At 58.5% G+C, this 55,798-nt stretch carries 55 protein-coding genes and 1 tRNA gene (1 of these 56 only partly in view); 34 read left to right on the top strand and 22 right to left on the bottom strand.

Annotation, left to right across the window (positions count from 1 at the left end; all coding sequences use genetic code 11):
• A protein-coding gene (locus ACW4YW_RS13855) for a quinone-dependent dihydroorotate dehydrogenase (RefSeq protein ID WP_457138085.1) crosses the window boundary here: on the top strand, positions 1-988 show its 3' portion. It extends 26 nt beyond the left edge of the window; 988 of the gene's 1,014 nt are visible here — the last part of the coding sequence; its start codon lies off the left edge, out of view; the stop codon is at positions 986-988.
• A gap of 1 nt (position 989) precedes the next feature.
• Positions 990-1,607: a glutathione S-transferase gene (locus tag ACW4YW_RS13850; protein ID WP_457138084.1), complete on the top strand. Its 618-nt coding sequence runs from the start codon at positions 990-992 to the stop codon at positions 1,605-1,607.
• A gap of 92 nt (positions 1,608-1,699) precedes the next feature.
• Here the strand turns inward: ACW4YW_RS13850 and clpA are convergent, their stop codons facing one another.
• From clpA to tgt, 7 genes are all read right to left on the bottom strand, one after another.
• Positions 1,700-3,994 (bottom strand): ATP-dependent Clp protease ATP-binding subunit ClpA, encoded by a 2,295-nt coding sequence (gene clpA, locus ACW4YW_RS13845; protein WP_457138083.1) that lies wholly within the window; start codon positions 3,992-3,994, stop codon positions 1,700-1,702.
• A gap of 20 nt (positions 3,995-4,014) precedes the next feature.
• Entirely contained in the window at positions 4,015-4,326 is a 312-nt protein-coding gene (gene clpS, locus ACW4YW_RS13840) for an ATP-dependent Clp protease adapter ClpS (protein ID WP_457138082.1), read from the bottom strand.
• A 108-nt stretch (positions 4,327-4,434) separates the two neighbouring features.
• Positions 4,435-5,697 (bottom strand): HlyC/CorC family transporter, encoded by a 1,263-nt coding sequence (locus ACW4YW_RS13835; RefSeq protein WP_457138081.1) that lies wholly within the window; start codon positions 5,695-5,697, stop codon positions 4,435-4,437.
• Positions 5,698-5,743: 46 nt separating this feature from the next.
• Positions 5,744-6,679, bottom strand: coding sequence for a protein translocase subunit SecF (secF, locus tag ACW4YW_RS13830; protein WP_457138080.1), 936 nt, complete (start codon positions 6,677-6,679; stop codon positions 5,744-5,746).
• A gap of 36 nt (positions 6,680-6,715) precedes the next feature.
• The gene (gene secD / locus ACW4YW_RS13825) at positions 6,716-8,545 is read right to left on the bottom strand and encodes a protein translocase subunit SecD (RefSeq protein WP_457138079.1); all 1,830 of its coding nucleotides are present in this window, start codon (positions 8,543-8,545) and stop codon (positions 6,716-6,718) included.
• A 66-nt stretch (positions 8,546-8,611) separates the two neighbouring features.
• Positions 8,612-8,932, bottom strand: a complete 321-nt coding sequence (yajC, locus tag ACW4YW_RS13820; protein ID WP_407995039.1) for a preprotein translocase subunit YajC — start codon at positions 8,930-8,932, stop codon at positions 8,612-8,614.
• Between the two features lie 88 nt (positions 8,933-9,020).
• Positions 9,021-10,133, bottom strand: coding sequence for a tRNA guanosine(34) transglycosylase Tgt (tgt, locus tag ACW4YW_RS13815; RefSeq protein WP_457138078.1), 1,113 nt, complete (start codon positions 10,131-10,133; stop codon positions 9,021-9,023).
• A 150-nt stretch (positions 10,134-10,283) separates the two neighbouring features.
• On the opposite strand from tgt, the gene pssA reads away from it, so the two are divergent.
• Positions 10,284-11,099 (top strand): CDP-diacylglycerol--serine O-phosphatidyltransferase, encoded by an 816-nt coding sequence (gene pssA / locus ACW4YW_RS13810; RefSeq protein WP_457138077.1) that lies wholly within the window; start codon positions 10,284-10,286, stop codon positions 11,097-11,099.
• Positions 11,100-11,117: 18 nt separating this feature from the next.
• Here the strand turns inward: pssA and ACW4YW_RS13805 are convergent, their stop codons facing one another.
• A complete protein-coding gene (locus ACW4YW_RS13805; protein ID WP_457138076.1) occupies positions 11,118-12,569 on the bottom strand; it encodes a C13 family peptidase in 1,452 nt (483 codons plus the stop codon).
• A gap of 217 nt (positions 12,570-12,786) precedes the next feature.
• Here ACW4YW_RS13805 and ACW4YW_RS13800 point away from each other — a divergent pair, with 217 nt between their 5' ends.
• Complete coding sequence (locus ACW4YW_RS13800) at positions 12,787-14,319, top strand: 2-isopropylmalate synthase (protein ID WP_457138075.1); 1,533 nt, start codon at positions 12,787-12,789, stop codon at positions 14,317-14,319.
• A gap of 71 nt (positions 14,320-14,390) precedes the next feature.
• Positions 14,391-14,807, top strand: a complete 417-nt coding sequence (rnk, locus tag ACW4YW_RS13795; RefSeq protein ID WP_309564427.1) for a nucleoside diphosphate kinase regulator — start codon at positions 14,391-14,393, stop codon at positions 14,805-14,807.
• Between the two features lie 163 nt (positions 14,808-14,970).
• On the opposite strand, the gene ACW4YW_RS13790 is transcribed toward rnk, so the two are convergent.
• Positions 14,971-15,639 carry an energy-coupling factor ABC transporter permease gene (locus ACW4YW_RS13790; protein WP_457138074.1) on the bottom strand — a complete coding sequence of 223 codons (669 nt, stop codon included), beginning with the start codon at positions 15,637-15,639 and terminating at the stop codon, positions 14,971-14,973.
• 97 nt (positions 15,640-15,736) lie between these two features.
• Between ACW4YW_RS13790 and ACW4YW_RS13785 the strand changes: the two genes are divergently transcribed.
• Positions 15,737-16,399: a histidinol-phosphatase gene (locus ACW4YW_RS13785; RefSeq protein WP_457138073.1), complete on the top strand. Its 663-nt coding sequence runs from the start codon at positions 15,737-15,739 to the stop codon at positions 16,397-16,399.
• A 29-nt stretch (positions 16,400-16,428) separates the two neighbouring features.
• On the opposite strand, the gene ACW4YW_RS13780 is transcribed toward ACW4YW_RS13785, so the two are convergent.
• A complete protein-coding gene (locus tag ACW4YW_RS13780) occupies positions 16,429-17,238 on the bottom strand; it encodes a cytochrome C assembly family protein (RefSeq protein ID WP_457138072.1) in 810 nt (269 codons plus the stop codon).
• Between the two features lie 99 nt (positions 17,239-17,337).
• Here ACW4YW_RS13780 and ffh point away from each other — a divergent pair, with 99 nt between their 5' ends.
• The 3 genes from ffh to ACW4YW_RS13765 all read left to right on the top strand — a co-directional run bounded on the left by ffh (position 17,338) and on the right by ACW4YW_RS13765 (position 20,479).
• Entirely contained in the window at positions 17,338-18,690 is a 1,353-nt protein-coding gene (gene ffh, locus ACW4YW_RS13775; protein WP_407995682.1) for a signal recognition particle protein, read from the top strand.
• A gap of 152 nt (positions 18,691-18,842) precedes the next feature.
• Positions 18,843-18,918 (top strand) — tRNA-Lys (locus ACW4YW_RS13770).
• Between the two features lie 115 nt (positions 18,919-19,033).
• Positions 19,034-20,479 (top strand): DHA2 family efflux MFS transporter permease subunit, encoded by a 1,446-nt coding sequence (locus ACW4YW_RS13765; RefSeq protein WP_457138071.1) that lies wholly within the window; start codon positions 19,034-19,036, stop codon positions 20,477-20,479.
• A gap of 71 nt (positions 20,480-20,550) precedes the next feature.
• On the opposite strand, the gene ACW4YW_RS13760 is transcribed toward ACW4YW_RS13765, so the two are convergent.
• From ACW4YW_RS13760 to ACW4YW_RS13750, 3 genes are all read right to left on the bottom strand, one after another.
• Positions 20,551-21,054 (bottom strand): GNAT family N-acetyltransferase, encoded by a 504-nt coding sequence (locus tag ACW4YW_RS13760; protein WP_457138070.1) that lies wholly within the window; start codon positions 21,052-21,054, stop codon positions 20,551-20,553.
• Between the two features lie 21 nt (positions 21,055-21,075).
• A complete protein-coding gene (gene aroG / locus ACW4YW_RS13755; protein WP_457138069.1) occupies positions 21,076-22,158 on the bottom strand; it encodes a 3-deoxy-7-phosphoheptulonate synthase AroG in 1,083 nt (360 codons plus the stop codon).
• A gap of 142 nt (positions 22,159-22,300) precedes the next feature.
• The gene (locus tag ACW4YW_RS13750; RefSeq protein ID WP_457138068.1) at positions 22,301-22,720 is read right to left on the bottom strand and encodes a hypothetical protein; all 420 of its coding nucleotides are present in this window, start codon (positions 22,718-22,720) and stop codon (positions 22,301-22,303) included.
• A 394-nt stretch (positions 22,721-23,114) separates the two neighbouring features.
• Between ACW4YW_RS13750 and ACW4YW_RS13745 the strand changes: the two genes are divergently transcribed.
• Positions 23,115-24,185, top strand: coding sequence for a DUF481 domain-containing protein (locus ACW4YW_RS13745; protein ID WP_457138067.1), 1,071 nt, complete (start codon positions 23,115-23,117; stop codon positions 24,183-24,185).
• A gap of 6 nt (positions 24,186-24,191) precedes the next feature.
• On the opposite strand, the gene ACW4YW_RS13740 is transcribed toward ACW4YW_RS13745, so the two are convergent.
• Positions 24,192-24,389, bottom strand: a complete 198-nt coding sequence (locus ACW4YW_RS13740; protein ID WP_457138066.1) for a hypothetical protein — start codon at positions 24,387-24,389, stop codon at positions 24,192-24,194.
• Between the two features lie 212 nt (positions 24,390-24,601).
• Between ACW4YW_RS13740 and ACW4YW_RS13735 the strand changes: the two genes are divergently transcribed.
• The 3 genes from ACW4YW_RS13735 (at position 24,602) to ACW4YW_RS13725 (ending at position 30,430) form a co-directional block, all read left to right on the top strand.
• The gene (locus tag ACW4YW_RS13735; RefSeq protein WP_457138065.1) at positions 24,602-27,178 is read left to right on the top strand and encodes a bifunctional diguanylate cyclase/phosphodiesterase; all 2,577 of its coding nucleotides are present in this window, start codon (positions 24,602-24,604) and stop codon (positions 27,176-27,178) included.
• Between the two features lie 34 nt (positions 27,179-27,212).
• Positions 27,213-29,066, top strand: a complete 1,854-nt coding sequence (locus ACW4YW_RS13730) for a diguanylate cyclase domain-containing protein (RefSeq protein ID WP_457138064.1) — start codon at positions 27,213-27,215, stop codon at positions 29,064-29,066.
• Between the two features lie 191 nt (positions 29,067-29,257).
• Entirely contained in the window at positions 29,258-30,430 is a 1,173-nt protein-coding gene (locus ACW4YW_RS13725) for a PQQ-dependent sugar dehydrogenase (RefSeq protein WP_457138063.1), read from the top strand.
• Positions 30,431-30,519: 89 nt separating this feature from the next.
• Here ACW4YW_RS13725 and ACW4YW_RS13720 read toward each other — a convergent pair whose 3' ends face one another.
• Positions 30,520-31,179, bottom strand: a complete 660-nt coding sequence (locus tag ACW4YW_RS13720; protein ID WP_457138062.1) for a LuxR C-terminal-related transcriptional regulator — start codon at positions 31,177-31,179, stop codon at positions 30,520-30,522.
• Positions 31,180-31,433: 254 nt separating this feature from the next.
• On the opposite strand from ACW4YW_RS13720, the gene ACW4YW_RS13715 reads away from it, so the two are divergent.
• From ACW4YW_RS13715 to ACW4YW_RS13705, 3 genes are all read left to right on the top strand, one after another.
• The gene (locus ACW4YW_RS13715; protein ID WP_457138061.1) at positions 31,434-32,324 is read left to right on the top strand and encodes a hypothetical protein; all 891 of its coding nucleotides are present in this window, start codon (positions 31,434-31,436) and stop codon (positions 32,322-32,324) included.
• A 343-nt stretch (positions 32,325-32,667) separates the two neighbouring features.
• Positions 32,668-32,976 (top strand): hypothetical protein, encoded by a 309-nt coding sequence (locus ACW4YW_RS13710; RefSeq protein ID WP_457138060.1) that lies wholly within the window; start codon positions 32,668-32,670, stop codon positions 32,974-32,976.
• Between the two features lie 62 nt (positions 32,977-33,038).
• Positions 33,039-33,383: a hypothetical protein gene (locus ACW4YW_RS13705; RefSeq protein ID WP_407995695.1), complete on the top strand. Its 345-nt coding sequence runs from the start codon at positions 33,039-33,041 to the stop codon at positions 33,381-33,383.
• A 57-nt stretch (positions 33,384-33,440) separates the two neighbouring features.
• On the opposite strand, the gene ACW4YW_RS13700 is transcribed toward ACW4YW_RS13705, so the two are convergent.
• Positions 33,441-33,869, bottom strand: coding sequence for a hypothetical protein (locus ACW4YW_RS13700; RefSeq protein ID WP_407995696.1), 429 nt, complete (start codon positions 33,867-33,869; stop codon positions 33,441-33,443).
• Between the two features lie 223 nt (positions 33,870-34,092).
• Here ACW4YW_RS13700 and ACW4YW_RS13695 point away from each other — a divergent pair, with 223 nt between their 5' ends.
• Complete coding sequence (locus ACW4YW_RS13695) at positions 34,093-36,027, top strand: PQQ-dependent sugar dehydrogenase (RefSeq protein ID WP_457138059.1); 1,935 nt, start codon at positions 34,093-34,095, stop codon at positions 36,025-36,027.
• Between the two features lie 58 nt (positions 36,028-36,085).
• On the opposite strand, the gene ACW4YW_RS13690 is transcribed toward ACW4YW_RS13695, so the two are convergent.
• Entirely contained in the window at positions 36,086-36,322 is a 237-nt protein-coding gene (locus tag ACW4YW_RS13690; protein ID WP_407995698.1) for a hypothetical protein, read from the bottom strand.
• A gap of 193 nt (positions 36,323-36,515) precedes the next feature.
• Positions 36,516-38,717: a TonB-dependent receptor gene (locus ACW4YW_RS13685; protein WP_457138058.1), complete on the bottom strand. Its 2,202-nt coding sequence runs from the start codon at positions 38,715-38,717 to the stop codon at positions 36,516-36,518.
• Positions 38,718-39,180: 463 nt separating this feature from the next.
• Between ACW4YW_RS13685 and ACW4YW_RS13680 the strand changes: the two genes are divergently transcribed.
• Together ACW4YW_RS13680 and infA are read left to right on the top strand one after the other, a co-directional pair.
• Positions 39,181-39,417 (top strand): hypothetical protein, encoded by a 237-nt coding sequence (locus ACW4YW_RS13680; RefSeq protein WP_011478905.1) that lies wholly within the window; start codon positions 39,181-39,183, stop codon positions 39,415-39,417.
• Positions 39,418-39,437: 20 nt separating this feature from the next.
• Positions 39,438-39,704 (top strand): translation initiation factor IF-1, encoded by a 267-nt coding sequence (gene infA / locus ACW4YW_RS13675; RefSeq protein ID WP_011478906.1) that lies wholly within the window; start codon positions 39,438-39,440, stop codon positions 39,702-39,704.
• 110 nt (positions 39,705-39,814) lie between these two features.
• Here the strand turns inward: infA and ACW4YW_RS13670 are convergent, their stop codons facing one another.
• Positions 39,815-40,828, bottom strand: coding sequence for a helix-turn-helix domain-containing protein (locus tag ACW4YW_RS13670; RefSeq protein WP_457138057.1), 1,014 nt, complete (start codon positions 40,826-40,828; stop codon positions 39,815-39,817).
• A 466-nt stretch (positions 40,829-41,294) separates the two neighbouring features.
• Here ACW4YW_RS13670 and ACW4YW_RS13665 point away from each other — a divergent pair, with 466 nt between their 5' ends.
• From ACW4YW_RS13665 to tatC, 4 genes are all read left to right on the top strand, one after another.
• Positions 41,295-41,711 carry a HepT-like ribonuclease domain-containing protein gene (locus ACW4YW_RS13665; protein ID WP_048811525.1) on the top strand — a complete coding sequence of 139 codons (417 nt, stop codon included), beginning with the start codon at positions 41,295-41,297 and terminating at the stop codon, positions 41,709-41,711.
• 89 nt (positions 41,712-41,800) lie between these two features.
• Complete coding sequence (gene tatA, locus ACW4YW_RS13660; RefSeq protein ID WP_457138056.1) at positions 41,801-41,965, top strand: Sec-independent protein translocase subunit TatA; 165 nt, start codon at positions 41,801-41,803, stop codon at positions 41,963-41,965.
• Between the two features lies 1 nt (position 41,966).
• Positions 41,967-42,281: a Sec-independent protein translocase protein TatB gene (gene tatB, locus ACW4YW_RS13655; protein ID WP_457138055.1), complete on the top strand. Its 315-nt coding sequence runs from the start codon at positions 41,967-41,969 to the stop codon at positions 42,279-42,281.
• A 7-nt stretch (positions 42,282-42,288) separates the two neighbouring features.
• Entirely contained in the window at positions 42,289-43,029 is a 741-nt protein-coding gene (tatC, locus tag ACW4YW_RS13650) for a twin-arginine translocase subunit TatC (RefSeq protein ID WP_457138054.1), read from the top strand.
• 19 nt (positions 43,030-43,048) lie between these two features.
• Here tatC and ACW4YW_RS13645 read toward each other — a convergent pair whose 3' ends face one another.
• Positions 43,049-44,068, bottom strand: coding sequence for a helix-turn-helix domain-containing protein (locus ACW4YW_RS13645; protein WP_457138053.1), 1,020 nt, complete (start codon positions 44,066-44,068; stop codon positions 43,049-43,051).
• A 555-nt stretch (positions 44,069-44,623) separates the two neighbouring features.
• Here ACW4YW_RS13645 and ACW4YW_RS13640 point away from each other — a divergent pair.
• From ACW4YW_RS13640 to napH, 10 genes are all read left to right on the top strand, one after another.
• Complete coding sequence (locus ACW4YW_RS13640; RefSeq protein WP_457138052.1) at positions 44,624-45,463, top strand: TorF family putative porin; 840 nt, start codon at positions 44,624-44,626, stop codon at positions 45,461-45,463.
• Between the two features lie 381 nt (positions 45,464-45,844).
• Positions 45,845-46,696 (top strand): methylamine utilization protein MauF, encoded by an 852-nt coding sequence (locus ACW4YW_RS13635; protein WP_457138051.1) that lies wholly within the window; start codon positions 45,845-45,847, stop codon positions 46,694-46,696.
• Between the two features lie 60 nt (positions 46,697-46,756).
• Positions 46,757-47,959, top strand: a complete 1,203-nt coding sequence (gene mauB, locus ACW4YW_RS13630) for a methylamine dehydrogenase (amicyanin) large subunit (protein ID WP_457138050.1) — start codon at positions 46,757-46,759, stop codon at positions 47,957-47,959.
• A gap of 12 nt (positions 47,960-47,971) precedes the next feature.
• The gene (locus ACW4YW_RS13625; protein WP_407995079.1) at positions 47,972-48,538 is read left to right on the top strand and encodes a MauE/DoxX family redox-associated membrane protein; all 567 of its coding nucleotides are present in this window, start codon (positions 47,972-47,974) and stop codon (positions 48,536-48,538) included.
• A complete protein-coding gene (gene mauD / locus ACW4YW_RS13620) occupies positions 48,531-49,148 on the top strand; it encodes a methylamine dehydrogenase accessory protein MauD (protein ID WP_011478917.1) in 618 nt (205 codons plus the stop codon). The genes ACW4YW_RS13625 and mauD overlap by 8 nt, the downstream gene beginning before the upstream one ends.
• Positions 49,149-49,171: 23 nt before the next feature.
• Positions 49,172-49,732: a methylamine dehydrogenase (amicyanin) small subunit gene (gene mauA / locus ACW4YW_RS13615; protein WP_407995080.1), complete on the top strand. Its 561-nt coding sequence runs from the start codon at positions 49,172-49,174 to the stop codon at positions 49,730-49,732.
• Positions 49,733-49,760: 28 nt separating this feature from the next.
• Complete coding sequence (mauG, locus tag ACW4YW_RS13610; RefSeq protein WP_457138049.1) at positions 49,761-50,762, top strand: tryptophan tryptophylquinone biosynthesis enzyme MauG; 1,002 nt, start codon at positions 49,761-49,763, stop codon at positions 50,760-50,762.
• Between the two features lie 6 nt (positions 50,763-50,768).
• Complete coding sequence (locus ACW4YW_RS13605; RefSeq protein ID WP_457138048.1) at positions 50,769-51,242, top strand: methylamine utilization protein; 474 nt, start codon at positions 50,769-50,771, stop codon at positions 51,240-51,242.
• 9 nt (positions 51,243-51,251) lie between these two features.
• Positions 51,252-51,956, top strand: coding sequence for a ferredoxin-type protein NapG (napG, locus tag ACW4YW_RS13600; RefSeq protein ID WP_457138047.1), 705 nt, complete (start codon positions 51,252-51,254; stop codon positions 51,954-51,956).
• 5 nt (positions 51,957-51,961) lie between these two features.
• Complete coding sequence (gene napH / locus ACW4YW_RS13595) at positions 51,962-52,813, top strand: quinol dehydrogenase ferredoxin subunit NapH (RefSeq protein ID WP_457138046.1); 852 nt, start codon at positions 51,962-51,964, stop codon at positions 52,811-52,813.
• Between the two features lie 119 nt (positions 52,814-52,932).
• On the opposite strand, the gene azu is transcribed toward napH, so the two are convergent.
• Complete coding sequence (gene azu, locus ACW4YW_RS13590) at positions 52,933-53,379, bottom strand: azurin (RefSeq protein WP_457138045.1); 447 nt, start codon at positions 53,377-53,379, stop codon at positions 52,933-52,935.
• Between the two features lie 267 nt (positions 53,380-53,646).
• On the opposite strand from azu, the gene yddG reads away from it, so the two are divergent.
• Entirely contained in the window at positions 53,647-54,564 is a 918-nt protein-coding gene (gene yddG, locus ACW4YW_RS13585; protein ID WP_457138044.1) for an aromatic amino acid DMT transporter YddG, read from the top strand.
• Positions 54,565-54,636: 72 nt separating this feature from the next.
• Here the strand turns inward: yddG and ACW4YW_RS13580 are convergent, their stop codons facing one another.
• Entirely contained in the window at positions 54,637-55,749 is a 1,113-nt protein-coding gene (locus ACW4YW_RS13580; protein WP_457138043.1) for a DNA topoisomerase IB, read from the bottom strand.
• Positions 55,750-55,798 lie beyond the last annotated feature (49 nt).

The raw sequence follows: 55,798 nt of genomic DNA, 5'->3' as shown, positions 1-55,798 counted from the left end.
GTTGTTCCGCCTGGATGCGGAGCGCGCCCATGACTTTACCCTCAAGAACCTGAAGCGGCTGGAGCGTTCCGGGCTGCTGAACCTTTATCCTCGGCCGTCCAAGTGCAAGCAGCGCCTGGTGATGGGGATCAATTTCCCCAATCCGGTCGGCCTTGCGGCGGGGCTGGACAAGAACGGTGCCTATATTGATGCGCTGGCTGGTCTCGGGTTCGGCTTTATCGAGATCGGCACGATCACGCCTCGTCCCCAGCCCGGCAATCCTAAGCCGCGCATGTTCCGCCTTCCAGAGGCGCAAGGGGTGATCAACCGTTTCGGCTTCAACAACCTCGGGGTGGACGCCTTGTTGCGGAACGTGGCTGCCGCCAGGTACAAGGGTGTACTGGGCATCAATATCGGCAAGAATTTCGACACGCCGAACGAAAGGGCGGTCGACGATTACCTGCATTGCCTGCGCAAGGTATACGCCCACGCGCATTACGTCACGGTCAACATCTCATCGCCCAATACCAAGAACCTGCGCGCCCTGCAGGAGAAAGAGGCCTTGGGCCAGTTGCTGCATGCCTTGAAGCTGGAGCAGCAGGCGCTGGCAGACCAGCATGGCAGATATGTCCCGATTGCGCTCAAGATCGCGCCTGACCTGGACGAGGCGCAGATCGCCGATATTGCCACATTGTTGATGGAGTACCGATTCGACGGCGTGATCGCCACCAATACCACCCTGGCGCGCGACATGGTGCAGGGCTTGCCGCATGCGGAAGAGGCGGGCGGCTTGTCGGGCGCCCCGGTGCGCGATCGCTCCACTGCCGTGATCCGGTCCCTTTCCGCCCATCTCGCCGGCGCATTGCCGATCATCGGCGTGGGCGGGATTCTCAGCGGCGAGGACGCCGAACAGAAAATCGCGGCGGGCGCCAGCCTGGTGCAGCTCTACAGCGGCCTGGTCTATCGCGGCCCGGTGCTGGTTGACGAAATCTGCCGCAAGCTGGGCTGAGGTGACGCAGCCTATCCTGTATTCCTACCGGCGTTGTCCCTATGCCATGCGCGCCCGCATGGCATTGCACTATGCCGGCATCGCGGTGGACATCCGCGAAATAGCGCTCAAGGCCAAGCCTGCGCATATGCTGCAAGTGTCGCCCAAGGGCACGGTTCCCGTGCTCGTATTGCCTGATGGTGCCGTGATCGATGAAAGCCTGGATATCATGCGCTGGGCGTTGCAACAGCATGACCCCGAGGACTGGCTCGGCAACCCGGCCCTGCTGGCGCGAGCGGAAAGTTTGATTGCCGAGAACGACGGCGCGTTCAAACGCGCATTGGACCGCTATAAATACGCGATTCGTTTTCCCGAGCAGCCACCAGAAGCGTATCGTGGCCAGGGCGAAGCATTCCTTCAGCAATTGGAGTCGCGCTTGCAGCAGCAGTCCTATTTACTGGGAGACCATGCGGGCTTGGCGGATGTGGCGATATTCCCGTTCGTGCGCCAGTTTTCCATGGTGGACCCAGCCTGGTTCGAGGCGGCGCCTTATCCCCGGCTGCGAGCCTGGTTGCAGGCGTGGCTGGCAAGTGTGCGCTTTGCCGCCGTCATGCAGAAATACCCGGTTTATGCTGGTTAAAAGCTGGACATTCCAAGTTAAAGTTTAACGTTGAGCATGCAAATACAAACGCCGCATTTCTGCGGCGTTTTTTTGACATCAATATTTGACCATCAGCCAGTGACATCAGCTTCCAAAGCCGGCTTGTTGTCCTTGGGCTTGCTCGACTCGTTAAAGCTGAGCTTGATATTGTCGTCCTTGTCGATATCCACATGCACATGGCCGCCATTGGACAGCTTGCCGAACAGCAACTCGTCCGCCAAGGCACGACGGATGGTGTCCTGGATCAGGCGCGACATCGGGCGGGCGCCCATGAGCGGGTCGAAGCCCTTCTTGCCCAGGTAGGCCTTGAGCGCATCGCTGAACGTGGCTTCCACTTTCTTCTCGTGCAATTGGTCCTCAAGCTGCATGAGGAACTTGTCGACCACGCGTACGATGATCTCTTCCGAGAGCGGTGAGAACGAGACGATCGCGTCCAGGCGGTTGCGGAACTCGGGGCTGAACAGGCGCTTGATGTCGCCCATCTCGTCGCCGGTGTTGCTGCTCAGGGTGAAGCCGATGCTGGTCTTGCTGATCGCTTCCGCACCTGCGTTGGTGGTCATGATGATGGTCACGTTGCGGAAATCCGCCTTGCGGCCGTTGTTGTCGGTCAGCGTGCCGTGGTCCATCACCTGCAGCAGGATATTGAAGATGTCCGGGTGCGCCTTCTCGATTTCATCCAGCAGCAATACGCAATATGGCGTCTTGTTGATGGCTTCCGTCAACAGGCCGCCCTGCTCGAAGCCGACATAGCCAGGAGGCGCGCCGATCAGGCGCGACACGGCATGGCGCTCCATGTATTCCGACATGTCGAAGCGGATCAATTCCACGCCCAGGGTATAGGCGAGCTGCTTGGCCACTTCGGTCTTGCCGACACCGGTAGGGCCGGAGAACAGGAAGGAGCCGATCGGCTTGTTGAGGCTGCCCAGGCCGCTGCGCGCCATCTTGATCGCGGCGGACAATGCCTCGATGGCCTTGTCCTGGCCGAAGACGGTGGCCTTGAGGTCGCGCTCCAGCGTCTTCAGCGCGTTGCGGTCGTCGCTGGAGATGTTCTTGGGCGGGATGCGCGCCACCTTGGCGATGATATCCTCGATCTCTTTGTTGCCGATCACCTTCTTTTGCTTGGATTTCGGCAGGATGCGCTGCGCCGCGCCAGCCTCGTCGATGACGTCGATCGCCTTGTCGGGCAGGTGACGGTCGTTGATGTAGCGTGCGGACAACTCGGCAGCCGTGTTCAGGGCCGAGGCGGTGTATTTCACGCTGTGGTGCTTCTCGAAGCGCGACTTGAGGCCCTTGAGGATTTCCACGGTTTCGGAAACGCTGGGCTCGACCACGTCGACCTTCTGGAAACGGCGCGACAGGGCATGATCCTTCTCGAAGATGCCGCGGAATTCCTGGTAGGTGGTCGCGCCTATGCATTTGAGCGAGCCGTTGGAAAGCGCCGGCTTCAACAGGTTGGAGGCATCCAGCGTGCCGCCGCTGGCAGCGCCCGCGCCGATCAGGGTATGGATCTCGTCGATGAAGAGGATGGAGTCAGGCTGGTCCGCCAGTTTCTTCATCACGGCCTTGAGCCGCTGCTCGAAGTCGCCGCGGTATTTGGTGCCAGCAAGCAGGGCGCCCATGTCCAGCGAGTAGATCACGGCGTTCTCGAGCACTTCCGGTACGTTGCCTTCCACGATGCGGCGAGCCAGGCCTTCGGCGATGGCAGTCTTGCCGACGCCGGCCTCGCCGACCAATAGCGGGTTGTTCTTGCGGCGGCGGCACAAGGTCTGGATCACGCGCTCCAGTTCCTGGGCGCGGCCGATCAATGGGTCTATCTTGCCAGCCAGTACCTGCTGGTTGAGGTTCTGGGTATAGTTTTCCAGCGCGCTGGAAGGAGATGCCTCGGTTTCCGCTTCCTGCTCGGTTTCAGGGCGCTTGGCATTGCTGCCGTCGGTGACCTTGGCGACGCCATGGGAAATATAGTTGACCACGTCCAGCCGCGTGATGCCTTGCTGATGCAGGAAGAACACCGCGTGGGAATCCTTCTCGCCATAGATGGCGACCAGGACGTTGGCGCCGGTGACTTCCTTCTTGCCGGAAGACTGTACATGGAGGATGGCGCGCTGGATCACGCGCTGGAAGCCCAGCGTCGGCTGGGTGTCGACTTCCTCGTTGCCTTCCACCGTAGGCGTATGCTCTTCGATATAGTTGCTGAGCTCGCTGCGCAGATTGTCAAGGTTGGCCCCGCATGAGCGCAATACGTCCGCCGCGGTGGGGTTGTCGATCATGGCCAGCAGCAGGTGTTCCACGGTAATGAGCTCGTGGCGCTTCTGCCGGGCATCCATGAATGCCATGTGTAGGGATACTTCAAGTTCTTGCGCAATCATCTAAGCTTCCTCAGCTTTCTTCAGGCTTCTTCCATGGTGCATTGCAGCGGGTGCTGGTGCTCACGGGCATAACTAATGACTTGGTTTACCTTGGTCTCGGCGATGCCGTGCGGATAAACGCCGCATACGCCCGCGCCCTCGGTATGTACTTGGAGCATGATTTGCGTCGCTTGTTCACGGTTTTTCTGAAAAAAGCGCTGCATGACATCCACCACGAATTCCATGGGCGTGTAGTCATCATTCAGCAGAATGACCTTGTACATCGAGGGCGGCTTGGTATTGGCCTTGCCGGTTTTCTCGACAATGTTGTCCTGGTGTTTGATGCTAGCCATACGTTGATCTATTTTGAGCCGAATGCAGAAATTTTCAAGTCCGAAATGAGTAGGGTTATTACCGGCACCCATTTTCACCCATGCAAGATTTCTGCCATCCAATGTTAATTACGGATAAATTCTGACAGTTTTTACAGCGCGATCCTGGGTTTTGAGGATTTCCAGTTTGCAATCGCCGATTTTGAGCCCGATGCCGGGCTCCGGGATATCCTCGAAATGTTCGACAATAAGCCCGTTGAGCGTGCGCGGGCCGTCGACCGGCAGGTCGATGCCCAGCTTTTTGTTGATGTCGCGCAGGCTGTTGCTCGCATCGACGAGCCAACTGCCCCTGTCCTCCTTGCGGTAAGCCAGCTGCTCCGCCGATACGTTCTCAAAATCGCCGATAATCGCCTTGATGATATCTTCGAGCGTGACCAGGCCCTTGAGTTCACCATATTCGTCCACGACCAGCGCAATGCGCTGCTGGCATTGCTTGAATTCCTGCATCTGGGTGTAGACCGGCGTACCGGATGGGATGAAGTAGGGCGCTTCCATATGCTGGCCCAGCAGTTGCTGGCTAAGGGTCTTGGTGCGCAGGACGCTCATGATGTCCCGGATGCGCAACATGCCGATGATCTCCTCGTTCGGCCCCTTGCGCACCGGCAAGCGCGAATGCTGGCTCTCGGTAATCTGGGCAAGGATTTCCTCCATCGGCGCCTCGAAATCGATGATTTCGAGCTGCGTGTGCACCGTCATGATTTCATCGACGGTGGTCTGCTCCAAGTCCAGCAGGTTCAATAATACCTCGCGGTGTTTTTGCGGGATCGGGCTGGTGGTTTCGCTGAAGATGCTGCGCAGCTCCTCTATGCTGGTGGTATGGTTGCTCTCGGTAAAGCTGACTTTCATGCCCAGCAGGCGCAATAGACTGTTGGCGCACAGGTTGGCCAGCCATATCAACGGGTAGCCGACCTTGACCAACGGCAGCAATACATAGCTGAACGACAGGGCGAGGGGCTCGGCATACCGGGATGCGATGACCTTGGGCGTGATCTCGCTGAAGACCAGGATGGCAAAGGTGATGAGCACGGTGGAAACCGGCATCAGCAGCTCGCCGAGGTTGAACAGGCGGATGCTGATGAAGGCGGCAAGCGTGGCAGCGGCGGCATTGGCCAGCGTATTGCCCAGCAGGATGGCGCCGAGAAACTGCTCGCGCTCGTTGAGCAACCTGGTGGCAAATTCGGCGCTGCGTAAACCTTCTTTGGCGAGGATGGTGAGCCGATGCCGGTTGAGCATCAACAGGCTGGTTTCGGCCATGGAGAAAAAAGCGGAGGCAAATAGCAGCAGGGCAAGAATGCCCAGCTGCCATAGTAAGGAACTGTCCAACGGTATCAATCGGGGAATGAGATACCGCTAGTTTCGGCGCGAAGCGCCAGCTTTGTCAAGGCAGGGCTTCTTCCGCCTCGGGTTTCCTTTCGCCGCCGATCAGGTTCTCGCGCGATACGCCAAGGTACATGGCGATCGGGCTGGCTACCAGTACCGAGGAGTAGATGCCGAACAGGATGCCGATGGTGAGCGCCAGGGCGAAGTTATGCAGCACTTCGCCGCCGAAGAACAGCATCGACAGCACCATGAGCTCGGTAGAGAAGTGGGTGATGATGGTGCGCGACATGGTGCGGGTGATCGCGTTGTTGATCACGTCAGGCACGCTGGCCTTGCGCATCTTGCGGAAGTTCTCGCGCACCCGGTCGAACACCACCACGGATTCGTTCACGGAGTAGCCCAGCACGGCGAGCACCGCCGCAAGCACGGTAAGGTTGAACTCCCACTGGAAGAAGGCAAAGAAGCCGAGGATGATGATGACGTCGTGCATGTTGGCGATCACGGCCGCCACGGCAAAGCGCCACTCGAAGCGCATGGCCAGGTAGGCCATGATGCCGACACAGACGAACAGCATCGCCAGCGCGCCCTTGTCGTACAGTTCCTGGCCGACTTGCGGGCCGACGAACTCGACGCGGTGCAGCTTCACTTCAGGATTCTCGGCAGAAAGCGCCGTCAGCACTTTCTCGGAAAGCTGGGCCGTGGACAGGCCGGGCTTGATCGGCAGGCGGATCAATACGTCCTGGCTGGTACCGAAGTTCTGCACGGTGGCATCCTTGAGGCCGATCTCGTCGACCGACTTGCGGATGCTGTCGAGATTGGCCGCCTGCGGGTAGCTGACTTCCATCATCGTGCCGCCGGTAAAGTCCACACCCAGGTGCAAGCCCTTGGTGGCCAGGAAGAATACCGACAACAGGAAGGTCACGAGCGAGATGGTCGTCGTGAGACGACCATAGCTCATGAACGGTATATCTTTTTTGATTCTGAAAAATTCCATGATATTTACTCTAGTGTTTTACCTGTTGATCGATAGTTAGCCGATGGACAGCTTGCTGATCTTGCGGCGATAGCCGTAGATCAGGTTGATGACCGCACGGGAAACCAGCACTGCCGAGAACATCGAAGTCAGGATGCCCAGCACGTGCACGACGGCAAAGCCCTTGACCGGGCCAGTGCCGAACATGAACAGTGCCAGGCCGGCAATCATGGTGGTGACATTGGCATCGAGGATGGTGCCGAATGCGCGCTCATAACCCGCATGGATGGAAGCCTGCGGCGTATTGCCGTTGCGCAGTTCCTCGCGGATACGTTCGTTGATCAGCACGTTGGCATCGATCGCCATACCCAGGGTCAGTGCGACCGCCGCGATGCCGGGCAATGTGAGCGTGGCTTGCAGCATGGAGAGCAGGGCAACCAGCAACAGCAGGTTGATGCTTAGCGCCAGCACGGAAACCGTGCCGAACAGCATGTAGTAAATAATCATGAATGCGGAAATTGCAACAAAGCCCCACAGCGTGGAATGCATGCCGCGCTCGATGTTGGCTTCGCCCATGCTGGGGCCGACGGTACGCTCCTCGATGATTTCCATCGGGGCGGCCAATGCGCCGGCGCGCAGCAACAGTGCGACGTCAGTGGCTTCCTGCGTATTCGCCATGCCGGAAATCTGCACGCGGCCGCCGCCGATTTCCTCGCGGATCACGGGGGCGGTAATGACTTCAGCCTGGCCTTTTTCGATCAGCAGGATCGCCATGCGCTTGCCGACGTTTTCACGCGTGGCCTGCTTGAAGATGCGGGCGCCGCGCCCGTCCAGCGTCACGTGCACCACGGCGCCGCCGCCTTGCTGGTCCATGCCTGGGCCGGCATCGGTGATGTAGTCGCCGGTCAGCACCACGTTTTTCTTGACCAGCATGGGGATGCCGTTACGGTCGGTGTAGAACTCGGTGCCGAACGGCACCTGGCCCTTGGAGGCGTTTTCCAGGGTGACCGCGTTGCTCTTGTCCTCATCCACCATGCGGATTTCCAGCGTGGCGGTACGGCCGAGGATTTCCTTGGCCTTGGCGGTATCCTGTACGCCCGGCAGCTGCACGACGACACGGTCAATGCCTTGCTGCTGGATCACGGGCTCGGCAACGCCCAGTTCGTTGATACGGTTGTGCAGCGTCTGGATGTTCTGCTTGATGGCGAATTCCTGGATGCGCTTTTTCGCCGGTTCGCTCAATACGGCAGTCAGGACCTTGTCTTCGCCGCGGTCGGAAGTGCGGAAGGTGAGGTCGGGATAGTCTTTTTCCAGGGCGCGTTGCGCCTTGTTGAGTTCGGCCATGTCCTTGAAGCGGACATTGACGGCTTGGCCATCACGGGAAACACCGAGGTAGCTGAGGCGGGCGGTGCGCAATGCGCTGCGGAAATCGCCGACATAGCGCTCCGCCGCCTGGTCGAGCGCCGCCTTCATGTCCACCTGCAGCAGGAAGTGCACGCCGCCGCGCAGGTCCAGGCCCAGGTACATCGGGCGGGCGCCTATGCTGCGCAGCCATTCGGGGGAGCGTGAAAGCAGGTTGAGCGCAATCACATAGTCCTTGCCCAGCCGCGCCTGGAGCGCATCCTTGGCCTGCAACTGGATGTCGGTGCTGGGGAAGCGGACCTTGACGCCGGTAACGTCGAGGAACAGCGCCTCGAACGGGATGTTCTCCTGCTTCAGGATGTTTTCCGTGTTTTCCAGCAGTGCTGCATCCACCTTGGTATTGGCCTTGGCTGCAGTGATCTGCACGGCCGGGGATTCGCCGAACAGGTTAGGGGCTGCATAAAGCAGGCCTACCAAGACGACAACCAGCACCATCAGGTACTTCCATAAAGGGTAGCGGTTCATGAAGCGGCTCGCATTTCAGTGTTTCAGTGATGTTAAAGATCGGGATTCAAGTATGTGCCAACTTGATTACAGTGATTTGATCGTGCCCTTGGGCAACAGGGTCTGCACAGTGTGCTTTTGTACGGTGATCACGGTTTCCGGCGCGATTTCCAGGCTGACATAGCCTTCGCCTACCTTGGTGATGCGGCCGACGATGCCGGAGCTGGTGGTCACTTCGTCGCCTTTTTGCAGGGCTTCGATCAGTTTGCGTTGTTCCTTGGCCTGTTTCATTTGCGGGCGGATCAGCATGAACCAGAACAGCACGAAGATGACGATCAGGGGGAGGAAGCTCATCCAGTCTGGAGCGGCCTGGGCTGCATCAGCAGCGTACGCAGAAGCGATTAACACGGGTAAACCTTTCTTCTCAATGGGTAGAAATACTTGAAGCGCAAAATATTAGCCCAAAATTCTAACATAGTGTGGCATATGCGCTGGATTATGCTGATTGCTGCAGTTTTTGCCGGTCTTGCCGGAATTTGGCGGCAAATGCCGCGAACCCGCCCTGCTCGATCGCCTGGCGCATGCCGGCCATCAGTTCTTGGTAGTAATGCAGGTTGTGGATGGTGTTGAGGCGGGCGCCGAGGATTTCGCCGCTGCGGTGCAGATGGTGCAGGTAGGCGCGGCTGAAGTGGCGGCACGTGTAGCAGGCGCAGTCCTCGTCCAGCGGGTGCGTATCCTTGCGGTGGCGCGCGTTCTTAAGCTTGATGTCGCCGTGGCGTGTGAACAGCCAGCCGTTGCGCGCATTGCGCGTCGGCATGACGCAGTCGAACATATCCACGCCGTGCGATACGGCGGCGACCAGGTCTTCCGGCGTGCCAACGCCCATGAGGTAGCGCGGCCTGTCCTGCGGCATTTGCGGCGCGGTGTGGGCGAGGATGCGCAGCATGTCTTCCTTGGGTTCGCCTACGGAGAGTCCGCCTATCGCATAGCCGTCGAAGCCGATCTCGGCGAGCCCGGCCAGCGATTCGTCGCGCAGGTCCTCGTACATGCCGCCCTGGATAATGCCGAACAGCGCGTTCGGGTTGCCCTGGTGCGCGGCCTTGCTGCGCGCGGCCCAGCGTAGGCTGAGGCGCATGGAGTCGCGCGCCTCGATATGCGTCGCGGGATAGGGCGTGCACTCGTCGAAGATCATGACAATGTCAGAGTTCAGCACTTTTTGGATGCGCATGGATTCTTCGGGCGTGAGGAAACAGCTGTCGCCATTGATGGGGGAGCGGAAGCGCACGCCTTCCTCGGTGATCTTGCGCAGGTCGCCCAGGCTCCATACCTGGAAGCCGCCCGAGTCGGTGAGGATGGGGCAGTCCCAGCCCATGAATTGGTGCAGGCCGCCGAATTCGCTGATGACTTCCAGCCCAGGGCGCAGCCAGAGGTGGAAGGTGTTGCCGAGCAGGATATGCGCGCCGGTGTCGCGTACCTCGACCGGGGACAACGACTTGACGGAGCCGTAAGTGCCGACCGGCATGAAGGCCGGGGTTTGCACATCGCCGTGCGCGAGGCTGACGGTACCGCGCCGTGCGGCACCGTCTTGCTTGATTAGGGTAAATTCCATGATGCTTAGCCAAAATTCAAGCCGCGATACTACCATGGACTGACGCTTTATATGGTATCGAGCGCGCGCATGATGACCATGTGCTTGCTATACTGTGCGCAGTTTTGCGTGCAGATATCCTGCACGATCGTTCAATGAGGAAATGCTTGAATGGCTGACATTCCCAACCGTCCACACCGCCACCGCTCCTTCATGGAGGCCGGCCTGCGCGAGCGCAGCATCTATTTGCTGCCCAACCTGTTCACCACCGCGGCGCTTTTTGCCGGGTTCTATGCGATTGTGCAGGCGATGAACGGCAACTTTGAGCATTCCGCCGTGGCGATTTTCATTGCCATGGTTCTGGACGGCCTCGATGGCCGCGTGGCGCGCATGACCAATACGCAAAGCGCGTTCGGCGCCGAGTACGACAGCCTGTCCGATATGGTGTCGTTCGGCGTTGCGCCGGCATTGGTGATGTACGTCTGGGCGCTGAAACCCCTGGGCAAGCTCGGATGGATCGCGGCTTTCATCTATTGCGCCGGCGCGGCATTGCGTCTTGCGCGCTTCAACACCAAGCTGGACGAAAGCGACAAGCGCTATTTCCAGGGCCTGCCCAGCCCGGCTGCTGCTGCCCTGCTTGCCGGGCTGGTCTGGGTATCGTATGAAAACCATGTGAGCGGCACGGAAGTATTTTTTGATGCGGTCAAGATGCAGTGGGTGGCATGGGTCATCACCCTGTTCGCCGGGCTATCCATGGTGAGCGACCTGCGCTACTACAGCGGCAAGGATATCAACCTGCGCCGCAGCGTGCCGTTCGTCGTGATGCTGCTGATCGTGCTGGCGTTCGTGCTGATTTCCTACAGTCCGCCGGAAGTGTTGTTCGCCGTGTTCCTGGCCTATGGGGTCTCAGGCTATATCCTGTGGCTATGGGGCAAGCGCAAGCCGAAGCCCGCCGCTGCCAACCAGTCCGCTCCTCCCGGTCAATAAAACCAAGTTTGCGCCGGTTCAACGCCCGTGCTGCAGTGCTTGCAGCACGGGTTTTATTTTTTCACCGATATAGATTTGCGGGTTGGAAGGGCCATCCGCCTTGCCTGCTTGCTGTTCGCGCTCGCGGATGACGGGCAGGGCATGCTGGAAAGCCTCTTCGAATGAGTAGGTCTCACGCAAGGCCTCGTTGAACAAGGCGCGGCCGAAGAAGGTCAGCTCAGAGCCGCTGCCGCAGCCGAATGAGGTATGGGTGGCGTCCGCCGCGGTCATGATCAGCGTGTTCTCGTTCTGCAACGGCGCTATCCAGCTGCCGGAATAGCAGGCAGATACCACGATAATGCGGTACTTGATGCCTGCCTTGTCCAACCACAGGTTAAGGGCTTGCGGGGTGAGCATATCCATTTCCAGCGGCCAGAGCGCGGCGGCGAGTTCCCCATTCTGCGCGCCATGCGAGGTGAGATAGATCAGCAGCACGTCTTCATCCGCGTTCATGAGGTCGGCGGCGCGGTTGATGGCGCGCTCCAGGTTCTCGAGGCTGGCCCACGGCAGGCTTTCGACGGTGGCCGGGTGGTTGACGAGCTCCTGCATGTGCCCTGCGGCATCGAAGCGCTCCTCGATCACGGCGTTGACCATGCTGCTCTCGCGTAGGAATACCTCGTCGTCGCCATAAGGCGCGTAGCTGATGCTGAACAGGTCGACAACGCCAGGCCGTTCCGGCTTGACGGCTGCACGCTGCTTGCTGGCGAGCTGCAATTGGGTTTCCAGCTTTTCCTGGGTCAGCTGCAGGCTGTCTTCCGCACCGGCGCCGTCCTCTTCATAGGGCAGCCAGTACATGGGAGCTTGCGAAAAATGCACGACCAGCGGCGCGCCAAACGCGAATATCCCGGCCAGCAGGATGAGCCGGCCAGGCGCCTGCGTGCTGCGTGTCAGCAGCAGCCAGAAGGCCAGCGCCGCCCAGGTGGTGGTGGCGATATACAGTGCCCAGTGCCACGTGGACCCATCCAGGCCTTGCGGCTGGATCAGGCCGACATAGACCAGGGTGCTGAGGATATCCAGCACGAACGCCTGCGCGGTGCCGATCGCGAACAGTGCGGCGGCCTGTACCTGTAGCCCGTGCTCGCGCGCATGGTCGCTGAGGTACCAGCACAACCATAGCAACAGCAGCACGACCAGCCAGCCCCACAGCAACGCCTTGGGAAAGAATTCCGCCTGGCCGATGATCACCAGCCGTCCCATCAGGATGCTGCTAGCGGTGGTAATCGCCAGCATCAATAGCAATTGCAGTGGGCTGATCCGCAGTCCTTCAATATTCACTCGCTGGAAAAATGCGCTTTTCAGCCCACGTAGGAAAAAGGTGCGTAATGGAAAGGTGGTCTGGGACATGCTGGCCTGTAAGCGATTGCGGATGATGCCGCCATCGTGCCTCAAATTCGCCCACGCGCCAAGTTGCCGGCCTGAATCAGCAGGCATGCCGGGGCTTCGGCTTGCCTTGCGGGAGGAAAAGAATTATATTCAATCACCTATGCAGAACTTCAGGCACAATCCGGATTTCCCCCTTGCCCGGGCTTTCTTGGCCCCGGCGAGCCTGATGCTGCGCAGCCCGCGCTAGTATCGCTCCTGCCCAGCTTTAGCCATACCTCTGAGACGCTTCCGCTCATAAACCCAAACGTTGATGGAATTTCAGGCCATGACACAGAACCAGCTCATCATTTTTGATACCACCCTGCGCGACGGCGAGCAAAGCCCTGGCGCGGCCATGACCAAGGAAGAGAAGCTGCGCATCGCCCGTCAACTGGAAAAGCTGGGCGTGAATGTGATCGAGGCCGGTTTTGCAGCGGCGAGCCCGGGGGATTTCGATGCCATCCGCGCCATTGCCGAGGTGATTACCGAGTCCACCGTCTGTTCGCTCGCGCGCGCCAACGAGAACGACATCCGCCGGGCGGGAGAGGCGATCAGCCCGGCCAGGAAGCGCCGCATCCATACTTTCATCGCCACCAGCCCGATCCATATGCAGAACAAGCTGCGCATGACGCCTGAGCAGGTGCTGGAGCGTGCCGTGCAGGCAGTGAAGTGGGCGCTGGAATATACCGACGACGTCGAGTTCTCCGCCGAGGATGCCGTGCGCTCCGACATCGATTTCCTGGTGCAGGTGTTCGATGCCGTGATCGCCGCAGGCGCCAAGACCATCAACGTGCCCGACACCGTGGGCTACTCCGTGCCGCAGCAATGGGGCGAGCGCATGGCGCAATTGATTGCGCGCGTGAAGGACGCCGACAAGGTGGTGTGGTCGACCCACTGCCACAACGACCTCGGCATGGCGGTGGCGAACTCGCTGTCTGCCGTGCTGGCAGGCGCGCGGCAGGTGGAGTGCACCATCAACGGCCTGGGCGAGCGGGCAGGCAATGCCAGCCTGGAGGAGGTGGTGATGGCGGTGAAGACGCGCCGCGACGTGTTCCAGCTCGACACCACCATCGACACCACGCAGATCGTGACGACATCCAAGCTGGTATCGACGATCACCGGCTATCCGGTGCAGCCCAACAAGGCCATCGTCGGCGCCAACGCGTTCGCCCATGAGTCCGGCATCCACCAGGACGGCGTGCTCAAGCATCGCGAGACGTACGAGATCATGCGCGCGGAAGATGTGGGCTGGGGCGCCAACAAGCTGACGCTGGGCAAGTTGTCCGGGCGCAATGCTTTCCGCACCCGCCTCACGGAGCTGGGCATCACCTTGGAAAGCGAGGATGCGCTCAATGCGGCATTCGCGCGCTTCAAGGAATTGGCGGACAAGAAGTCCGAGATATTCGATGAGGATATCCAGGCGCTGGTCAGCGATAACGTGGTCAACGAGGAAAGCTTCAAGCTGAGCTACCTGCATGTGGCGTCGCAGACGGGCGAAGTCCCGCATGCGGAGGTGACCGTGGCGGAGAACGGCGTTGAGCGCCGTGCGGACGCCACTGGCGGCGGCCCTGTAGATGCGGCGTTCAAGGCCATCGAGAAGATTGTCAGTAGCGGCGCCGAGCTGCTGTTGTATTCCGTCAACAACATCACCAGCGGCACCGATGCGCAGGGCGAGGTGACGGTAAGGTTGTCCAAGGGCGGGCGCATCGTCAATGGCCAGGGGGCGGATACGGATATCGTGATCGCCTCGGCCAAGGCTTACCTGAACGGCCTCAACAAACTGCATGCCAATGCCGAACGGGCGCATCCGCAGGTCTAACAAGCAGATGCAGTGCATTAATTAATTATTCAATGATCGAATATCATCAAGGTAAAAGTAAAGGAATCCCCATGTTGCAAGGTGCAATCCAGGTAACAAGTTTTGATATGGACCGGCTGTTTTCCATGATCGAGCAACTGCGCAAGAACGGCTTTCCCGAGGCGGGCAACTTGTCGCGCCTTGAAGACGAATTGGCGCGCAGCGAAGAGGTGGCCTCCGAGCAGGTCGGCGCGGATGTGGTGACCATGAATTCGCGCGTGCTGCTGCGCGACGAGGCGAATGGACATGAGATGCACTGCACGCTGGTGTTCCCCGCCGATGCGGACGCTTCGGCCAACCGCATTTCTGTGGTGGCGCCGTTGGGCACCGCCATCCTGGGGTATCGGGTCGGCGACGTGATCGACTGGGCCATGCCGGGAGGCGTACGCCAGTACAGGATATTGAAGATTGATTACCAGCCCGAGGCCGCTGGTGATTTCCACCTGTAAATGGTTGATGATTAAGCAAGGCGCCTCCAAGGCGCCTTTTTTATTGCTGCAAAGCCGACACAAGCCTAGAAAGGACAAGGTGTGCATTTCTCTCGCCAGCATTTATTGATCGGACTCGCATTGTTCGCGCTGTATTTCATCTGGGGTTCGACTTACCTGGCCATCAATGCTTGGTTTTCAGGTAGCGCTTGTCGCTGAAAGTGGCCAGCCAGTGCGGGCGGAACGCCGTCATCAGCGTGACCGCCATGCCGGTGAGAAACGCTTCCGACCAGGCGATCAGGATGAAATAGGGCAGGTAGTTGCTGAACAGGTAGTCGGGCGGGTAGGCCTGCATGCCGCTCAGCATCAGCACCGCGCTCAAGCCGCACAGGCTGATGGTGAGGCCCGCGCAAAGAAAGCCGCAGGCGAAGATGTAGATGATCAGGTGGTTGGGCAGCTTGCTGTCCACCAGGCGGAACAGGTTGTAGCTGAAGGCCACCGGGATCACCGCCATGATGAGGAAATTGATGCCCAGCGTTTGCCATCCCGCCATGCCGAATGCGGTGACGCTGACGAGGATCAACGCCAGCGCGATCAGCGCCAGTTGCCAGCGGAACATCAGGCACAAGGCCGTGACGCCCAGCAGATGGATGTTGAGGCCGGGGCGTATGCCCGCCTTGACGCTCCAGATGACCATCAATGCCACGATGGAGCCGAGGAACACATGCTGCAGTGTCGGGTCGCTCAAATGCTTCCAGGGAGACTTGATGACGGCATAGGCGAGCAGGGCCAGCGCCAGCGCATTGGCAATCCATTGCCAGGCGGCCGGAACCAGGTAGTCAGGCAGGTTCATTGCCTTGGATCGCCTTGCGGCATGGGATGGTTAAGGTCGCATACTTCAGGTTCATAAGCTAAACTCTAACAATTTTTGCCGTAGACGGAGAAACATTTTGCAGCTCGCATTGTTTGACCTCGATAACACGCTCCTGGCTGGCGACAGCGATTTCCAGTGGGGCCAGTTCCTCATCAGCAAGGGCTTGCTCGACGAGCAGGAACACCTGGCCAAGAATATTGCCTTTTATGAGGATTACAAAGCCGGCCGGCTCGATATCTACGCCTTTCTGGATTTCCAGCTCAAGCCCCTGAGCGAACGTCCGCGCAGCGAGCTGGACGCCTTGCACCGCGAATACATGGCGCAGAAAATCCGCCCCATGATTACCGACAAGGCACGCGCATTGGTGGAGAAGCACCGCCAGAATGGCGACCTGCTCATGATCATCACCGCGACCAACAGTTTTGTGACAACCCCGATAGCGCATGAGTTCGGCATCGACAACCTGATTGGCACCACGCCTGAGGAAGTGGATGGAAAGTTTACCGGCAAGGTGACGGGAACCCCGAGCTTCCAGGCCGGCAAGATCACGCGGCTCAACGAGTGGCTGGAAGAGCGCAACCAGGCATTGCGCGACTTCGAAACTACCTGGTTCTACAGTGATTCGCACAATGACCTGCCATTGATGAAGCTGGTGGACAAGCCTGTGGCGGTGGATCCGGATCCTACGCTCAAGGCGTATGCGGAAGAGGCAGGCTGGCCCGTCATCAGCCTGCGTTGAATATGGTCAGAGGTGTTTTGTTAGCCGCTTTAGCGGTGCAGCAGCACTTCCAGCACGAACTTGCTGCCCGCATAAGCCAGCAATAGCACGACAAAACCGCTCAAGGTCCAGCGCACCGCGGTGCGTCCGCGCCAGCCGTAGCGGTAGCGGCCAAACAGCAGCCCGCCGAAGATCAGCCACGAGAGTATGGTGAACACGTTCTTGTGGTTGAACTGGAACGGCTGGTCGAACAACAGTTCCGAGAACATCATGCCGCTGATCAAGGTCAGCGTCAGCAGGACGAACCCTAGCGTAATAATGCGGAACAACAGGGTTTCCATCGTCATGAGCGGCGGGAAATCCGGCAGCCTGAGCCAGCTCGATTTCTGGTGCAGTTTGCGTTCGGCGGCGGTCATGAGCAATGCATGCAGCGCGGCAAAGGTCAGCAGGCTGTAGGCCAGCATCGCAATCACCAGGTGGGCCACGAACAAGGGCTGGTCGGCGTAGGGGATCACGTGCGATTCGGGCTGCCATGCCTGCAGCAATACGAAAAAGGCCGCTGGCGGCAATACGAATGCCTGCAAGCTATGCAGGTGGTGCTTGATATTGGTGATCCAGTAAATAAGCACGGTGAGCCAGAGGATGGTGGAAAGCGCATTGGTAAAGCTCAGGTTGAGCCCCTGCGAAAACAAGTGGCAATAGAGCGAGAGCGCGTGCAACACCAGCCCGACGGCGATCAGGCCGGACTGCCAATTCTGCTTGGAAGGAGTCGATGCGTCGCTGGTCTTGGTCTGGCGCCAGTAATTGACAGCCACCAACAGGTAAATCAATGCGGTAATAACGGGTAGAAACGCAATCATACGGGATGACTTGGGTTAGAATTCATATATTCACAACACTATAACATGCAGCCGCCTGACGCACGCGTTAATCCACGGCGGCCGCCACTGGTATCCATCATGTTCGAAAACCTCAGCAGCAGATTACAGCAAGTCGTCAAAACCCTACGCGGGCACGCCCGCCTCACGGAAGAGAACATCACCGACGCCATGCGCGAAGTGCGCATGGCATTGCTGGAGGCCGATGTGGCCTTGCCGGTGGTCAAAGATTTCGTCAGCCAGGTGAAGGAGCGCGCGGTAGGCCGCGAAGTGCTGCAAAGCCTGTCTCCGGGCCAGGCCGTGATCCAGGTCGTGCACGAAGAGCTCACCCGCCTCATGGGCGAGCAGAACGTCGGCCTCAACCTTGCCACCAACCCTCCCGCCATCGTCCTCATGGCAGGTTTGCAGGGTTCGGGCAAGACCACCACCTCCGCCAAGCTGGCGCGGCTGCTGAAGGCCGAGAAAAAGAAAGTGCTGCTGGCCAGCGCCGACGTCTATCGCCCTGCTGCGATCGAGCAGTTGAAAACCCTGGCCAAGAGCCTGGAGGTGGACTGTTTCGATTCCAATGCGACGCAAAAGCCTGCGGATATCGCCGCACAGGCGCTCGACTTCGCCAAGCGTCATTTCTATGACGTGCTGATCTTCGATACCGCGGGCCGCCTGGGCATCGACGAAGCCATGATGGCCGAAATCAAGCAACTGCACGGCTTGCTCAACCCGATCGAGACCTTGTTCGTGGTCGATGCCATGCAGGGCCAGGATGCGGTCAATACCGCGCGCGCCTTCGGCGAAACCCTGCCATTGACCGGCGTGGTGCTCACCAAGCTCGACGGCGATGCCCGCGGCGGTGCGGCATTGTCCGTGCGCCATGTCACCGGCAAGCCGATCAAGTACATCGGCGTGAGCGAGAAAGTCGATGGCATCGAGTTGTTCCATCCCGAGCGCATGGCGTCGCGCGTGCTGGGCATGGGCGACGTGCTTTCCCTGATCGAGCAGGCACAGAAGAATGTAGACTTGGACGAAGCCAAGAAACTCGCCGACAAGGTCAAGTCCGGCAAGAATTTTGACCTTGACGACTTCAAGGCGCAGATGCTGCAAATGCGCAAGATGGGCGGCATGGGTTCGTTGATGGACAAGATGCCCGCCCAGATTTCCGGCATGATGGGCCAGGTCAATAATGAAGCTGGCGACAAGGCGTTGCGACGCATCGAGGGCATCATCAATGCCATGACCCCCTTGGAGCGGCGCAAGCCGGACATCATCAAGGCGACGCGCAAGCGTCGCATCGCCGCCGGCGCAGGGGTGCAGGTGCAGGAAGTCAACCGCCTGCTCAACCAGTTCGAGGAAGTGCAGAAAATGATGAAAATGTTCTCGAAGGGCGGCATGAGCAAAATCATGCGCGCAATGCAGGGCCGTTTTCCCGGCATGAGGTGATGCGCCGGGAAATCCTTTCCTGCGCATAGGCTTGCACCGGAATTGCTTGATGGGATGGGTTGCTGAAGCAAAGGAAATTGCAATCCAGCATTGACGCCACCGGCGCTTTTCTTCATAATTGCGCGCTTTCCGAGATGAGAGTCTCATCTCAAGGGCCGTTAGCTCAGTTGGTAGAGCAGCGGACTTTTAATCCGTTTGTCGCAGGTTCGAGTCCCGCACGGCCCACCAGGAATATCAAAGGGTTAGCTTTTTAGCTAACCCTTTTTTCGTTTCAAGGCCGTATCTTCAAATTGATTTTTCTTCCCAGGCTTGGCCTGGCATTTTTGATTGTGAGGTTAGCGCTATGCAAACAGGCCATCATGCACAAACCCATAACCGCTGGCTGGCGTTGATCGTCTTGTGTTTCGGCGTGCTCATGATCGTGCTCGATACCACGATCGTGAATGTGGCGCTGCCGTCGATCCGGGCCGACCTTGGGTTCAGCGAAACTTCGCTGGTGTGGGTGGTGAACGCCTATATGCTCACCTTCGGCGGTTTTCTGCTGCTCGGCGGCCGGCTGGGGGATTTCTTCGGCCAGCGGCGTTTGTTCCTGATCGGGATTGCATCGTTCACGCTGGCTTCGCTGATTTGCGGGATGGCCGCGACGCAACAGCAATTGGTCTGGGCGCGCGCCGTGCAAGGCCTCGGCGGGGCGGTGGTGTCGGCGGTGGCGTTGTCGTTGATCATGAATTTGTTCACCGAGCAGGGCGAGCGTGCCAAGGCGATGGGGGTCTACGGGTTTGTCTGCGCGGGTGGCGGCAGCCTGGGGGTGTTGTTGGGCGGACTGCTTACGAGCACCTTGAGCTGGCACTGGATCTTCCTCGTCAACCTGCCGATCGGGATCGTAGTCTATGGGCTATGCCTGCGGCTGCTGCCTGCGCATGGCACCGAGTTGCGGCCGCAGAAGCTCGATGTCGCCGGCGCGTTGAGCATCACGGCGTCGATGATGCTGGCGGTGTATGCGATTGTGAATGGCAACGAGACGGGCTGGCTTTCCGGTGAGACATTGGGCTTGTTTGCCCTGGCCGGATTGTTGTTTGCATGGTTTATCCGCTTGCAATTGCGCGTGGCTGCGCCATTGATGCCGTTGAGTCTGTTCCGGCAGCGCAATGTGTCGGTGGCCAATGTGGTGGCCGTGCTCTGGGCGGCTGCCTTGTTCGCCTGGTTCTTCATGTCGGCGCTGTATATGCAGTTCGTGTTGGGCTACGACGCCTTGCAGGTGGGGTTGGCGTTCCTGCCGGCCAATGTGGTGATGGCTTTGTTTTCCCTTGGCTTGTCTGCGTGGCTGGTGATGCGCATCGGGATTCGCGCTTCGTTGACCCTGGGATTGGTGCTGGCGGCGCTAGGCTTGGGATGGTTCGCTCGCGCGCCGCTGGATGGCATGTTCTGGCTGGATATATTCCCTTCCATGGTGCTGCTGGGGCTGGGCGGTGGCATTGCCTTCAACCCGTTATTGCTTGCGGCGATGAATGATGTTGCGCCCGAAGATTCCGGCCTGGCTTCCGGCGTGGTGAATACGGCCTTCATGATGGGCGGCGCGGTGGGCTTGGCCGTATTGGCAAGCCTGGCCGCCTTGGTGAGCCAAAAGTGGCTGGCGCAGGGCAATGCCTTGCCGTCGGCATTGCTGGCTGGCTACCAGCTTGCCTTCCTGCTGGGCGCTGCTGCTGCGGGGATCGGGGCAGGGTTGGCCTTGCTGCTTATGCATGAGCCCAAAGCCGCGCAATCGGCGGCATCGGCTCCAGTTCATTAAACTCGGATATCGCATGCAAACGGCCCGGCCTAGCCGGGCTTTTTCATGCCTGCCGCTTGAGCAGGTTTGAATCAAGCCAGCGCACGCACCATGTAGCTAGCGGCGCCATCGTAACTTTGCAGTTTCGCTGCCGGGACAAGATGGTTGGCTGACTGGAATTGTTGCCGCTGCCAGAAGCGGAATGAGCGATTGACGGCGATAAGCGAGAGGTTGTCCAGGCGTTCATGTGCGGCCTGTGCATATAGTTGCGCGAGGATATCGCCAGCGGCATTCGCGCCGCGTGCAGACGGCAGCAGGGCAATATCGTGCAGGTAATAGGTGGTCGCCCGGCTGGGCAGCGCATGCAGCAGGCTGTTGAGGCTGGGAGGTATGCCGAGCTGCCAGGGATGGCTGACCAGGTAGCCGCAGATGTGGCTCGCTTGTTGCCGTATCCAGCAACCTTGCGGGTATAGCTGCTGGCGCTCGGTGAAGACCGCTAGGTCTTCCGGGTAGCCGGGATGCACCTGCGCGGCTATCTGCATGACGGTTGGCAAGTCGCTTGCCTGCATCGGCCGCCATGAGGCTGAGGACTGCATGTCAGGTTCCGGTTCTCGGCCTTATTCGGTTTCTTCCTGGCGCTTGCGGCGCTGGCGTACGCTTTCGGCCAGGCTGTCGAGCAGGGTGATGGAGTCGTCCCAGCCCAGGCAGCCGTCGGTGATGGACTTGCCGTATTCGAGCTGGCAACCCGGAACCAGGTCCTGCCTGCCTTCGTTGAGGTGCGACTCTATCATCAGGCCGACGATGCGGTCGTCCCCGCTGGCAATCTGGCTGGTGACGTCGGCGACGACGTCGATCTGGCGCTTGAACTGCTTGAGGCTGTTGGCATGCGAGCAGTCGATCATGACCTTGGCGGCCAATCCCGCATTGGCGAGCTCGCGCGCGGCATCTTCCACGCTGGCGGCATCGTAGTTCGGCGTCTTGCCGCCGCGCAGGATGACGTGGCAATCCTCGTTGCCGCTGGTGGAGATGATGGCGGAACGGCCTTCCTTGGTCACGGAGAGGAAATGGTGCGGGCTGGCCGCTGCCTTGATGGCGTCGACCGCAATGCGGATATTGCCGTCCGTGCCGTTCTTGAAGCCTACCGGACAGGAGAGGCCCGATGCCAGTTCGCGGTGGATCTGCGATTCGGTCGTACGGGCGCCGATCGCTCCCCAGCTGACAAGGTCTGCGGTGTATTGAGGGGTGATGACGTCGAGGAACTCGGTGCCGGCAGGCATGCCGAGGGCGTTGACGTCCAGCAGGAAGCGGCGAGCCAGTTCCAGGCCCTCGTTGATGCGGTAGCTGCCGTCGAGGAAGGGGTCGTTGATCAGGCCCTTCCAGCCCACGGTGGTGCGCGGCTTTTCGAAATAGACCCGCATCACGAGCAGCAGCTCGTGCTCGAAGCGCGCGCGCAGGGCGACCAGGCGGCGGGCGTATTCCAGCCCGGCATCGTAGTCGTGGATGGAGCAGGGGCCGATGATGACGAGCAGCCTGTCGTCGGCGCTGTGCAGGATTTTATGAATGGCGCTGCGGGTAGCCACGATATTGTCGGTAATGGCGGTACTGGCGGGCAGCTCCTCAAGCAGCTCGGACGGTAATCTCAGCTCCTTGATTTCCTTGATGCGAACATCGTCAGTCGCAATTTTCTGGTATGGGCTCATTCTTTTCTCACCGCCGCCCGGAGGGTAACCAGGCATGGCACGGTATTGGTATTGTAAAAAAGTTGATTATTATAGCTTTATGCAAGCCTTCATGCCTGGGTTTGTGCGGTTGCGGACATGATATTGCCCGCAGATGTCAAACTTATGGCGAAGTCTGCGTGGTTTTGCAAACCAGGGTGCGGAAGCCGGGCCTGGGGCCGTCTACCTTGTCGAAGTAGCCATCGGACGGGGCTTGCACGCTGCCTTGCGGGCAGGTGAACATGGCGGGCGCCGATTCGGCCAGCGGCACGTAGCCTGCGATACGGCCGTTGGCATCATGGCCGGCGATCAGCTTGTAGAAAATACGGCGGTTGCCTTCCTCGGCGATTTCGGAGGCGGTCCAGCACATTTCGCCATAAAAGTAGGCGTCTATCTTGTCTTCCTTGTAGTCCGCGAATGCGACTCCGCCGACCACCTGGCTGCCGTCTTCCGGCTTGAAGTTGCCATAGTCCTTGCATACGGCCAATGCGGCAGTGGCGTGCAGCGACAGGGCGGCAAGCAGGATGATGGCGAGTTTGTTCATGCGGACTCTTCCTCGGGATGCGGTGTAGTAGTGAGATGGCTATTTTCGCATAATCGGCGCTGCGATCGTAGGCTGGAGCAAACTGATGCTGAACTCTTTGGCCGAGGTTTGATCTCATCGATTATTGAAGAATAGAATAATAGCCATTACGGATATCTAGTTTTAATCAAGTTGCATATCATCCGCCCGTCTCGGCCTATCGATGGGCGAGTCTGTTCGGGGAGCTTTCCAGGACAAGCCTGTGAAGCGCGAAGTCAGTATCAGCTAAAGCCGTGTTGCAGTTGCTTGACCATGGGACAGGTGTGTGTCACCAAGTCATTCGTAATTTGAACGTCGTTCTATATCGGATTATGGGCCAGAGTCCCGCAAGGGACGGAGCCAGAAAGGATCAATTTTGTATCGTGTTGTTTGGAAAGGCTTCACTATTGCCAGTGCCGTGGCGGTAGGCTTGGGAGTATTGCCGTTGTCGGCCGGGGCCGATGAGATCCGCCTGAAGAATGGTGACGTCATCACCGGCAAGGTGGTGCGTAAATTCAACGAGAAGGTGGTGTTCAAGACCTCGTATGCGGGCGACATCCAGGTTACCTGGTCCGAGATTGAGACTATCAAGACGGATGAGCCGCTGGCCGTTACGCTGACGGACCGCTCCAACCTAAAGACGACGCTGGAAAGTTACGATAACGGCAAGGCCACGATCAAGCTGGTGCAGCTAGATGACGAGGAGGACGGCAAGAAGCAGTACGAGGAGAAAGAGATTCCCCTGGCTGACCTGCTTTACATCAACCCGACGCCAGAATTGTCCGGCGTCGGGGTCAACTGGAGCGGCCGTATCAACCTGGGCGGCTCCGTTACGCAGGGTAATACCGACACCACCACGATCCGTCTTGACGGCGAATCGATCGCACGTACGCTCAACCACCGCCTGACGGTGGCCGCCGTGGTCAACCGCGCGACTAACAACGGCGAGAATACGCAGTTCAACAACCGCTCCTCCATCAAGCTGGACCGCTTCATCAGCAACAAGTGGTACGTCTATGCCAACAACACGCTGGAAAACGACCGCTTCCGCGACATCAAGCTGCGGACGACAACCGGCGTCGGTAGCGGTTACCAGGTATATGAACGGCCTGACCTCAACCTCTTCGTCGAAGGCGGTTTGAACTATGTGACGGTCAATTATTACGAAGCCGAGAACGAGAGCTACCCGGGCGCACGTTGGGCGTTGAAGTACGATCAGCGGGTCTTCGGCGGCAGCACCCAGTTCTTCCATGAGCATGAAGTCCTGCTGGGCCTGGACAACGCAAGCAATGCGCTGGCTTTCACCAAGACCGGCTTGCGCTTCCCTATCATCAACAACTTCAATGCCTCGATCCAGTACAACCTGGATTGGGCCGGACAGCCGGCTGAGGGACGCAAGAGCACGGATAGTGCGCTGATCTTCAACCTCGGGTATGTCTGGCAGTAACTGAAATCACGAGCGCAGCCGCCTTGCGCGCCAGTTGGCAACCTGTTGCCGGCGCATGACATGGCGCAGCAGGGCGGCGATCGCAATGAAGCTCGCTAGGTGGGCGAGCCCTGCATAAATGCTGACCAGCAGGATATGTGAAAATGCATTCGTCATTGCCAGGGGCGATAGTACAATCAGGGCGATAAGCAGGATCAGGAGCATCGCCGTGTCCTCCGTGCTGAATCATGTACGGTATTGCAAGCACGAACCACACCATCCGCTACCGGCCCAGGTAGCCTAAAAAATTCAATCTTTCCTGGATCCAGCCGTTAATTGATTAAGGGGCGGCTTCCCATTCTCTTTTGCCGGTCGATGGGCCGGCAAGCCAAGTTACAATTAGCGCACCATTTTCAAACCAAAGAACCTAAAAAAACATGTTTTCTGACCAGGGCGGCCAATTCAGCATTGCACCAGGAGGATGGAGGTTTTACTCGCCCCTGATCGTGGCAGTCCTGATCGGTATCTCCCTGCTTGGCCTCGCTTTCTATATCCACGAGATTGACCATCAAGCCAAGGTCAAGGAAGAGCGCCATTACGTGACGACCTTGGCCGCAGGCGTGCGTGCGCGTATCGAAGGTGAGCTGAACAGTTCCATCCATCTTGGGCTGGGCCTGACCACCTATGTCGCGGCCAATCCCAATTTCAATGCCGACAGTTTCAACCGTGTCGTGGCCAGCCTGGTGCATTACGGGCGCCACCTCAAGACCATCACCATGGCGCCCGGCAATGTGGTGCGCTACGTATATCCCCTGGCAGGCAATGAAAAGCTGCTCGGGTTGCGCTACCAGGCCCAGGCGATCGGCCAGGAGGTCTCTCTGGAGCAGTCGCGGCATCCGGAATTGATCGGGCCGATTGACCTGGTGCAGGGCGGGCGCGGCCTGGTGCACCGCTTGCCTTTGTTCGTGTTTGACCAGGCCGGCCAGGAATCCTATTGGGGTGCCGCTTCGGTCGCGCTTGATATCGACAGCCTATTGCAGGCAGCGGGCTTGCAGGTGCACGGCCCGGTCCTGAGTTATGCCCTGCGGCGCCTGGATGACCGCGGCTATGCTGAAATGATCAGCGGGGACAGCGCCTTGTTCAGCCATAACCCGGTGTTGCTGGACATTACCCTGGACGGGCATGTTTACTGGCAGCTTGCCAGCATGCCGACCAAGGGCTGGGGGCACCTGGCGCAGCCGGACGACTGGATTTTCTGGATCGGCGTATCTCTGGCCCTGGCCTTGGCGACGCTCGCCTATGTCTGGCTGCGCACCATCCAGCAATTGCGTCAACGTGACGCCAGGACGCGCCTGGCCACCAGCGTATTTACCTCCTCGAGCGAAGGCATGCTGATTGCCAGCCCGGCCGATGAAGTGATCGGTATCAATCCCGCTGTCACCGACTTGACGGGATATTCGGCGCAGGAGTTGCTGGGCATGCCGGTCAGTTTTCTTGCGGCCGAGCACATGATGGCGGAAAGCCGGCAGCAGGCTTATTTTTCCGTCAGCGAGAAAGGCGTCTGGCAGGGAGAGACCTTGATGCGGCACAAGCAAGGCCATGTCTTCCCCGTGGCGCTGACCATTACCACCGTGACCGGCCAGGACGGCAGGGCCGAGTGCTACATCAATACCTTCAGCGATATCAGCGATCGAAAGGCCAACGAGGCCAGGATCCATGACCTCGCGCATACCGATACGCTCACCGGCCTGCCGAACCGCATGAGCCTCTATAACGGGCTGGAAGAAAGACTGGCAAACGCGCAGCCCATCGGCGTGATGATCCTCGACCTTGATAACTTCAAGATCATCAACGACACCCTGGGGCACCATGTCGGGGACCAGCTATTGGTGGAAGTGGCGAGGCGCCTGGTTTCCTGTGTTGCCGACCAGGGGCTGGTGGCCAGGCTCGGCGGGGACGAGTTCGTGATCGTGCTAGACAACCAGCAGGCGCCGCAGATAGTGGGCCGCGTGGCGGAGCAGGTGCTGCAGCGTCTGGCGCAGCCTTACCTGATCGAGGGCTATGAGCTGCATTCGTCTTCCAGCATCGGCATCGGGATTTCTCCTCGCGACGGCAGCGACGCCCATAGCCTGCTCAAGAATGTCGATACCGCGATGTATGAGGCCAAGTCTTCCGGCAAGAACAATTTCAAGTTCTTCACCGAAAAGATGCGCGAGGAAATCAATGAGCGCATGCATATGGAGAACCATTTGCGCCAGGCGTTGCTGCGGGACGAGTTCGAGCTGCACTACCAGCCGCAGGTGGAGATCGCCACCGGGCGCATCATCGGCATGGAGGCCTTGGTGCGCTGGAACCATCCGGAATGGGGCATGGTGTACCCGGATAAGTTCATCAGGATCGCGGAGGAATGCAACCTCGTGATTCCGCTGGGCGAGTGGGTGTTGCGCGAGGCGTGCCGGCAAATCAGCCAGTGGAGCCAGCAAGGTTTGGAAGAGGTATGTATTTCTGTCAATATTTCTGCGCGTCAATTAAAATCCAGGCATCTGTTTACCCTGATTGACAGCTTGATTTCGGCGCATAATATCAAGCCGGGGATGCTTGAGCTCGAGATCACCGAAAGCGCGGCCATGGACGATCCCGAGCAGACCATCCCGCGCATGAAGAAACTGAAGAACAAAGGGGTCGCGTTGGCGATCGATGACTTTGGTACGGGATATTCCTCCCTGAGTTATCTCAAGCTGCTGCCCTTGACGCGCCTGAAGATAGACCGCTCCTTCGTCAAGGATATCGAGACCGACCCGAACGACGCGGCGATTTGTGCCGCCACCATCGCGCTTGCGCGCATTCTGGGATTGGGACTGGTGGCGGAGGGCGTCGAAACTGAAGCACAATTGGAATATTTGCGCGCCCAGGGCTGTGATAGCGCCCAGGGATATTATTTCAGCAAGCCCCTGCCGGCAAACAACATTATGGAGTTTGTTTCCCGCCATCAGCAGGAGATATTGTCGTCATGATGCAATAACATCATAACGCGGAGAAGGGGAGTGGTTGCGTAGGCTAGTCATATTGATTCTGCTGCTGATCTGCCATGCCTGGGCCTGGGCGCAACCTGCCGCGTTGCACCTGGATGCCAGCCATGCGCTGGCGCACGCCGGCCTGTTCCTGCAATACCTGGAGGATCCAGGCCATCAGCTTGCGTTGAAGGACTTGCCGGCTTTGCAGCAGGGCGGCGCATGGAAGCCTGCGTTGAATGAGCGCGGCAACGTCAACCTTGGCTACTCCCGTTCCGCGTTTTGGTTTGCGCTGCCGGTGTCCGTGGCGGCCGATAGCGTCGAGGACCGCTTGCTGGAAGTCGCTTTTGCCTCCCTGGACCATGTCGAGGTGTATAGCCCGGACAGTAACGGCGTCTATCAGCGGCAGATGGCTGGCGATATCTATCCTTTCAACCAGCGGCCTTACCCGCACCGCAATCTGGTCTTCCCGCTCAAGCTGCCGGCGGGGGAGCATGTCATTTACATCAAGGTCGTGTCGCAGGGGACGTTGACGGTGCCGGTCAACCTCTGGCAGGTCAAGGCGATGCATGCGCATGACCAGTATGCCTATTCTTTGCTGAGCTTGTATTACGGCGCCCTGCTTGCCCTGTTTTTCTACAATTTCCTGATCTACCTCTCCACGCGCGAAACCGTATTCCTGTTTTACGTGGCTTTCGTCGGCAGCATGGTGGTGGCGCAGGCGTCGTTGAACGGCCTGGGGAACCAGTTTCTCTGGCCTGCCTGGCCCGAGTGGGGCAATATCGCCCTGCCTTGCGGCATGGCGGCCACTGGTTTCTTCGGCGTGTTTTTCAGCCGCATCTTTCTGAACACGCGCGGCAATTTTCCGAGGCTGGACCGGCTGATGCTCGCGTTCGCCGTATTGTTTGCCTTGATCATGCTGTCGCCGTTGGCGCTGTCATACCGGTTTTCAGCGCTGCTGGTGTCATTGTCCGGCGTGGTGTTTTCATTGTTCGTCACTTCGGTGGCGGTCGTATCCTATATGCGCAGGAACCCGGGCGCGTTCTATTTCCTGCTGGCGTGGAGCGCAGTGCTGGCCGGGGTCGTGATTCTCGGCTTGCGCAATCTCGGCTGGGTGCCCACCAACGCCTTTACCATCTATTCCATGCAGCTCGGCTCCGCCATCGAGATGCTCATGCTGTCATTTGCCCTGGCGGACCGCATCACCATCATGCGCAAGGAAAAGGAGCAGGCGCAGCGCGACACGCTGAACGCCAAGCAGGAGCTCGTGGATGCCCTGATCAAGACGGAACACGACCTGGAAGAGCGGGTGGCCTTGCGCACCAAGGAAATAGAGACAGTCAACACCCAGCTGCGCCACAAGGAGCGCGAGCTGCGCTACATGGCATTGCACGACGCCTTGACCGGGTTGGCGAACCGCACTCTCATGAACGACAGCCTCAAGCGTGCGCTTGCCCGGGCGGGACGGGACAAGGGCCTCGTGGCGGTGCTGCTGATCGACCTGGATGGCTTCAAGGAAATCAACGATACTTACGGCCATGCCGCCGGCGACCTGGTGCTGCAGGTGGTGGCTGCGCGCCTGCGCAAGGTGACGCGCGTGAGCGACGTGACCGCCCGGCTGGGCGGGGACGAATTCGTCGTGGTGCTGGAGGATATCCACGGGGCTGAGGACGCCATCAGGATTGCCGAGAAGCTGGTGCAGGAACTGGCGCGCCCGGTGGAAGGCGGGCTGCACATTTCCGCCAGCATCGGCATTGCATTGAGCTCCGAGCAGCACATCACCGACGATGTCTTGTTGCGGCAAGCCGACAAGGCGATGTATAAGGCAAAACTGGCGGGGCGCAACCGTTGGCATGTGGCGGAAGAGGCAGAGTGCGACAGCATGAGCTGACGGCTCAGCAACTTTTGATCAATGCGCTTGTCATTTGCAAAAGGGAGTTCTGCTGCAGAAATTTCCTATACAAATCAATATGAATAAGGCAGCGTATGCATATTATTAAAAAATACAAAAAGTTTTTTCTTTCTCTGTTGCTCCTGATAATTGGCATTGCATTGTTTTTTGCCGGAGCGGGTCAATACCACATGCAATGGTGGCCTTTCGGCCAGGGCTATTTTGCCAGCGTCGATGTGGATGAAATGGTGCCAGACCCGCGCCAGGCCAAGCTATCCTCGATCTTCGGCACCGAAGAGCTCGAAGTCCGCGAACTGCCGTTCAGCGATCAATATCCCACCGGCCCCTTCGAAATGCTGGGCAACAAGCAATTCCTCTTCATCACCAAGTGTGGCGAGGTCTATTTCACCAAGATCAACGAATCCAACGAGATCGAGATAACCAAGAACGCCGACGCATTGACCAAGCCCGGGCTGGAAGAGCGCGAGGAAAGCAAGGGCGATGATTATGACAACCTGGTGTATTGCAAGGAGCTGGCCGGGGTCAAGGATTCGTTACTGGTCGGCAATACCCTCTATGTGGCCTATACCACCTGGGACCACGAGGCGAACGGCGCCAGGCTGGCGGTATCCGCCTTCGAGCTCGACCAGGAGAATGCCGAGCTGACCTTCCGCAAGGATATCTTCGTCACCTACCCGGCGATCAAGGAGCCTTTCCTCGGCCACCAAGTGGGCGGCAAGCTGGTATTGGGCGCGGATGACGACACCATGTTCCTGGGCGTGGGGGATTTTTCCAAGCCCGACGGGGTGCAGGACCCAACCACTGCGCTCGGCAAGATGATCAAGATCAACCTGCGTGATGCCAGCGCCGAGATCTATGCCTCGGGCTTGCGCTCTCCTTCCGGCGGGTTGTATTTCGACCGTGAAAGCAATGAGTTGTGGGAAACCGAACACGGGCCCAAGGGCGGGGATGAAATCAACCTCATCAAGCATGGCCGGAACTACGGTTGGCCGGTGGTGAGCTACGGCACCTTGTACGAGCGCGAGGGCATGGGCAACTACTACGGCAACAAGTACAACTCGCACGAGAAGTTCGAGAAGCCCGCGTTCGTATTCAACCCCTCCATCGGCGTGGGCGCCATCGCCAAATATCCCAAGACCGGCAAGAACGAGTATTGGGAAGGCGGCTTCTTCGTCGCGGGGATGGCCGCCAATTCCCTGCTATACATGCGCAAGGAAGGCGAGCGCCTGATATATGCCGAACCGGTATTGAACGAATACCGCATTCGCGCATTGAAGATAGACAAGAACGGCCATTTCTTCATCAAGACCGATAACGACCAATTCCTCTGGATGGAAAAGTAGGCACAAGGGCCTGTTCACGCGTCACGCCACAAAAGATCGTGAACAGGCTAAGCAGTCGGGCTGCACACAGCCTGACTGCTTAATGCATGCTAGGTAGGGGAATGCTGGGGTTGTATGTCTGGCAATGTCAGCAAGTGGTGCTGCAATGCATAGAAGATGAAGTCGGCATTGCTCTTGAAGTTGAGTTTCTTCAACACCCGGCTGCGGAACACGCTGACAGCGCCCGCGGTGACGTTCAGTTCGCGCGCCACAGTCGCAATGGTTTTGCGCTGGATGAATTTCAGGAACACCTGGAATTCGCGCTTGGAAAGCTGCTCGTGCGGGAGGGGCTCTTGTTCCGCCTGCAGCGCCAGCCTGAGTTTTTCCGGCAGGTAATATTTTCCGCCAGACACCGTTTCTATGGCCTGGAGCAGGTCGCCTTCACCAGCATATTTGTCGAGGTAGCCCTTGCTGCCGCAACGGATGAAGTTGAGCAGGAAATGCTCGTCTTCGGTATTGCTGAGCAACAGCACGGGGATATGCGGCGCAATGCCGCGCAAGTGCGACAGCAGCTCCAACCCGTCCCTCTTGCAGGAAGACACGCAGACGATGACCAAGTCGAGCTGCCGCTTGGCCCGCAGTTTCCTGATCTTTTCCTCGTCGATATTCGCCAGCACATGCTTGATCTGCATTTCCTTGTGCTGCGAAAGCAGATGGCTGAGCGAATAGTTGACCAAGCTGTCCTGGCTGATCAATGCAATTTTTTTCATGGCGCGCTAAGTCTAGGGCAATGAAGAGATTCCCATATGCTACTCACAATGCGGTATCGACGATGTAGGACAATATAGCGCTTCTTTGTAGGAAAAAATGAAGTTTGACGCCCTGCACATACGCGTAGGACCGTTCTGACAACTATTCGAGCAGTTTGCCTATGACGTTGCTGCTCTGCTTCTCCTAATCTGCTTCTCAGCCGCATTCGAGGCTAGAAATAAAACAACCACTCAAATATGTTTAGGAGGCAAATATGGCAACGTTGCATAGCGAAGCAGCAAGGAGGGATGACTGGCTGGTCTTACCCATTTCATGGCGGGCAATCCTGGCCGGGTTGGCCGTGGCGGTGGCGATACAGCTGATCTTGAGCCTGTTGGGCACAGGCGTGGGCTTCAGTTTCGTAGAGCCGACCGATCCAGGCAGTACGCCTACAGCCGAGGCATTTGGCATTGGAGCGGCATTGTGGTGGATCGTGTCATGGATATTCTCGCTGACAGCGGGAACCATCGTTGCCGTCTTGTCCTCCGGTGAAATCACGCGTTGCCGCGGCGCATTGCTGGGCATCGTCATCTGGGCATTGGCCACAATCGCGGGCGCTTGCGTATTCACAAACCTCGCTGGCGGCGCATTCAAGACAACCGCAGGTGCGCTCGGCATTGCCGGCAGCGGCGCCGTCGCCGGCGGCACTTTGCTTGCGACCAATGGGCCCGGCGGCGAACTGAAGCAGGAAGTGGAAGAGTTCTTCCGTAATGCCAAGAACAGCGTGGACCAACAGGTGACCGAGGAGAACCAGGGCAAGGGCCATCGTGGCGGCGGCGGTGCTTACTGGCACGCATTGAGCCGCTACCTGGCCAACCCTGATGAAGCTAGCCGCGCCATCGACCGTGACCGTGTCGTATCCACATTGGCAGACGCGACAGGCGTTTCCAAGGAGCAAGCCGACGAGGAAGTGAAAAAGCTTGAGGACGCTTATGCAGCCGGCAAGGAAAAAGCCAAGGAAGCCGCCGACAAGGCAGCTGAAGCGGCCGCCAAGTTTGCGCTCTGGGCTACCCTCGGGTTCCTGCTGAGCCTGATCGCTGCCGTGGTCGCCGGTTCCCTGACTGCGCGTAACCTGGTGCATGCCGCAGCCAGAAATACATATTAATTAGCTAAAGGAGAGATATATGCCTTATATCATCGCATGGTTACTGGGTGTCCCCATTACGGTCCTGGTATTGATCTGGCTGTTGTTCTAAACAGCTGGTAGCAAGCAAGAGAAAGCCCCGCTTAGCGGGGCTTTTTCGTTTGTGTTTTGGGATCGCGATGTCAGCGCCTTCTGACAAAAACTATCATCGCCGTCCTATGGGGAGGCGCAAGCGGCTTGGCTATGATGGAGCCATAGTCAATTGGGCAACACCAATGCAAGTTAAGTTTCATCGGTATGCCAAATAATTTGCATGAATCCATCATCGAACAGCATCACCAGCATGACTGTTAAGGAGAATAAGATGAAGACAACATTTCGAGTGCTCGTTCTGTCATCCTTTTTAGCAATGACCAGCCTCGCAGGCAATGCCGCACCGGCAGCCGAATTGTGCAGTAGCGAACTGCAGCATGCCGTGCCGGTACAAATGAACAAGGGAGCCATGCTGAGCGTCAGCGACCGGTCGCTGTCCTCTCAGCAGAACGCCTTGCAGGATAAGCAAGCCCTGGGCAAGCCGCGCGGCTTCGAGCGTTATCAACGGCCTGTGTTGGTTGACAAGGGGATTTGCCACCAGAAGCCCGGCGCATTCAATAAAAGCACCGTCAAGATGTAACGGCCTTCGGTCATGACGGCTCGCGTGCCGCCACCTGTTTCGCATCATAAAAAGGAGAAGAAATGAGATTATCCAAGTCCAAACTGTTTGCTGCCATCATTGCCTTGATACTGGTGTGGGTCGCTTTTACCCAGGTACGCATGCTGGACGGCAAGGCTGTGGATACCGCCAAGGCGACGGCATTGAAGCATATTGAGAATCCTGAAACCGCCAAGTTGGAGAATTTGGAAGAAGTCCGTCACGGCGATACCAGCGTTGTCTGCGGAGAATACCGTGTGAAGGCTGAAAACGGGGATTACGGCGATGCACGCAAGTTTGTCGTCGAGGTGCACGAAGGTGAAGAGTCGAGGTTCAGCGAATTGGACGAGGATATTGCCCAATACTGCAACCTGCCAGGCAAGCATTGATTCACGGCAATAAATAATAAAGAAGCCTGCAATCGCAGGCTTCTTTATTTGTGTTTTTTAATTGCTTGCCGAAGGCGCAATCAACGGCCAGCGGTCATCCATCCAGGCATATTCCTCGGGAGGCTCGGTGGTGATGACATAGATCCTGCGCTCGTCATGATGGGTGGCGATAATGCCTTTGATGGCATGGCCCGGCGGGATGTCGATCCAGTGCGCATTACGTTCCGGGTCGCGGCTCAGGAATTCCTCGGCTACCAAGTCGACGGGTTCTGGCTTGAGCTTGTCCCATTTGCCTTGTTCCAGTGATATTTGGCGAGCCCAGCCGCCGACGAAAAAGCCGCCTTCTTTCTCTTCAAGGTCGTTGCCCCAGCGCAGCCACTTAATATGGCCTTCGGCGCTGTGGATCGGCAATGCCGCCTTGGGGTGGGGAAACTCGATTCGTTTTTCAAGACCGGAATGGTCGGTCAGTTTAATGCCTCTGCACATGATGTGGTCCTCAATACATGGAATTCATTTTAGACGAATAGTATTAAGAATTGATTAAACGGCGTAAGCCTGAAATTTCTTATCCTTTTGTAGGAATTTTCCTAGTGGCGATCAAGCCGCCATTGTTCCTGAATATGGAATTGTGTAATTGAGATATTTCTATATATGGAAATTAATGCTTTTGGCATACTGCTTAGATTATTTGATAAGGAGCCAACACGCGATGAAAACAACAAGCAAAGTGCTAGGCCTGATGATCGCCATGGGCTGGATGGCGTCGGCCAACGCCGATCTGGCCGATGTGGAAGCGAACCTGGGCCGGCTCAAGGTGCCGGAGGGGTTCAAGGTGGAAGTCTACGCCGAAGTGCCTGGCGCACGGCAAATGGCATTGGGGACTTCCGGCACCGTCTACGTCGGCACCCGGGGCAACAAGGTCTACGCCGTGGTGGACAAGAACAAGGACCACAAGGCCGACGAGGTGATCACCATCCTCGACGACCTGAAGGTGGGCAATGGCGTCGCCATGTGGGATGGGCACCTGTACGTGGCCGAGCAGCACCGCATCACGCGTTATGCCGCGCCCGATTTCGACCTCAACCTGCCGTTCAAGCAGATGCGCGAAGTGATCTACGACCAACTGCCGGACAAGGCCCACCACGGCTGGCGCTACATTGCGTTTGGCCCGGACAAGAAGCTCTATGTGACGATTGGCGCGCCGTGCAACGTGTGCGACCCGCAAGGCATCGAGGCCTCCATCATCCGCATGGACCCAGATGGCAAGAATACCGAGGTGTTCGCCAAGGGCGTGCGCAACTCCGTCGGCCTGGATTTCCAGCCCGGCACCAATGTATTGCACTTCACCGACAACGGCATGGACATGATGGGCGACGATATCCCGCCTGACGAGTTCAACGCCGCACCGCAGGCCGGACTGCATTTCGGCTTCCCTTACGTCGGCGGCCAAGATGCGCGCCCCAAGGATTGGCAGAACAAGAAGCCGCCACAAGCCGTGACGCCGCCCGTGCTCGGCTTTCAGGCGCATAGCGCGAACCTGGGCTTCAAGTTCTACACCGGCAAGCAGTTCCCGAGCGCATACCAGGGCAACGCCATCGTCGCCCAGCATGGTTCGTGGAACCGCAGCAAGCCTGTCGGCTACCAGTTGATGCGCGTGGTGTTCGACGAAAACCACAAGGTGAAATCGAACGAAGTCTTCATCGACGGCTGGCTCAATGACGGCGAGGCCTGGGGCCGTCCCGTCGACGTGCTGCAGCTCAACGACGGCTCCTTGCTGGTGTCCGACGACTATAGCGGCGTCATCTACCGTGTCAGCTACGGCGAATCCGCCGCGGCGGCGCCTGCCCGCGGCAAGAGCGGCCACCAGGCAAAAGTCACTGGTCTGAAAATGCCGGAGTCCGCCGTTGCACATCCGGACGGCCGCATCTTCGTCAGCGAGATCGGCGAATTCGGCAAGAACGGCGACGGCAAGATCACCGTGATCAACAAGGACGGCAGCCGCCAGACCCTGGCGGAGGGCTTGAACGATCCCAAGGGCCTCGACCTCTTCAACAACCAGCTTTATGTCGCGGACGTGGACCAGGTGGTGAGGGTCGGGCTGGACGGCAGCAAGACCGTGATTGCCAAGCCGGGGGACTTCCAAGAAAAACCAGTGTTCCTCAACGACATCGAGATCGACGGGCTGGGCAACGTCTATGTCTCGGACAGCGGCGATGACAATGGCAAGCACGGCGCGATCTACCAGATATCTCCCGAAGGCAAGATTGCCCAGCTGGTCAACGACAAGTCCGGCATCAAGCGCCCGAACGGGCTGCTGCTCGACGGTCCCGGCAAGCTGCTGGTGGCCGATTTCGGCAGCGGCAAACTGTTCCAGGTGAATTTCGCCAGCAAGAAGGCGAGCGTCACGCTGCTCAACCAGGGCTTTGGCGGCGCTGATGGCCTGGTGCGGGATACGGACGGTTTGCTCTACGTCAGCGACTGGGCCGGCGGCAAGGTCTGGCAATTGACAGAACCGCGCGCGACACCGCAGTTAATCAGCGAAGGCCACCAATCCGCTGCAGACATCGCAGTATCTGCCGATGGGCGCTTCCTCTTGATTCCTGACATGAAGGGCGGCGAGTTGGTGCCTTTGCCCATCAAGTAATTGAGTTGTTTCCATCAATAAAAAAGCCGGCTCATGCCGGCTTTTTTATTGATGATATTTAAGTATTGATCAAGGCCGCTTTTGCGGTATCCGGCAGATGCCGGTCGAGTTTCTTTGCCAGCAGGAAGGCTTGCCGCCGCTTGTTGGCATCCCGGATTTGCTGCTCGATCAGGCTCAATACGTCTTCTACCGTGAGCACGTTCTTGTAGGCCTCGATATTGTCTTTGAGGGGTTGCAGGACTTGAATGCTTTGTTGCGCGTCATAAATAGATTGCTCGAGATTCTGGCCAAACATTGCGGCTCCTGATAGCAAAGTAAATAAGTGGGCACGATTGTAGAGTGAAAATTCAGTCCCGCTTATCAGGCTGGGCTGATGTTGCTGTAGGACGATACTGACAAATCAACATGTCCAATTGAATACGATATGGCGACAATTTGAGGTCATTAAGGCAGCCTAATCGGCTGCCTTCCTCAGGCCTTTTGTTAATTCAAAAACGTATATGCAGCGCAACTTCAAGGCTGCGCGGCTCGCCGACATAGTATTGGGTGTTGGTCTGGTGGATGAAGCGCGCGTATGTCTCGTCCGTGAGGTTGCGGATACGGGCGACCAGGTCGGCGTTCTTGCTGATGCGGTATTTCGTATGCACGTCGAACAAGGTGTAGGAGGGCACCCACATGGTATTGGCGTTGTTGGCGTATACGGAAGCCACGTAGCGCGCGCCGATGCCGGCTTGCCAGCCTGGTGCTATCTCATAGTGCAGGCGCAGGTTGGCGACCTGGTCGGGCACATTGATCGGGTGCCTGCCCTTGCGGGAAACGACGGCGGTGCCGACGGCTTCATTGAAGTCGTCATATTCCGCGTTGACCCAGGCAATATTGCCTTCCGCGCGCAGCTTGGGCGTGATCTGCAGGGAAGAGGCAAGCTCGATGCCGGTGGAGGTCTGCTGGCCCACCTGGATGGTGTTGTTGCGGTCCTGCGGGTCCGTCACCGGGAAGTCCCTGCGCACGATGCGGTAAGCCGCGATGGTGGCGGTGCCCCGTCCGTCGAGGTAATTCAACTTGCTGCCGACCTCGACCTGGTAACCAGTGGAAAGCTTGAAATTGTTGTCCACCTGGGCTGCGCTGGCGCTGGTGAGCGTACCGCCAGGCGGTTCCGCCGAGGTGCTGTATTGGGCATAGAGGTTGGCGTCTTCAGTGACGTCGAATACGAGGCCTGCGCGCCCGGTAAACGCATCCCAGCGCCGGTCGACCGTTGCCGGGCTGGCGCCGGGATTGTTGTCCAGGTGCAGGTCGATATGGTCGTAGCGCAGCCCGGTCACCAATGACAGGCGCTGGGCCAGGAGCTGTCGGTTTTCGATGAATGCGGACAAAGTCCTGGTCTTGGTACTGCGGCCTTTCTGCAGGCCGTTGCCCATGCCGGGAATGTCGGAGAATCCGCCGGGATCGGGATTGCCGGGCGCAACCGTGTCGAAGACGCTGCTCACCGAAGTCGGGAACACGGTTTGCCGGTTCACGTTGTAGTCCACGCCGAAAGACCAGTCGCTTTGCAAGCCGAACAGCGCGCCCTTGTGCAGGATTTCGACCCGGTTGCCGTTAAGCTCCTGGTCATGGCGCTGCATGTAGGCGCCCGAACGCAAGACGGCGCTGTTGTCGGCGTTGTAGCGGTATACCTCGAGGTTGCGGAAATCCCGCTGGCCCGTGTAGTGGTAGAAGGTGTTGCGCAGCGAAGTCTGCGCGTTGAACCGGTATTCAGTGATGGACCGCGCCCAGGTGACGCGCTGTTCATAGCGGCCATCCGCGACGTTGTAATTGGCAAAGCGGTTGGACGTGTCGATTTTCAACCTGCCGGCCTGCGGGTTCAGCGTCGGCGTGCCCCAGTAGGGGCTGTCTTCCTGCTCGACTTGGTGTTCCAATGCCAGCGTATGCGACAACTCTGGCGTGATGTCGGCCAGCCATGACAACGCCAGGCTGTCCGCCTCGCGTTGCTGCCGGTCGATATAGCCGTTGCTGGTGTTGCGGCTGAAATCCAGGCGCATCCAGTTGTTGCCGTTCAGCGCATGGTTCAGGCCGAGAGCGGTCTCCATCGTGTCGTAGCGCGCATAGCTTAGGCGGGCTTCGCGGATTTCCTCGTCGCGGGTCGCGAGCTTGGTGACATAGTTCAGGCTGCCGCCGATGGAGCCGCTGCCGTAGAGGAAGGAGGAAGGGCCGCCCACCAGTTCCACGCGGTCGTAGACCCAGGCGTCCACCGGGCGGTTGGCGCTGTTGTACTGCAAGCTGATGCCGTTGAACAACTGGTTGACCTGTGCGCCGGTGAATCCCCTGTAGGCAACGAATCCGCCGTGCCCGGGAGGCGCAGAGGCATTCACGCCGGGCAGGCTGTTGGCCGCATCCTGGAAATTACGCGCGCCCGTTTCCTCCATTTGCTGGCGGCTTGCCACCGCGACCGAGGCGGGGTTCTCGCGGATGGTCAATCCGAGCCGGGAGCCTGCCTCGGACGGCTTGTCGATGTTCAAGCCCTGCTGGTGATTGATGGGGGCTGCCTTGACGTGCACGGTGTCCAGGGTCTGGGTGCCGTCCGGCTGGTTCTTTGCCTGGGCGGATTCCTCGGCATCGGCATATGAAATGCCCATGGCCGAGGAAAACATCCCGGCAATCAAGGCCCTGATCAGGAGTGGGTGTGATGTCGTCATATTGGGTCGAGAGGCAATGCGCGATCGTGGCAGGCATGGCTGCCACGACACGGGGCGTATCGGCAGTTTTTTGTTATGAGGGGGTGAAATATAGCAACATCGCCGGCTTGGGATAATGTGACAAATTGTCGCAGCCGACGACAACCTTCATGCCTTGTCAGGCACGCACAGGCCGTGCTGCCTTGATACTAGCATTTTGTGAGTTGCGCTTAATGCGCTATACTGTTCGGTGTTGTAGCTAATTGCTTACCTTTCCTACAGCAAGTCTGAGACGTGCTGCGGTTCCCCCAATATCACCGCCACTTAAAGCCACAGGCTCCCAAAAGAGTTTTTACAGTGGTCAAACTTCCTTAACGGCAAGCCCCATACCGGACGATTTTTCCAGTCCGCAGGTGACCTCCAGCCCTCCAACCGGTTGCATGGCACCGTTTTCCGCAGCATTGCGCTGCCTGAGTAACTGCATATGAAATCACTCAACATCCAGCCTTTCACGGCCGGACGTTATTTAATCACCCCGATCTCGCATAGCAACGGGAACGGGCGCTATACCGCCTCGCTGTCCATCCGCAGCGGCCAGGGAACGAGTACGCATTGCCGTATCGTCAGCTTCGCCCGCGAATTCATTTCGCGCGAAAAAGCCCTTAACCATGCCGCCACGCAAGGACAAGTCTGGCTGAAAAACCCACAGGCTTTTGCCTGATACTATTGAAAGGAAAGACCATGGCAAAAGAAGAACTCATCGAGATGCAGGGCAAAGTAGATGAAATCCTGCCGGATTCCCGTTTCCGCGTCACCTTGGACAATGGACATATATTGGTCGCCTATACCGGCGGCAAGATGCGCAAGAACCATATCCGCATCTTGGCTGGCGACAAGGTCACGGTCGAGATGTCGCCTTACGACCTTGCCAAGGGCAGGATCATCTTCCGGCATATAGAAGCGAGCTCCTCTCGCCCGTTCAAGCCGGCCAAGCGTTTCGCCCGCTAGATAAATCCCCGCCCATAAAAAAAGCAGACATCCCTTGGGACGTCTGCTTCAAGGCACTGGCTGGCAATGCTGTATCCGCCATGGAGATGCCTGCTGCGTCACCAATGAGGCTATGCTTTGTACAGGCGCGTACGCTCCAGGGTTTTATTGGGACACTCCCCGAACAGCTCCCGGTAGTAACGGGAGAACAGGCTCATGTGCCAGAACCCCCATTTGGTCGCCACATTGGCGATGCTGGTCACGGAGTCAGGCGCCGATTGCAGTTCTGCGCGTACCCGGTGCAGCCTGACATTGCGCATGTAGGCGACGGGCGTGATGCCGAGCACGCGCAGGAAAGCGTGGTTCAGCGTGCGCCGGCTCACGCGCAATTCGATGCAAAGCTCGCTGATCGTCAATGGACAGCATGAATTCAGCAGGGTGAAATCGCGCACCCGGTTGACGATATAGCGGTGAATGCGATGGTCGTAATGGTGGTTGATGCTGTCCTTTGCCTGCACCAGCGCTTGCAGGCACGTTGACATGAGGTCTTCCTCGAAATTTGGCCACATATGCTTCACGCTGGCAGATTGGTGCACATCCGAAATGTAGCGGGTGCCGCCTACCAGCGAAGTCAGCAGCCGGTTGGCGATGTTGGAGGAGATCTGCTCCACCGCCTTCACTTTCCTCATGATCTCCCGCAGGTCTACCCACTCTATCAACGCGGCATATTCTTCAAGGCGCTGTGCGGAAATGACGGCGGCGGCAAGTTCGGAACAGTGCGAAGTGCGGAAAAGCAGCTCGGTGTTTTTGTTCAGCGTGATGAGGGAGTCCTGCTTGACCGGAAGCATCCCCCAGGTAGCCTCGCCCTCTATCATGGTCGGCAGGCCGATGACGTAGGTGTCGGCGGGTGCGCTCGCCAGCTGGTCCACCGCGCGATTCATCTTCTCGCGGAAAATCTGTATGCCTTGACAGGAGACGCTGGTGACCGAGCCGGAAAAAGCGCCCTTGTCCAATTGGGTGTAATCCTGTTTCCAGAAAGGCAACGCCTCCGCCTGTTCCAACACGTCCTTGGACCGGCGGTCGACCAGGTGCAATTCGTAGCTGCCCTGGGAGCCGCTACTCAAAAACTGTTCTTGAATATTCACGCTTCTCACTCCTCCGGGCCTGACTCTTTGAATCGGCCCCGATCCTGGAATCATGGGATTCCCGGTCGAGGCTCCGGTCGGCCTTTAATTTTTCATCGTGTAGTACGTTATTTTCTGCCCAGTTGAAACCGTCTTTTGAATGCTTGTTCTTAAATTAATACAGACTGGTAAGTGTAACTGTAGACCTTATTGATTCGGGCCGATAGCAAGAATTGGCAATACTCCTATGTTCGCTGGATACATGTCCTCAACGCTGGCCGGCAACACGGCTATCCGGCAGGCTGGGCGCGAGTTTGGCGAGAGCTTCCAGCTTTTGCCAAGGATGAAAAAAGTAACGGGTAGGAGGCTGCCGGCCGTGTCTGTGGCGCCAAGTATTGCCGTTTTTTAATAACGTCGCCTGGCTGACCTGTGCAGAATGACCAATATAGTTTGTCATCCGGCAACCATACAGCAAGGCATAGAGATCATGGCGTACAGGCAGCACAGCCTTCATTATTATTTAGAGAGCATTGTCGCGGCGGCGGCCCGTATCAGTAGCTATATCCATGGCATGGATGCGATGGATTTCTACCAGAACAAGCAGGCGCGGGATGCCGTGCTGTGGAACTGCGGCGGGATCAAGGGCGCATGCCGGCGCATCCAGACCCATTTTCCTTCGTTTGCCGCCAATAACCGGGATATGCCGTTTGGCGATATCTACCGCAGGCTGGATGCCGCCATCAAGCTCTATCACGATGCCGACTTGAACATGGTCTGGGAGATCGTGCATGCCGAGCTGCCGGTACTGTCGGCGCAAATAGCCACGGTGCGGGCGCATTATGAGCAATCCAACGACACCTTGAGCTTGTGGCGCTTCAATGATGCCAGCATGGCCGACGGCTGAAGCCGCCGTGAGATCTTGCCGATTATTGCTAACGAGTTTGGCCGCTTATCAAGGATGATGGATTTTTACGACTGTCGGGAGTTCGCGAAATGGGTAGTTTCAGTATTTGGCATTGGCTGATCGTGCTTGCGGTCGTCACCATGGTGTTCGGGACCAAGCGCTTGCGCAATATGGGGAGCGACCTGGGCGGCGCCTTGAAGAATTTCAAGGAAGCCTCGAAAGACCCCGACGCAACCGTGAACGACAAGCCCTGATATGTTCGACGTCGGATTTTCAGAAATGCTGGTGATCGCCGTGGTGGCCTTGATCGTGCTCGGCCCGGACAAGCTGCCCAAGGTCGCGCGCACCTACGGCATGCTCTATGGCCGGCTGCAGCGCTATGTCTCCGGCTTCAAGCAGGACATGGAGCGCGAGCTCGCCCTGGACAATATGCGCAAGGCCACCGCGGAGGCCCAGCAAAAGCTGCTGGCCCTGCAAGCCCAGCTGTCTGAAATCCATCCGGAGAGCGCCGGGCTGGCCGAGGTTGAGCCTGTCAGCCAGGCAAGCCCAGACATTCAAACGGAGAAGTGAGGGCGCCATGGAGCAGGACGGGTTTCTCAGCCACTTTTACGAACTCAGGACGCGGTTCATCCGCATCATCGCCGGCATGCTGGTTCCCTTGCTGGCGATCCTGCCGTTTGCCAACGAGCTGCATGGCTTCTTCGTCAGCCCGTTACTGAACCAGTTGCCGGCCGGCGGGCAGATGATCGCCACCTCCGTCACTTCCCCGTTCCTGATCCCGCTGAAGATCGCGTTCTACGTCGCGGTCGCCGTCAGCCTGCCGCACACGCTCTACCAGGTGTGGAAGTTTTTCCAGCCCGGGCTGTACCCGAAGGAAAAGCTCATCAGCGTGCTGGGCGTGGTCTCCAGCGTGATCCTGTTCGTCATCGGCGCCTGTTTCGCTTTCTACCTGGTCATCCCGGTCGTGATCAAGTTCATCGTCGGGACTGCACCCGAGGGCGTGGCGGTGATGACGGAAATTGGCAGCTACCTGGATTTCCTGGTCTCGATCATGCTGGCTTTCGGCATTTCTTTCCAAACCCCGATCATCGTCGTCGCCATCGCTGCGCTGGGCATAGTCGAACTCAAGACCCTGCGCGAGATACGCGGCTACGTCGTGGTCGGCGCCTTCGTCGTCGGCGCCATTTTCACCCCGCCCGACATCATTTCCCAGTTCATGCTGGCGATTCCCCTTTGGCTGCTTTACGAACTGGGCGTTTTCATCGCCATGCTGGTGGTTGCAAGGCGGGCGGCAGTGCCCGCCCTGCCTGACGCTTGAGCAGAGTTCGCCCACGCGCTCATGGCCTCTTGGATTCCAGGCGTGCGCGCTGCAGCGTGTCGATAGGACATTCCCCGAACAGCTCGCGGTAATAGCGGGAAAACAGGCTCAGGTGCCAGAATCCCCACTTGGTGGCCAGGTGCGCAATGCTGATGACTTCGTGCGGCGATTGCTGCAACTCGAAGCGCACCCGGTGCAGCCGCAGGTTGCGGATATAGGCCACGGGCGTGATGCCGAGCACCCGGATGAATGCATGGTTCAGCGTTCTGCGGCTGACGCGTAGCGATTTGCACAGCTCGCCTATGGTCAGGGGCAGGGCGGAGTTGGAGAGCGTGTGGTCGCGCACGCGGTTCACGAGGTAGCGCGGCAGGCGCTGGTCGAAGTGCGGATGGATATTGCCCCTGACGTGCAGGAGCGTATGTAAACAGGTCGACAGGAGGTCGTCCTCGAAATTCCGCCACATCTGGTGGGCGTGGATGTTGTCGGCGATATCCGCCTTATACTGCATGCCTCCCTGCAAGGCGCTGAGCAATTGCTGCGCAATGTCGGGATGCAGCATCTCAACGGGCTTCAAGCCTTCCATGACTTTGCCCAGATCTATCCACTCGACCTCGGCCGCATAGGTCTCCAGCCTTTGCGCGGGAATCACCGCTGCCGTGATTTCTGAAATGTTGGAGGTCTTGAAATAGAGCTCCGCATTCTTTTCCAGCGTAATGAGCGAGTTCGTGGTGACGGGAAGCAGGCCCCAGGTGGACTCTCCGTCGACCAGGGTCGGCAAGCCCATGACATAGCTATCCACCGGCGCGCTTGCGATCTGGTCGACCGCCTGGTTCATCGTTTCGGTGAATATCTGCAAGCCATGACAGGAAACGCTGGTCACGGAGCCGGAAAAAGCGCCTTTGCTGAGCTGGGTGTAGTCCTGCGACCAGAATGGTAGTGCCTCTGCCTGTTCCAATACATCTGAAGTTGAGCGTTCTACTAGGTGCAAAAAAGGGCAAGCCCCAGGGGCGTTGCCCATAAAATCTTCTTTAAAACCCATTATGTTTACCCCTCCGTATAGGCTTTAATTTCGGGCTTATACCCTGTTTTTATCAATTTATTTAAATTGTAGTGATCTACTTGTTTTTAATTTCCAATCATTTCCCCCGCATCTAAACCAGCCGGTACAAGCTGGATAAAGAGTCAAAAACGCGATCATCTGCACGTGACTTTAAATCGGAATTTGGCCGCGCTATAGCAAAAAATGGCATGACTGTTACCTGTTTGTGACAAAGCGTTACGGATATGCCGATTATTGCTAGTTCGAATTGCATAACCTCACTATTGTTCCATCACTTCAATCTGTTAATGAATGTTCCGAGTTGAGGGAAGACGCCGGTAATAGGCGATTTTCAACCTGGATTTTTGTGAATTGTTCCCGAAATTGTTTTGAAATATTTCGAAGGGTTGTCAGCGGTATGGACACCGCTTGCAGGGGTTTTTATCAGGTCGATTATCGTTTTGATTTTTCACGAATCTTCTTGGGGTTAACAGTAGATATTTCTCAATAATTTGGTCTTTACATTTTTTAACAAAACTATACAAGGGAGTATAAATGGTGAGAAAAAATACATTGATCGCAATGTCCCTGATGCTGGGGGCAATGCCGTACTGTGCAGTCGCGGAAGAGAATAAAAATTTGAATGAGGAGGCCAGCGAAGAATGGGCGGATTCGCCGCACCATGTCACTACTAACTTGGGCTTGTATTCGGACTACCTGTTTCGCGGGCTCTCATTGGCGCGCGGGCGCGGCGCAATACAAGGATTCATCGACTACTCCCACGTGAGCGGCCTGTTTCTGGGAATAGGAGGCACCAATGTGCACAAGGAGGCGATCAATGGCAATACATTGGAAATCGACCTCTACGGCGGCTACAGCCGCGCGCTCGCGGGCGATGTGATCGGCACGGTCGGCTTCCTGCAATTCTATTACCCCGATAACGAAAAGATCGCAGGCCAGTCTTCCAACGTGACGGAAGTCAATCTTGCCATCGACTACCGTCATTTCAATTTCAAGTACTCCTATTCCTTGACGGACTGGTTCGGGACGAATACCGCTTCCTATGGCAACACCCAGGTTGGCCGCCATACCACCGGCACGGGTGACTCCAAGGGCAGCAACTATGTTGAGTTCAACTACAACGATGCGCTGCCGTTCTGGGGCTTGAACCTCTACCTGCACGTCGGCCATACGACAGTCAAGAATTACTCCGTCGCCAGTTATACCGACTACGCCGCCGGCATCAACAAGGATTTCTCCGTCGGCGACAGCAAAGGTTGGAACGCCGGGTTGTTGTATCACGCGACCGATGCCAACGACGACTGGTATGTGACCGCGAGCGGCTACAAGACCGGGGGCAACAGGTTCTTTGGTTACGTCAAGCGCACATTCTAGGCAGATAGGGACGGTGCAGGCTGGATAGGGCAGGTTTCGCTCAGTGGTCCACCGTTACATGAACATCCGCGATTTGAATAAGGTTTGCAGCATATCCAATTCCTGCCATGCGGTGTTTTTCGTTGCGCCTCTATCGCTCCGGAAGCCATCCCGACGCGGCTCAATGCTTATCGAAATGGGCGCCTATGGCCGGATTTGCCCAAATGGGCCGCATGGAAAAAGCCGCCAATAGAAAGAATCGGCAAGACTTGTTTCCGCTGTGAAGGATATGCCGATTATTGCTACGGCGCCGAAAGGGGCGGCGATATAGTGGCGCCGTGTCATTTACAAATTATTAACAATTTCTTTAACAAGAGGCCAATCGGCCTAAGAGGAGGAAACGTGAGTATAGACGCCAAACTCTCTCGTCAGGCATCCGGCGGCAAGGCTGGTGTCGCCTGCGTGCCTGACGCGTACAGTTTTTCCGAGGCGCGATCGCCCGGCACGCGTTTTGCGCTGATGCTGTCCGCAGTTGCGGCCGGCCTGGCCGGCGGCGCCATGCTGCATTCTGCAGTGTCATCGACAAGCGCACTGACCGGGTTGTTCATCGTGCTGGCCCTGGCCGGCGGTTTTTTGTCCACCTGGTCGCCATGCGGCTATTCCAGCCTGAGCCTGTTGCGTCCTGCCGGGCGCTATTCGTTCGCTTCCGTGCTGCGTTGGTCGCCCACCTTCTTCACGCATGCGCTGGGTTATGCGATTGGCGCGGTGGTGTTGGGCGGGGCATTGGGCATGGCGGGCTGGCTGCTGTTCTCGTCCTTGCCTTTCAGCTACATGGTCGCAGGCATGGCGGTGCTGGCGCTGGGGTATGGCGCGCACCAGTTCGGCTTCATGAAGATGCCTTATCCGCAGCGTCGCGCGCAGGTGCCGCATGATGCCCGCTTCCGTTTCCGTTCTTCCGTGATCGGGCTGTTGTACGGCTATGCGCTGGGCATGAACTACCTGACCTATGTGCAGACCCCGATCCTCTACATCGTCACCGGCGTCGCGCTGTTCTGCGGCGACGTGAAGACCGCGATCTTGATTATCGGCATCTTCAACATCGGTCGCTGCCTGCCTGTCGCCGTGAACTTCCTGCCTGTCAAGAACGTGACGGTGCAGGCATGGCTGGCCCGCTGGCAGGAGCGCGCTGTCGAGGTGGATGGTTTCCTTCTGCTGTCTGTCGGCTCCGCTGCATTGCTGCTGCTGGTGCTGTGAGGGCAGAGGTTTAGTGAAGTAGAAGTGCGTTGATAAAACTTAATAATGTCTGGAGGAAATATGACAACATTCCAACCTAGTCGCCTGATCGGGCAGCTAGCTGTCGCAGCCTTGTTGGCAACCACGTACTCGGCATTTGCTGCTGATGCGCCGACGAGCGTGCCGAGTTCACTGGGCGCGATCGGCACAGCCCAAACGCTGGACAACATCACGATTGAAAAAGGGCTGCCGTCCGATTCCAAGCGCGTTTACGTGCTGGATCCTGGCCACTTCAATGTGACCACGACGGTCTACACCGTCGACGGCAAGAAGAACAACCTGCTCGGCATGACCGATACCGGCAAGCTGGCCAACGTGATGCTGAGCAGCGACGGCAAGTTCTTCGTGACCTCGAACACCACCTACAGCCGCATTGCCCGCGGCAAGCGCGACGACTACGTGGAAGTGATCGATGCGCAAAGCCACAAGGTGCTGGCTGACATCGACATCCCTGAAGGCCGCTTCCTCACCGGCGTGATGAACCGCCTGGCCTCCATTTCCACCGACAACAAGCACATGCTGTTCCAGCAGTTTGCGCCGTCTCCCGCCGTCGGCCTGGTCGACCTGGAGAAGAAGTCCTTCGTGAAGATGATGGACATTCCCGATTGCTACCAGATTTTCCCCGTGCCGAACCAGAGCTTCTACATGCACTGTCGCGACGGCTCCTTGCAGCAGTTCAATTACGACAGCAAGGGTAGTCTCAAGCCGCAGAAGCCCACCAAGGTGTTCCATGCTGAGGAGGACCATCTGTTCGTGAATCCTTACTATTCCAACACCACTGGCCGCCTGGTATGGCCTAGTTACGAAGGCCGCATATTCCAGGCCAAGCTGACCGAGAAGAATGTCGACTTCCTGAAGCCATTCGAATTGTTCACCGAAGCGGAACGGAAGGCCAACTGGCGTCCGGGCGGCTGGCAGGTGGTGGCTTACAACAAGCCTCGGAACGAGATCTATGTGCTGGCCGACCAGCGCGCCAAGTGGACCCACGTGACGGCCAGCCGCTATGTGTTCGTTGTCGACGGCACCACCGGCAAGCGCCTGCGCCGCATTGACCTCGGCCACGAGATTGACGGCATCAGCGTCACCCAGGATTCCGATCCGAACCTGTACGCGGTTTCTGCCGAAGCCAAGACCCTGTTTACCTTCAATGCGGTGACCGGCAAGCAAACCGGCAAGGTGGACGAGCTCGGCCGTGCCCCGACCATTTCCCTGACAGTGGATTAAGAGAGCGCAACCATGAGCTGGCTTATTAACGATCCAACTGCCGCGGTGCTGGCCTCGCTGTTCATCGGCATTGTCCTGGCGGCGGCGGCCATCCCGAAGTTTCGCCACCCGGATGAGTTCCAGGGGGTGGTGGCAAATTACAAGTTATTGCCATCGTTCCTGGTCGCGCCGGTTGCCAAGCTTCTGCCGCTGGTCGAGTTGCTCTGCGCAGTCGCCTTGATGATCCCGCCCGCCCGCGAAATCGCGGCATGCGTTGCGGCCGGGCTGTTCATCGTGTTCGCGCTGGCGCTGGCCATCAACGTCGGCCGCGGCCGCACCCATATCGATTGCGGATGCGTACGCCGCCCCACCAGCATGAGCCGCATCGGCATGTTCCATGTCATGCGGGCGATCGCGCTGGCCGGGGTAAGCCTGTATGCGGCTGCGATTCCCGTGGAGTTTTCCAGGATCTCGATCGAGTCCGGGATGATGGGCCTGGCTGCCGCGGCGATGCTGGCCTTGCTGTACATGGGGGCGGACATGCTGGTGGGCTTCCCGAATTCAAAGAACGACTTACTCAAAGGAAATACAAATGACTAGTGGAATTATGATTGCATCCAACGTGCTGCTATGGGGGGCTTTCCTCGCCCTGGCGGCGCTCATGCTCGGCGTCATCAGGCAAATCGGCCTGCTGCACGAGCGCTCGGCTCCGCTCGGCGCCATGATGATCGATCACGGCCCGGATATCGGCGAGCGTTCGCCGGTGTTCAGCATGACGACCATCGACGGCGTGCCCGTGACCGTGGGCCGCGCAGTGTCGCCAGGCCGTCCAAGCCTGCTGATGTTCACCGGCCCTTCCTGCCCGATCTGCCAGAAACTGCTGCCCATCATCCGCTCTGTCGCCGCTACCGAAGGCGCCGACGTGATCCTGATCAGCGACGGCACGCAGGCCGAGCACCGCGAGTTCCTGCGCAACCATCCACTGGACGGCGAACACTACGTCGTTTCTGCCGAGATCGGCATGCGCTACCAGGTCTCCAAGGTGCCGTACGGTGTGCTCTTGGACAAGGATGGCGTCATCCAGGCCAAGGGCCTTTGCAACACCCGCGAGCATGTCGAAAGCTTGTTCGAGACAACGCGCGTCGGCCACTCGACCTTGCAGAACTTCCTTAAGCACGGCGTAGAAGATGCGTCGAAACATGTGCATTAATTGACGGAGAAGGGAAACAAAATATGAAAAAAAATACAGGATTTGATTCGGGCATCGAAAAACTGGCCCGTAAAACCGCCAGCAAAACAGGGCGCCGCAGCTTCATCGGCAAACTGGGCGGCTTTCTCGCCGGCTCCGCATTGCTGCCGTTGCTGCCGGTGGACCGCCGCGGCCGCATGAACGAGGCGCACGCGGAAACCAAGGGCGTGCTGGGCCGCGCAGGCTTCAAGCCCCAGGACAAGGACCCCAAGTCCTGCGATTACTGGCGCCATTGCTCCATCGACGGCAATTTGTGCGATTGCTGCGGCGGTTCGCTGACTTCCTGCCCTCCAGGGTCGGAGCTGTCCCCGAGCTCATGGGTGGCGAGCTGCTTCAACCCCGGCGACGGCCAGACCTACCTGATCGCCTATCGCGATTGTTGCGGCAAGCAGACCTGCGGCCGTTGCAACTGCATGAACGTGCAAGGCGAGCTGCCGATCTACCGTCCGGAGTTCAACAACGACATCGTCTGGTGCTTCGGCGCCGACAACGATGCCATGACCTACCATTGCACGGTCTCTCCGATCGTCGGTAAGGCCAGCTAAGCAGGCAATGTGTAGGGCTGTGCCAGGTATGCGTTTTTGCAGTGTGTTTCTGGTGTTTGGTCTGGCGGCGGCGATGGGTGTCAGCCACGCCGCTGATCTTCCTCCGCGGGAATCCTATCAGCGTCCGGCTGACATTCCATCGCCGCCGGCCAATCCATTGACCATCGAAAAGGCCGCCCTGGGCAAAACCCTGTTTTTCGACCCCCGTCTCTCGCGGGACGGGTCCATGTCTTGCGCCACCTGCCATAACCCGGGCATGCGCTGGAGCGACGGCCGGATATTGCCGCTGCGGGCGGATGGCGTGGAACATGCGCGCCGCACGCCTACCGTGCTCAACAGCGCCTGGCTCAATGCCCTGATGTGGGATGGCCGCGCCGCATCGTTGGAGGCGCAGGCAGTCTTGCCGATCACCACGGCGCATGAAATGAATTTTGAAATGCCCTTGTTGCTGGACCGGCTGAAGGATATCGCCGGCTACCGCACTTTGTTCACACAGGCGTTCGGCGATGCCGGGATGACACAGAAACGGGTCACCCAGGCGCTTGCCAGCTTCCAGCGTACGCTGGTTTCCAAGCCTGCCCCGTTCGATCGCTGGGTAGCGGGGGAAGAGAATGCGATCAGCGAACACGCCAAGCGCGGCTTTGCCTTGTTCGAGGGCAAGGCACGCTGCGTGGCCTGCCATTCGTCCTGGCGTTTCACGGACGACAGTTTCCACGATATCGGGCTGCCCAGCCTCGATCCCGGCCGCGGCGCGAAAGTGCCGCCGCAGGTCACCATCATGCAGCATGCTTTCAAGACGCCCTCGCTGAGGGATTTGCCCGGCAACGGCCCCTTTATGCACGACGGCTCGATGCATAGCCTGGAAGAGGTCGTCCGGCACTATGAACAAGGCGGCATCCAGCGCGCGAGCCGCTCCGCGGAAATGAAGCAGTTCGAGCTTTCCGAGGCGGAGAGGGGATACTTGATCGACTTCATACGAACATTGGATGGCGGCCCGCTGGATGTCGCGCCTCCCCAACTCCCGGAGTAATGATTGATGTTGAGAAATAAAACCGACGCTGCGCATCACCGAATACCGGCTCGTGCCGGTGCGCGTGCCATGCATGCCCGGAACAATGCGCCCTGGATGATGCGCTGGCAGGCATGGCTGCTGGTATTGATCGCCGGTTTCATCTTCAGCGCTTCCTCAGTCGCATGGAGCGCGGACGTGCACCAGATGGAGCTGACGCACCATGAGTTCGAGCCGTGGACTTTCGTGCCGAAACCCGGCGACCGCATCGATATCCATAACCATTCGGACATCGTGCATGCGATTTACGTGACATACCCCGACGGCACGGTCGTCAACCTCACCGAGACCGCCGCGCAGCTGCCCGGCATGACCGTGTCGTGGACCGTGCCGGAAGACGCGGAAGATGGCGACGAGTATGTATTGCGATGCTGGATACACACCATCATCCGGGCGGATCTGAAAGTGAAGGCACCCCTGTCGCAGTCACCACAACCATGATGGAGGTCCATGATGGCAGAAGACGGAAACAGCAATAAACCGGCGTCAACGATAGAACAGCCTGAACGCAGGCTGATGTTCAAGAAGGTGACGCGCCGCCTGGGGGCGGCCGTCGTGGGTTCCATCATCGGCAGCGCATTGCTCAGGTCGCGCCCCGCGCCTGCAGCCGCTGTATTGCGGCCGCCCGGCGCATTGGCGGAAAAGGATTTCCAGTCGGCCTGCGTGCGTTGCGGCCTGTGCGTGGAGGATTGCCCGTTCGACATCCTCAAGCTGGCCAGCTGGGCCGACCCGGCGCCCATGGGCACGCCGTTCTTCACTGCGCGCGACGAGCCGTGCCGCATGTGCCAGGACATTCCCTGCGTGCGCGCCTGCCCGACCGGCGCGCTCAACCCGTTGCTGACGGATATACGCAAGGCGGACATGGGCGTCGCGGTGCTGGTGGACCATGAAACCTGCCTCAACTACAAGGGCTTGAACTGCAGCATCTGCGTCCGCGTCTGCCCGATCCGCGGCGAGGCGATCTCGCTCAAGCCGATCCAGAACGAACGCGGCCTGTTGCAGATTCCGACCGTGGACAGCACTAAATGCACCGGTTGCGGCACCTGCGAGAAGCATTGCGTGCTGTCGGAGGCCGCCATCCGCGTACTGCCCCGCGAGCTTGGTCTCGGGGTCTCCGGAGCAAACTCCGCCGGACGGACGCCGGTATGGAAATAGCGGCGATGACAAACATAGGCGCAATCCGCGCTGCGCTGTATCGGCGCCGCTGGCTGCTGAGCCGACGCGTCGTGCAGATTTTCATTGTGCTGGCGTTCTGGGTGGATTGGCCTGAAATCGGACGTATCGCGCATGGCAACCTGTCCTCCAGCCTCTGGCTCGGCGTACTGCCGCTGACGGACCCCTTCATCGCGCTGCAATCGCTGTTTTCCGGCACGATGCTGGCGAAAACCGCATTGGTCGGCACCGTCATCGTTGCCGGTTTCTATTTCCTGTTCGGCGGGCGCATCTATTGCAGCTGGGTCTGCCCGATCAACATGGTGACCGACCTAGCCTACTGGCTGCGGCAGAAGCTCAATCTCAAAGGCAATATGACCATGTCGCGCGAGCTGCGCATGGCGGTGCTGGGCATGTCGCTGATACTCACCGTGCTCAGCGGCACATTGGCGTGGGAGAACTTCAATCCCATCACCCTGTTCCAGCGCGAACTCATGTGGACCTCCGTGGCGGGCAGCATGGTCCTACTCAGCCTGTTCCTGTTCGACCTTCTCATCACGCGCCGCGGCTGGTGCGGCCACCTGTGCCCGGTGGGCGCTTTTTATGCCGTGCTGGGGCGCTATGGCCGCCTGCGCGTCGCCGCCAAGCAAACAGGCTCATGCGCGGGCTGCGGTTCCTGTATCCGCGTCTGTCCCGAGCCCCACGTGCTGGCGCCCGTGGTCTCCCTCAAGGCGAATACCGTCACCCACGGCGATTGCACGCGCTGCGGCGCTTGCCTGGACCAATGCACGACTGGCGCCCTTGCCATGAAGCTGGACCTGGGCAAATCCTTCCGCGGCATTCCCATCGTCAGCAAGTAATCGCCAGTTCTTCCTGCCGTTCCCGGCGAATACCAACAATAGTCAAAAAAAATCCGGTGGATTGCGCCACCGGACCAAGGGACAAGGAGTGAACAAACCAATTGCTGGTTACAACGGCATTAATCGACCAGCTTCACCGTACCGCGCATCATGAAGGAATGAAACGCGAAGGAGCAGTAGAATGAGTAGGACTCGCCATCCTTCAGGATGCTGGGCTTGAAGGTGACGGATGTTTTCTCACCGCCGCCTACCAGCGGGGTGTATGCCAATACGCGCGGGTCGTTCGGCGGAATGAAGTTCTTGTCTATGCCGGCTTCCACGCCGGCCTTGGCCAGGTCGTTCACGTCGGCGGTGCGGGCCAGCACCCAGTTGTGGCCCATGCCGGCCTTGGATGCCGTGCCTGTGTGGGCGAAGTTGACAGTAAATTCCTTGCAGCTTTTGGGGATGTCGATGGAGCGTGTATTGAACGCCATGCTGTCGCCGGCACTGACATTGACTTCGCAGTTGCTTGCAGCGGCTGCAATGGTGGGAATGAATGCCAGGACAAAAAGAAGTTGATTACGCATAAACGATCCGAATTGTGAATGTAATGGGGAGACAATTCTAAGTGTCCGGCTTGGCTTTTTATGGTAAGAATTGGCAAGACATTGAGGGCATGCCGCGAATTGGTGGCCGCAGGGTTTCGCCTTGATTTGTATATCGATTTCGTATCGAACAATTGGCTAAATAAGGCCTTGGAAAAATACCTTCCTCAACGCTTTTTGCAGCAAGCGATTGCTGGGAATTAACGAACAAAGCTTGAATACATATATATAGAAACTGAACGCCGACTCATGAACCCATCCAAGCCCAACAACAACTTGCCCACCCTGGTGGGCCTGTCCGCCGTCGTCATGTGGAGCGCCACGGTCGGCCTGTTCAGGAGCGTATCCGAAATATTCGGCGCCACCGGCGGGGCCGCGCTTATTTTCACGGTGGGCGGCCTATTGGCCTGCCTGGTGCTGGGCTTCCCCAAGCTCAAGACATTTCCTCGTCCCTACCTATGGATAGGCGGGGCGCTGTTTGTCGCCTATGAAGTGGCCCTGGCGCTGTCCATCGGCTTCGCCCTCAACCGGGAGCAGGCGATCGAGCTGGGCATGATCAATTACCTCTGGCCGAGCCTGACTATCCTGTTCGCCGTGCTGGCCGGGCAGCAGCGCGGATCGTGGCTGTTGCTGCCCGCTTTGCTCATCAGCTTCTGCGGCATTGTGCTGGTGGTGAAAGGGGACAGCGCCTGGAGCGTGCAAATGCTATGGCAAAACATGGCTAGCAACCCGACCGGCTATGGGCTGGCGTTCTTTGCCGCCGGGGCCTGGGCGGTGTATTCAGTCTTTACCCGGCGCTTCGGCAACGGCGTGAACGGCGTGCCGCTGTTCTTGGTGGCGACGGCAATCGTGCTATGGGGAAAGTATGCATTGGGTAACGAGCCTGCATTGTCCTTGCATATCGGCGGCTTATTGCAGGTGGCGGTGATGGGCGCATTGATGGCGGCCGCCTATTCGTGCTGGAACCACGGCATACAGCACGGCAACATCACGATATTGGCCACCATGTCGTGCTTCACTCCCATACTCTCGGCGCTGATAGCCAACCTATGGCTGGGAACCTCCCCAAGCACGGGCCTGGTATACGGCGTGGCAATGGTCACGGCCGGGTCGTTCCTGTGCTGGGTGGTAACCAGGAGGAACGCGCTTGATCCTGGCAAGCATTGACGCGCCTTCCTCTTCAACTTGATCCCAGCAATGCGCAGGCTGCCGACTTGCAAATGCCTGCGCCCGCCGGCATCAGGCAGGCGGTTTCACCCCGGCATGCCGCTGCAGCAACGCCAGCACGTCCTGCTCAGCCGCCTGCCAGGCATCGAGCTGCTGCGGCTGGCTGTGTTTGCGCAGGGCTGCGAACAGCTTCCCGGTCATGTAGATATCGATGATGAGCGGATGCACATAGCACTTGCGGCAGATGCTGGGCGTATTGCCGAGCTTGCGCGCGGCTTCGGTGATCGCGGCCAGCACATTCTTCTTGGCTTGCGACTGGTTCTCGAACGGCTCGGCGGCCGATAGCGTGTGGAAGGTCTGCACCGTGCCCGACCAGGTGCGGAAATCCTTGGCCGTGTAGTCGCGCCCGGTAATGCGCTTGAGGTAGTCGTTGACGTCGCTGGAGTCGATGGCGTGGCGCTTGCCGTCGTCGTCGAGGTACTGGAATAACTCCTGGCCGGGCAGTTCCTTCATCTTGCGCACCAATCGCGCCAGCCTGGCGTTCTGAATCTCGATCGCATGCTCCACCCGGCTCTTGCCCTTGAAGTGAAAGGCGATCCGTCCGCCGCTGACTTCGACGTGGCGGTTGCGCAGGGTGGTCAGGCCGAAGGAGTGGTTGCTGCGCGCATATTCGTCGTTGCCGACGCGGATCATGGTGGTTTCCAACAGCGCGACCACCAGGGCCAGCACCTTGTCCCGGCTCAGGCCGGGCTGTGCGAGTTCGGCATCTATGCGTTCGCGGATCAAGGGCAGGTGCAGGGCGAAATCGATGATGTGCTCGAACTTGGCCTCGTCGCGGATCGCGCGCCACTCCTTGTGGTAGCGGTACTGCTTGCGCTGCCTGGCATCGTAGCCGGTGGCTTGCAGGTGGCCGTTGGCATAGGGGCAGATCCATACCTTCTCCCAGGCCGGCGGGATGGCGAGCGAGCGGATGCGTGCCAATTGCTTTTCGTCCCGCACCGGGCGGCCCTGCGTATCCACATAGCGAAACCCCTTGGCGGTCCGCTTGCGGCCGAATCCGGGCTTGTCGTCCTGCACGTAGCGCAGGCGCGCGGCTTGCGCCGACAGCTCCATGTCTCCATGCAGCTCGCTGCCCAGCGTCTCATTGAGTTGGGCAGTACATTCGTCCATCTTCGTGTCCGGCATAGCGCAACTCCGCAGTGTGGTGGGCAGAGATAAAGACCGTCCGAGACAT

The organism is Methylobacillus pratensis (assembly GCF_054072455.1).
This window is presented reverse-complemented; position numbering and strand designations above follow the sequence as displayed.

Excerpts from the sequence above, each read along its gene's own strand:
- clpA (WP_457138083.1), bottom strand. The coding sequence starts at position 3,994 with ATGATTGCGCAAGAACTTGAAGTATCCCTACACATGGCATTCATGGAT.
- clpS (WP_457138082.1), bottom strand. The coding sequence starts at position 4,326 with ATGGCTAGCATCAAACACCAGGACAACATTGTCGAGAAAACCGGCAAG.
- secF (WP_457138080.1), bottom strand. The coding sequence starts at position 6,679 with ATGGAATTTTTCAGAATCAAAAAAGATATACCGTTCATGAGCTATGGT.
- secD (WP_457138079.1), bottom strand. The coding sequence starts at position 8,545 with ATGAACCGCTACCCTTTATGGAAGTACCTGATGGTGCTGGTTGTCGTC.
- tgt (WP_457138078.1), bottom strand. The coding sequence starts at position 10,133 with ATGGAATTTACCCTAATCAAGCAAGACGGTGCCGCACGGCGCGGTACC.
- pssA (WP_457138077.1), top strand. The coding sequence starts at position 10,284 with ATGGCTGACATTCCCAACCGTCCACACCGCCACCGCTCCTTCATGGAG.
- ACW4YW_RS13805 (WP_457138076.1), bottom strand. The coding sequence starts at position 12,569 with ATGCCTGCTGATTCAGGCCGGCAACTTGGCGCGTGGGCGAATTTGAGG.
- ACW4YW_RS13800 (WP_457138075.1), top strand. The coding sequence starts at position 12,787 with ATGACACAGAACCAGCTCATCATTTTTGATACCACCCTGCGCGACGGC.
- rnk (WP_309564427.1), top strand. The coding sequence starts at position 14,391 with ATGTTGCAAGGTGCAATCCAGGTAACAAGTTTTGATATGGACCGGCTG.
- ACW4YW_RS13790 (WP_457138074.1), bottom strand. The coding sequence starts at position 15,639 with ATGAACCTGCCTGACTACCTGGTTCCGGCCGCCTGGCAATGGATTGCC.
- ACW4YW_RS13780 (WP_457138072.1), bottom strand. The coding sequence starts at position 17,238 with ATGATTGCGTTTCTACCCGTTATTACCGCATTGATTTACCTGTTGGTG.
- ffh (WP_407995682.1), top strand. The coding sequence starts at position 17,338 with ATGTTCGAAAACCTCAGCAGCAGATTACAGCAAGTCGTCAAAACCCTA.
- ACW4YW_RS13765 (WP_457138071.1), top strand. The coding sequence starts at position 19,034 with ATGCAAACAGGCCATCATGCACAAACCCATAACCGCTGGCTGGCGTTG.
- ACW4YW_RS13760 (WP_457138070.1), bottom strand. The coding sequence starts at position 21,054 with ATGCAGTCCTCAGCCTCATGGCGGCCGATGCAGGCAAGCGACTTGCCA.
- aroG (WP_457138069.1), bottom strand. The coding sequence starts at position 22,158 with ATGAGCCCATACCAGAAAATTGCGACTGACGATGTTCGCATCAAGGAA.
- ACW4YW_RS13750 (WP_457138068.1), bottom strand. The coding sequence starts at position 22,720 with ATGAACAAACTCGCCATCATCCTGCTTGCCGCCCTGTCGCTGCACGCC.
- ACW4YW_RS13740 (WP_457138066.1), bottom strand. The coding sequence starts at position 24,389 with ATGCTCCTGATCCTGCTTATCGCCCTGATTGTACTATCGCCCCTGGCA.
- ACW4YW_RS13735 (WP_457138065.1), top strand. The coding sequence starts at position 24,602 with ATGTTTTCTGACCAGGGCGGCCAATTCAGCATTGCACCAGGAGGATGG.
- ACW4YW_RS13725 (WP_457138063.1), top strand. The coding sequence starts at position 29,258 with ATGCAATGGTGGCCTTTCGGCCAGGGCTATTTTGCCAGCGTCGATGTG.
- ACW4YW_RS13720 (WP_457138062.1), bottom strand. The coding sequence starts at position 31,179 with ATGAAAAAAATTGCATTGATCAGCCAGGACAGCTTGGTCAACTATTCG.
- ACW4YW_RS13715 (WP_457138061.1), top strand. The coding sequence starts at position 31,434 with ATGGCAACGTTGCATAGCGAAGCAGCAAGGAGGGATGACTGGCTGGTC.
- ACW4YW_RS13710 (WP_457138060.1), top strand. The coding sequence starts at position 32,668 with ATGAAGACAACATTTCGAGTGCTCGTTCTGTCATCCTTTTTAGCAATG.
- ACW4YW_RS13705 (WP_407995695.1), top strand. The coding sequence starts at position 33,039 with ATGAGATTATCCAAGTCCAAACTGTTTGCTGCCATCATTGCCTTGATA.
- ACW4YW_RS13700 (WP_407995696.1), bottom strand. The coding sequence starts at position 33,869 with ATGTGCAGAGGCATTAAACTGACCGACCATTCCGGTCTTGAAAAACGA.
- ACW4YW_RS13695 (WP_457138059.1), top strand. The coding sequence starts at position 34,093 with ATGAAAACAACAAGCAAAGTGCTAGGCCTGATGATCGCCATGGGCTGG.
- ACW4YW_RS13690 (WP_407995698.1), bottom strand. The coding sequence starts at position 36,322 with ATGTTTGGCCAGAATCTCGAGCAATCTATTTATGACGCGCAACAAAGC.
- ACW4YW_RS13685 (WP_457138058.1), bottom strand. The coding sequence starts at position 38,717 with ATGACGACATCACACCCACTCCTGATCAGGGCCTTGATTGCCGGGATG.
- ACW4YW_RS13680 (WP_011478905.1), top strand. The coding sequence starts at position 39,181 with ATGAAATCACTCAACATCCAGCCTTTCACGGCCGGACGTTATTTAATC.
- infA (WP_011478906.1), top strand. The coding sequence starts at position 39,438 with ATGGCAAAAGAAGAACTCATCGAGATGCAGGGCAAAGTAGATGAAATC.
- ACW4YW_RS13665 (WP_048811525.1), top strand. The coding sequence starts at position 41,295 with ATGGCGTACAGGCAGCACAGCCTTCATTATTATTTAGAGAGCATTGTC.
- tatA (WP_457138056.1), top strand. The coding sequence starts at position 41,801 with ATGGGTAGTTTCAGTATTTGGCATTGGCTGATCGTGCTTGCGGTCGTC.
- tatB (WP_457138055.1), top strand. The coding sequence starts at position 41,967 with ATGTTCGACGTCGGATTTTCAGAAATGCTGGTGATCGCCGTGGTGGCC.
- tatC (WP_457138054.1), top strand. The coding sequence starts at position 42,289 with ATGGAGCAGGACGGGTTTCTCAGCCACTTTTACGAACTCAGGACGCGG.
- ACW4YW_RS13645 (WP_457138053.1), bottom strand. The coding sequence starts at position 44,068 with ATGGGTTTTAAAGAAGATTTTATGGGCAACGCCCCTGGGGCTTGCCCT.
- ACW4YW_RS13640 (WP_457138052.1), top strand. The coding sequence starts at position 44,624 with ATGGTGAGAAAAAATACATTGATCGCAATGTCCCTGATGCTGGGGGCA.
- mauB (WP_457138050.1), top strand. The coding sequence starts at position 46,757 with ATGACAACATTCCAACCTAGTCGCCTGATCGGGCAGCTAGCTGTCGCA.
- ACW4YW_RS13625 (WP_407995079.1), top strand. The coding sequence starts at position 47,972 with ATGAGCTGGCTTATTAACGATCCAACTGCCGCGGTGCTGGCCTCGCTG.
- mauD (WP_011478917.1), top strand. The coding sequence starts at position 48,531 with ATGACTAGTGGAATTATGATTGCATCCAACGTGCTGCTATGGGGGGCT.
- mauA (WP_407995080.1), top strand. The coding sequence starts at position 49,172 with ATGAAAAAAAATACAGGATTTGATTCGGGCATCGAAAAACTGGCCCGT.
- mauG (WP_457138049.1), top strand. The coding sequence starts at position 49,761 with ATGCGTTTTTGCAGTGTGTTTCTGGTGTTTGGTCTGGCGGCGGCGATG.
- ACW4YW_RS13605 (WP_457138048.1), top strand. The coding sequence starts at position 50,769 with ATGTTGAGAAATAAAACCGACGCTGCGCATCACCGAATACCGGCTCGT.
- napG (WP_457138047.1), top strand. The coding sequence starts at position 51,252 with ATGATGGCAGAAGACGGAAACAGCAATAAACCGGCGTCAACGATAGAA.
- napH (WP_457138046.1), top strand. The coding sequence starts at position 51,962 with ATGACAAACATAGGCGCAATCCGCGCTGCGCTGTATCGGCGCCGCTGG.
- azu (WP_457138045.1), bottom strand. The coding sequence starts at position 53,379 with ATGCGTAATCAACTTCTTTTTGTCCTGGCATTCATTCCCACCATTGCA.
- yddG (WP_457138044.1), top strand. The coding sequence starts at position 53,647 with ATGAACCCATCCAAGCCCAACAACAACTTGCCCACCCTGGTGGGCCTG.
- ACW4YW_RS13580 (WP_457138043.1), bottom strand. The coding sequence starts at position 55,749 with ATGCCGGACACGAAGATGGACGAATGTACTGCCCAACTCAATGAGACG.